Genomic DNA, 52274 nt, shown 5'->3' on the forward strand with positions numbered 1-52274 from the left:
TGTGGGAACGGTCGTTTCAAACCCCACTGCGAAAAAAATAATCTGTCTGTCTGGGTTTTTGCCAGCAATCTTAACTGCATCTAAAGGAGAATAGACAATTCGGATATCTCCACCCATTGCTTTAACTGATCGCAAATCTTGGCTTTGACTACCAGGAACTCTTAGCATATCTCCAAAGGAGCAAAAAATAACCTCCCGACGAGAGGCCAGAGCGATCGCCTTATCAATTAAATCTACGGGAGTAACGCAAACAGGACAACCAGGGCCATGAATTAAGGTGATGGACTGAGGTAATAATTCGTCGATGCCATATTTAACAATAGAATGAGTTTGTCCACCACAAATTTCCATAATTTGCCAAGGACGAGTGGTTATTTGTGCGATCGCTTTGACATATTGATCGGCTATCTTAGCATCGCGATATTCATCAACAAATTTCATAAATCTTTAGTAATTGGTAAAAGTGTTACTATTACTATTTAAAGTCGGAACAAGAGAATGAGCGGGCGGTAATTTACCCGTTTGCAACCATTGATTGATTATCGAAGTCTTCTTGGCTAATTTTAGTTGCGATCGCAGTTGTTCCCCTTCCAAAATTTCTTTATCTAACAGGATATTGGCTAATGTCGCCAATAGTTCGCGATTTTCTTGGAGAATTTCTAGAGCAACTTGATGCGCATCATCAATTACTGTTTTAACTTCGCGATCAATTTCTTCAGCAATGTGAGGACTAACTTGACGACGCGGATTCGTAATGCCTTCGAGAAATTGTTGCTGGATTTTTTCAAAGGCTATGGGCCCTAAGCGATCGCTCATCCCATAGAGAGTAACATACCGTTCTGCAAGATCGGTCGCTTTTTGAATATCATCACTAGCACCGGTAGATACTTTGCCAAAGATCAATTCTTCTGCGGCACGCCCTCCTAATAAAGTAGCAATACGACCACGAATTTCATCTTCTATCATTAAAAAACGATCTTCTTCTGGTAACTGTAGAGTATAGCCCAATGCTCCGATACCACGAGGAACAATAGAGATTTTCTCTACCTTATCTGTACCAGGCATTAACGAAGCGACAATGGCATGACCAATTTCATGATGGGCTACAGTTTTCTTTTCAATTTCATTGAGTACTCGCGATTTTTTTTCTAATCCCGTGAGAATTCTTTCTGTAGCCTCATTAAAATCTGCCATTTTTACGGCAGTGCTATTGTGACGGGCTGCTAATAATGCTGCTTCATTAATTAAATTGGCCAAATCTGCTCCTGCAAAACCAGGGGTACGAGCAGCTAGTTTATCTAAATCCACATCCTCAGCTAATTTTACATTGCGGGCGTGCACCTCCAAGATCGCTAATCTACCAGACTTATCAGGACGATCTACCACAATACGGCGATCAAAACGACCAGGACGGAGTAAAGCGGGATCGAGAACTTCAGGACGATTCGTTGCCGCTAACAGAATTACCCCCGCATTGGGTTCAAACCCATCCATTTCTGCGAGTAATTGATTAAGAGTCTGTTCCCGTTCATCATTTCCTCCCATTAAACTGCCAGAAGCGTTGCGAGACTTACCCAGAGCATCTAATTCGTCAATAAAGACAATCGCAGGAGCTTGTTTTTTAGCGCGATCAAATAAATCTCGTACCCGCGAGGCACCAACCCCAACAAACATTTCAATAAATTCTGAACCAGAGATACTAAAAAAAGGAACTTTCGCTTCTCCTGCGATCGCCTTTGCTAGTAAAGTTTTACCTGTACCTGGAGGCCCAACTAATAAAACTCCCTTAGGTATTTTTGCGCCTAAACGAATATATTTTGCTCCATGCTTAAGAAAATCAACAATTTCATAGAGTTCAGTCTTAGCTTCATCTACTCCCGCAACATCATCGAAGGTGACATCCATGCTCCCTTCTGAGTAAATACGAGCATTGCTTTTGCCAATGGCAAACGGACTCGCTCCCATACCTCCATTTTGACCGCGACCGAAGAAAAAACCGCCTAAAGTAATAATTATAAACAAGAAAAATAATAGCCCAATAAAGCTCCAAAATCCACCATTATTGTTTTCAGGGATAGCCGAAAACTCCACTTGATGCTGACGAAGAATTTTGGGCAATTCTGTATCCTGAACGATGGGGACTGTAGTAAAAACCTGATCTGATTCGGTGTCAACCAGTTTAGATTTGAGCCAATATTCAATCTTATTTGAACTAATAAGAACCCTTTCAACGCGATCAGCCTCTACTAAATCGATAAACTTGCTATAGGGCTGTGACTTGGGTACTTGTATTGGAGTCCAGAATAAACTCAATAAAATCAAGAATATCGAGGTCATAATCAAATACCAACCAAGTAGACTTGATTCCTGCTTACGATTTCGATCTTGCCGTTTGACCATATATTTACAACGCTCTCTAATCACAAAGATAGATATTAAGTTTGAGGAAGTTGTGAGATTTTCTGGCTAGGATTGCTGCCAAGCATCATCAAGTAAGTTGCCCCCCTCATCAAATAGTTGAATATGCAAAGGCATTTTTCCCAGGGCATGAGTTGAACAACTCAAACAGGGATCAAAAGCCCGAATACCTGCTTCAACGCGGTTGAGCATTCCTTCAGGAATTGTCGTTCCGTGAATAAAATGTCTAGAAATTTGAGCGACTGTGCGATTCATTGCTAAGTTATTCTGACCTGTCGCAATAATTAAATTGACCTTTTGGATTAAGCCATGCTCATCAACATGATAGTGATGAAAAAGAGTACCCCTGGGTGCTTCACTTACTCCGATCCCTTCTAGTTGATTGATACCTGCTTTGGCACGTAAATGATCAGAAGACAAGTCTGAATCTTCTAACATATTTTCGATATGTTCAATACAAGCTAGAATTTCAATCAAGCGGGCATAGTGGTAGAAGAAGGAAGAATTGACCGTACCTTGACCCCGATCTCTAAATTCTCTGAGTTCGCGATCGCCTAAAGCAGTACCAATGCGACTACAGATATTTAGTCTGGCTAAAGGGCCAACACGATAAATCCCACTTTGTAGGTGGCAATAATCTTTTCTGGCAGGATAACCTAAAGGGCGGTAATAGGGAAATTTGAGATAAGACCAAGGTTCAACGGCTTCAGCAATAAATTCTTGGTAGCGAGTCGGCTCTAGTTGATCGGCAATGATATTCCCTCCACTGTCAACGAAGCGAATTTTCCCTCCGTAATGTTCCCATGATCCATCTTCGCCGACTAATCCCATAAACAGGCTGGGAAAATTACCAAAAGTTTGCGCCTCTACTTCATAATCAGCTAGTAAACTTTTGAATTTATCTAGAGCCTTAAGTGTAGTTGTCTTGGCCTCAGTCAGGCGATCACTAATTTTTATTTTTCCCCCTTCAGATAAAGAGTTTCTGACTCCCCCCGGAACAGACCAAGCAGGATGAATTTTCTGCCCCCCTAATGCTTCAATAATTTCTTGTCCAAATTGTCGTAAACGAATCCCATTCCGTGCCAATTCTGGTTCGGCAGCAATTAAGCCAAAAACATTGCGAGAAGCAGGATCGCTATCCATCCCCAACAGGAAATCAGGCGCGCTGAGATGGAAAAAACTCAGGGCATGAGACTGAATTATTTGTCCTAAATTCATCAGACGACGCAGTTTCTCCGCAGCAGGGGGAATATCCACCGCCAAAATGCGATCGCCTGCTTTGGCAGAAGCTAATAAATGACTAACAGGACAAATGCCACAAATTCGGGCTGTAATCCCCGGCATTTCCCATAAAGGGCGACCTTCACAGAATTTTTCAAAACCTCTAAATTCGGTAACGTGAAAACGGGCATCTTCCACCTCTCCTGTCTCATCGAGATGGATGGTAATTTTTGCATGACCTTCAATTCGAGTTACGGGATCTATAGTAATTTTTTTTGGCATTTGATTTAATTAGTCATTCCATTGTTTATAGATCTCTATCCACTACACCAATTTTCATAGATGCTCTCGGACCCAATTTCCCATTTATTTTCTGTTAATTCGCAGGGGTACAGTTCAGCTAATTCTTCTAGTTTTTGAGATGTTAATGTGGGTTTAATTGGAGTTAAACAATCGGTTCTTCCCAAAATATCAGTTAGAGAAACGATACCAAGTAGCCTGTCTCTAATAACTGGTGCAGTGCGAATTTTGGCTCTGGCAAATAATTTAGGAATATGTTCTACTGCTAGATCGGGATTAACAACAATACAAGGCTTGGTCATCAATTCACAAACATAAGTTTCTTGGGGGTTTTTAGCGTTAGCAACTGCTTGCGAGATATCAGTTGCCGTGATGATTCCATATGCATCTTGATCTGAAGTGCGATCAACAATTAAAGCTTTGATATTATGTTGCTCCATCATTTTGGCTGCTTCGGCAATCGTCGCTAAGCTATCAATGGTAACTATATTGGTGGTCATAATATCTGCTACTTTCATAGATGCCTCCTATGGCCTTGACTGCTCTTTTGAGCTAATAGTTATCCTCTTAACTCATTGATAGACTTTATTCACACCCGCTTTCCCTTTTTCAAGATAAATAAATAAATTGAAGAACTTGTGAGGAAATTAGAGTGTAGCAACTATTAATAACAAATTAAAAACTATAGTTAAATTATTACTAAATTAACCAAATCTAATTTGTTCTCCAGCTAAATTTGGCATTTCACCGACTAAGAATGGTTCCAAGGCTGCACGAATGCGATTAGCATCGGGGGGACAACCTGGAAGATAGATTTCTACGGGAACAATGCTATGGACGGGCTGTACCTTCTCTAATAAAGTTGGGACTATTCCTGGTTCATTAGGTATTTGATTCTGGATATCAGCAGCTTCGAGATAGCAGCGCTGAAGAACTGATTCAATATTTCCTAGAGGATTACGCATGGCCGTAAGATTACCAGTAACCGCGCAGTCACCAAAGGATACGAGAATCTTGGAGCGATCTCGTACTTTTTTAATCAATGCTAAGTTATCTTCATTAGCCACCGCACCTTCTACCAAAACTACATCTACCCCTTGAGGGTATTCTTTGATATCTGCCAAGGGACTATAAACTAAGTCTACTTGCGCAGCCAAATCAAACAGCCATTCATCTAAATCTAAAAAAGACATATGGCAGCCAGAACAGCCACCGAGCCATACTGTTGCGAGCTTTAGTTTAGGCATTTTTTTAATAGTTGGTAATCAGTATCTAGTTATATAATCTATATTAAAATATCCATTTTCTTTCCTTTCTAGCTGTCGTAATAAATTCTAGTTTCGAGCGTTCTTTAGCCATTTCTCCTACTGTCGAACATTGAGAAAAAATGGCTCCTGTAGGACAGGCCATCAAACATTTCCCGCAAGAAGTACAGCTATCAGCCGTCCCCCAAGGTTGATTGAGATCGGTAATAACGCGAGAATTATGACCTCTTCCTGCCATATCCCAAGTATGCGCACCTTCGATTTCATCACATACTCTAATGCAGCGCGTACAGAGAACACAGCGATTATGGTCGATACCAAAGCGCTCATGAGATAAATCTACATCCCGTTGAGGAAACTGATAGGCTAAACTAACATGATCCATCCCCATCTCTACTGCTAAATCTTGTAACTCACAACTACCATTAGCAACACAAACTGAACAAATATGGTTCCCTTCAGCGAATAGCAGTTCTACGATCATCTTGCGATATTTCTGCAATTTTTCTGTGTTGGTCTGAATTTCCATCCCTTCAGCTACTTTGGTAACACAAGCAGGTTGGAGTTTATTACTACCAGCAATCTCAACTAAGCACAATCGACAAGCACCAATATCAGACACTCCTTCCAAATGACAGAGAGTGGGTATGTGAACCCCGACTTCTCGTGCCGCATCTAACAAGGTGTCTGATTCTCTAGCACTTATTAGGCGATTATTAATAGTTAAAGTTTTAACTGCCACTATCTTTGTTTGATTATTATTTCTAAATTCATAGGCAAAAATATTGAGGAACTTGTGAAGTTGGTTAGTGATTAGTGGTTTATTTATCATTTAAGGCTTCAAAGCCAGAAACAATATCGAGTAGTTCTTCTGTGATGGTGGTTTGACGCTGATGATTAAACTCTCTATTCAGTTCGCTTGAGCGTTCGGCAATATTTTTCTCTGCCATTTGCATTGCAGCTAAGCGACTGGTATGTTCACTCTTTAAAGATTCAGCACAGGCACGGTATAGAGAAACAAAGAAGTATTGGCGAAATAAAGCTACTGCCAACTCATGCCCCTTTATTGTAAAAGTAGGTAAGCTACGAGAATCCCATGGCTTATTTTTTAAGCGTTTGAGCCATTCTACATTGAGAGGAAAAATTTGTAAGTTAGTAGGACGATAAGTAACATCACTGAGAATTTGGTTGTATATGACTATAATTTGCTCTACTTGGTTTTCACGTTGCCATTTTTCCAAAATTAAGACAATTTCTTGAATAGCAAATGTAATCCCCTCAATGGAACTTGGTAAGGGAAAACAGGCTTGACATTGATATCCTGCTGCTTCTAAACGATCACATATTCTAGAACCAATGGCTAAAATCAGCGATTTATCAAAATCAATAGGAGAAGCCATGATTTTTTCCTGGGTATAGCTGGTAATGCGTTCATTAAATTGACCGCACATTCCCCAATCAGAACCAAAAACAACTATTCCCCCATGTCGATTAGGAATAGATCTTGTTTTCAATAAGACTTCTGGTCGGTTTTTAAGCAGAATTTGTAATCCCAATTCTAAGGTTAAATTATATTCTGTCAGTGATTCGGCTGCCTTTTCATACTGGCGAATACTGACAGCTGCTAGGGCTTTCATTGTTTTGACCACCGACTGTAAATCTTGAGCAGTGGCAATTTTATGTTTGAGTTCTTCAATAGTTGTCATCGATTGCTATCCTTAATATTTTTAATAAATCATTTTGTTTGAAGTGATTTCTGCTGCAATATTGAGTAAAATGTGGCGATCGCTCTCACTCAATTTCTCACCAACTGCAATTTTTTGACAGATATCAGGTAATTTTTCGCTAACAGTTTCACATAAAGCTCTTTCTCCCAGCCTAATCTTATCTAGAGGAACAGCATCAAAAATTCCGTTGGTAACAGCTAGTAAAACAGCGATTTGTTCGGAAACAGGAATGGGTTGATATTGGTTTTGTTGGAGAACTTCTCTGATTCTTTGACCTCTTTCCAGGCTTTTTTGAGTTGCCTCATCTAACCGCGAACCAAAACGAGAAAAAGCTTCTAATTCTTCAAACTGAGAATAGGACAAACGTAAATCCCCAGAGACGGCACGATAAGCAGGTAACTGAGTTTTCCCACCAACGCGAGATACAGATTTACCTACATCAACAGCAGGTAAAATACCTTTATGAAATAATTTTGGAGTCAGATAAATTTGACCGTCGGTAATAGAAACCAAGTTCGTAGGAATGTATGCAGAGATGTTTTGGGCTTCAGTTTCTACTATGGGCAAAGCAGTTAAAGAACCACCTCCGAATTCGGGACGCAGATGGGTAGCACGTTCTAACAGACGGGAATGAATATAAAAAATATCTCCAGGAAAGGCTTCTCTACCAGGGGGACGACGCAATAATAAAGATAATTCTCGATATGCTCTAGCATGTTGAATTAGATCATCGTAGACAATCAAAACATCTTTTCCCTGTTGCATGAAATACTCTGCCATCGTCGTGGCGGCATAGGGAGTAATGTATTGTAACCCTGGTGGGGCTTCTCCTCCTGCGACCACAACTATGCAGTAGTCCATTGCTCCTCTCTTGCGTAATTCTGCGATTAATTTGGCTACTGCCGAGCTTCTCTGTCCGATCGCACAATAAACACAAATAACCCCTTTATCCTTTTGATTAATAATTGTATCCAGAGCGATCGCCGTTTTCCCGGTAGCGCGATCGCCCAAAATCAATTCCCTCTGACCTCTACCAATAGGAATCAAGGCATCAATAACTTTAATCCCTGTTTGCAAGGGTACGGTAACAGGTGCACGCTGCATGATTCCCGGGGCTTCTCTTTCTACCGGCAACCTTTTTGCTGTAGCAATTGGCCCTTGATTATCTAAGGGACGACCTGTAGCATCAATAACCCTGCCTAATAATTCTTCTCCTACTGGTGCATCTAAGACTCTCCCGGTTCGCAATACTTCACAACCTGCTTTTAAATCTTCACTGCTATCTAATAAAATAATCCCCACTTCATCTTGATCGAGATTGTAAGCCATCCCGTAACAATTTCCGGGAAACTTTACTAATTCCTCTACCTGCACACTGGGTAACCCTACAGCACGAGCAATTCCTCCACCTAAGTAGGTTAAAGTTCCGATTTCTTCAATCTGTAATTGAGGTTTATGGTTATCTAAAACTTGCTGGGAAATAGCAACAGTTTCATCTAGCAGATCTTGAAAAACATTTAACATTTAATATTAAATATTTATTTTTGAAATTTGGTGACTTGAGAACAAAAAAAAGCTGACTGCTTTATTATGACAATAATCTATAAATCACTACCTAAAAAACTCGAATACCAGAGTATATCCATACAATAGGTTCAAGGATTATGACTCTGGTAAATTAGAATCGGTTCCTGCCGAGAGCATTTTTCAGGAGTTGGCAGATCTTTTGGAAGTTAAGTTTCTGCAGCTTATTTGTATCGAGAACCTGACTCTTGGGAAAGTCGAGTTTAATCGATTTCCTCTGTCTCATCGGATTAAATAAAATTATCAGTCACGATACACATTAGAGCGATGACCAACTTTCACCACATGAACCACCAAAATATCATCGTTGATCTCGTAAATAATTCGATAGAGTCCTTGACGAACTCGATATCTTGCTTGCCCTGATAACTTTATACATCCGGAACCTCTGGGATTTTCAGATAATTCTTCAAATTTGGCTAAAATGCGTTGAATGTCTTTATTGGGTATATTACGAAGATCTTTAGCGACTGACTTTTTGAAGGTGATTTTATATTTTTCCATGCTGTTTAAGATCTTCTAGAAGCTCTTCATAGCTGATTTCTGGCTCATCGGCTCGCTCAGAGAATGCTTCTAAATCTTCTTGATCTTCTCGCATTAAAAGTCGCACTGCTTCATCAACAAGTTCCGATACCGAGCAATTTACGGATGCTGCACGCATTCTAAGGGCACGATGTATCTCAGGCTCAAAATAAATTGTTGATCTTTTTGACAATTTACTCATTTGTTTTTTCGGTATACTCAAGCTATTAAGTAAGCATAGCATTATAACGTTATAGCGTCATTGATAATTAAGTATTTCTCGCAACTATACAATAGAAAAGAAACGGCGATCGTTATCAGTTGAGTACAATAGAAATTAGACATAGCTTATTCATTAATGTGATTGCTGGGTTTCATGCTTGAAAACAGCCTACAATATCTGCGATCACACTGAGGTTCATCCTTCTATTATGTCGCGATTCTTACCTCGCCTTTTTTAGTTCGTGTTCTAGATACTGCAAGGTTTCATGCGCGAATGATCGTTGCCGTAGTGATTGTTCTAATCGAGTTTTTTGCTTTCAATATAGTCTCTCAAGAGATACTGAACATTACTGTACTTCATATTAATGATTGTAACTTTTCCCCATCACACTAAACTTCTCATAGGATGAGAGTAAACGGGATCACCTCAAGAGCAAAAATCTAATATCAAGAATTTTTCTTGCGCATATAATAATGTCAAGCTAAATAAACTCGGACTTCTTGATTCAATCTATCAGACAATTCCTCTCTTGTGACTTCGAGATCATACCTTGTTTGAAGGTTCATCCAAAATTGTGCTTCCATCGCGAAAAAGCGTCCTAGCCGCAAAGCAGTATCTGCCGTAATTCCTCGTTTGCCATGAACAATTTCATTAATGCGACGCGGTGGTACTCCGATGGACTGAGCCACAAAATATTGACTAATATTTATCGGTTTTAAAACTCTTCTAATAAAATTTCACCTGGGTGAATAGGAGGAAAATCACGCTTAGTCATAAATTTCACTTTAATGGTGGTCAACTATCTCTACGTCAAGGGCATTACCGTCACACTAAACAAAATATATTCGCCACAGGTCATTGATCCGAATGCTATGTTCTCCCTTTCGATCATAGCCCAGTGCTTCGAGCCTATTGCCAGGTGGAACACGCAAAGTATCACAAGAATAGTAGCAGCATTGAGTTGCTCCAGCTTACGCGCCGCTATCCTCTGAATACTTTGTGGCAATTTGCGAGAAAACTTACCATAAAAAATCTTTTCGGTTTCCTTGCACCTGAACGAAATAATCATGGATAGGTAATAACTTCTTCCGTTATTAACGTCAAGCGTTAACAATAGGGACAGTTCAGAAACTAGTGATCAAACACTGGCATTCGACTTCAATTAATTAAAAACAGGTGAATGCGATTATGCTGCTTGGTTATTATTTTCAGTCAAAATTTTTGCTGTTTCTGCTTCTATTTCAGTTAAATAATGCTCTAAATTCCAAGAAATCTTATAACCGCGATCGCGTAACTCAATACCGCAAAGCAAATCTTCTACAGTTTCAAACTCTACCTCAGCATTAGCAGCAATTTGTTTTTGGATAACGTTTAATAACTGTTCTTTTTTGTGATCAGGGATCACAAAAGAGCTACAAATGGTAATTATATGATGAGGATTAGGAATCGGTGCAACACGAATGGTCTTTAGTTGAGCATCATTCAGGTCATTCAGTTGATCAATAAAAGTATCTATGATCTGTATTTCTAAGTTGGCGTTAGCTAAATCCGACAAGGCTTTTCGAGTCGTTACTGCAACTTGTTGGCTCAATCGATCGCGTAGTTCACGAGCAAATTTATGTTGATCTTGCTCTAAAGTTCTATACCATTGCGAACGAAATCGCTCTACTTCAGCTTGTGCTTGTTGAGTTAATTGTTCTTTTTCCAGCTCTACTTCTTGTTTTGCTTCCTCTAACCAAGCTTGCTTTTGTGCGGCTAGTTCCTGTTGCTTTTGTAAATATAATTCTTTTTCTGCTTCAGCCTCTTTCTCTGTGTTGGCTGCTGTGGCTAACTGACGTTCAATTCTTTGCGATCGCGCTTCCATAGCTTGGGTGATAGGTTTATACAGAAAACGCTTCAACAGCGCAACCAAAATCAGAAAATTAATGATTTGAGCAATAACAATAAAAGGATCGATTAGCATACTTCGTTAGTAATTAGCTCCTGGGGACAAAGTCAAAAGTCAAAAGTCAAAAGTGATATCTTACCCATCACCTATTACCTATTACCCATTACTTATCCCCCTGCTGCTTTCTCAATAAAATAATTCCAAAAAGGATTGGCAAAGATCAAAATTAAAGTAATTACAAAACAGTAAATAGCAGTTGATTCTACCAATGCCATTCCCACAAATAGAGTGCGAGTAATATTTTTCGCTTCGTCTGGTTGCTGGGCGATCGCACTTAAGGCTTGTGCCAGAGCTTTTCCTTCTCCTAATGCTGGACCAATTGAACCGATAGTAATTGTTAATCCTGCGGTTATGATCGATGCCATCCCAATTAATGCGAGATTATCCATAAATTAGTTAGTGGTTAGTGGTTAGTGGTTAGTGGTTATTGTTAGTTAACTTTATGCCTGTAAAATCAAGTCTTGGAAGTTGCTGCTGCGATAAAAACCATGGCTAAGATAGCAAAAATATATGCTTGAATCAATCCTGTTAGCAATCCCATGGCTTGCATAATTATAGGAAAAAATAACGGTGCGATCGAAAGCAAGATACCAACGATCATCGTGCCACTCATGACATTTCCAAATAGACGTACAGACAAAGAAATTGTATTGGAAAATCTACCAATAATATTAAACGGTAGCATAAAGGGAGTAGGCTGAAGATAATATTGTTTAAAGTAGCCCCACAACCCTTGTTTTTTAATACCATAAAGAGGCACAGCAAAAAAAACGCAGATCGCTAAAGCAGCAGTAGTGGAAAGCGAACCAGTAGGAGGTTGATAACCAGGGATTATGCTGAGAAGATTGGAACAAGCAATAAAAATAAAGAGAGTCCCAATAAAAGGAAGATAGGGTTCTGGTTTTTGTTGGCTAACTTCTTCGATTTGAGTTGCAATTCCTAGCACCAATACTTCTAATAAATTTTGTCCTCTAGATATTTTTGTAGATGTAGACAATCTGCGGGTAATTAACCAAGAACCCACAATCAGCAAAACCATTATCAGCCAAGTAAACACTAAAGTGGCATTGATACTAATTATTCCTCTTTGCCAGAAAATAATTTGGTCTGGAGTTAAATTCATATATCAGTGTTTAATTCGGAATATTTCAGATTAATAATTAGTTTTAGAAGCAAATTACGGTTGAATCAATAAAATCGTTATAGTTCTAACTATGAAAAATCCTAAACAACAAGCCATTAAAGAAAATACGTTATATAGCTCAATATTGCCTCCAATAATTAAAGATAAAACGAACATACTAATTCCCAATCTGAATAAAAAACTAAATACCACCAACCGGTAAGGATGTTTGCTTACAGGTAATTGTTGCACTGTCAGCCATAGCCCACCGAAATAGAATAGTCCCAAACCCAAGCCAATGATAAAAGCAATGATTGATGCCAATATTTAATCCTATTCTGAACAATCAAGGATAATTTTAAAAATAAAATTTGAGGAACTTGTGATAGAAATCAATGGAATACTAATATAATCTTTTATTGAACCGATTTCTGTAGTAAAGGACGCAATAACAATGGAGACGCAATACAAGTTATTGCTGAAACCAAAATCATACTAGTGAAAATTTGTGGAGATACTGCCCAATTTCCTAATTGTCGTCCTCTCTCCAGAATTACCATCGCAATTTCAGCGCGGGGAATCATGCTAATGCTTAACAATAAGGCACTTGCTTTCCCTGTGGTCAAAACAGCAGGTAGTCCTGTACCGATTACTTTTCCCAAAACTGCCACAATCAGCAAAACAATTACTAAATTCAGACTGCCAGCAAAAGATACAATTTCTAGCTGCAACCCGATATGAATGAAAAAGAAAGGAACAAAGAATTCATAAAGAGTGCTAAAAGAAGCATCAAGATTAATTGCATCAGGATCACGACAAAATACTAATCCCGCAAAAAAAGCTCCTACTGCCACGGAAAAGCCCATCAAGCCTGCTAAAGCAGCAATAATAAAAGCTGTTCCTACCACCATTATCATGGGGTCTGGTGCTGGCTCAAGTCTCTCGAACCATTGAGTCATCGGCCTTTCGAGATAGCGAAACATAATTAAGCACGAAACGCCAAAAACAACTACTTTTGTCAAGAAAGGAATGATAGTTTGTAGGAATACAGGAACAATATTGGCTTCTACATTGCCATTGAGAACTGGGATCATGGCAAAAAATAAGGACATTATAGCGATCGCAGCGATGTCGTCCATTTCCGCAATATCGATTAGTAATTCTCCATTTTCAGTATTTAAAGCCTTAGCTTCTTGCCAAACACTCACAGAGATCCCAACACTAGTCGCCATCAAAGCAATACTAATAAAAAGACTGGGAATAAGTGGGAGTTGCAGTAGTTTCGAGGCGGCAAAAAAACCTAGAATGCCACTAAAGGAGAGATTGCCTAAGAAAATAAAACTCGCCCGGGGTAGTTGGCGAATTAATCCGGCCAGATTACTTTCCAAACCAACCCGAAACAACAGGGAAATAATACCTAACTCACCTAAAAAGGCTAATACTTCTCTAACTGGTAGTGACAGAAAATACACTTGGCTATTTAGCAAGCCCATTCCTATTCCTAAAATTAGATAACCAACCAAAGGAGGGATGCCAACTCGCTCCAAAGCAGCTTTAATTAAAATAGTAAAAATTAAGGTTAATCCTACGAGTAAAACCAGAAACAGCAGTAAAGTTTCTCTATCAATCACTTTGGCTCTCCTTAGCGATCCAATACCAGGCATTGAAACATCCCAAAGCTACACCAATCACTAGTAGCATCAGAGTCCAAGAATATTTACTCTGGATATGAGTATCGATCCAGACCCCTAAAGCAATACCTAGTAGAGAAGGAATCGCGACAGACCAACCCACCATACCAAACATTCCCAAGCCAAACCAGATATTTTTGGCTTCTCTTCTGGCTTTTATTTTGCGATCGCTTTTAGTAGAAATTTGACGCTGAAAATTTTTTTTACCCATGTCCCAACTCCTTAAAACGACGCATCATACTCGCTTCAAACTTTGCTAACGCTGAACGGGTTAGTTTTTCCTTTTCATCTAATATTTGAAACTGTTCGGCCACAGTTTGCTTGAGAGTTTCTAAACTATTTCCCTCGATCGCATTACGAGTAGACACGAAAACTTGACGATTACATTTAACCAAAATTCCTTCATCCACGGCGACAAATATTTCTGTTGCTGTTGTGGTCGAAAAACTCAGTATTCCTGGAACTAATGCGGTGACAAAATCAATATGATGGGGCAAGAGACAAAAATGACCATTTTCCGCTTCAGCAATAACTTTGGTAACTTCGCGATCGATTAATACTTCTGTGGGAATTAAAACTTTCAACTTCATGATTGCAACCCTGCCTAGTTATTTGCTTCATCGATACTACCAATCATGTATAGAGATTGTTCCGGATAAGCGTCAAAGTCATCATTGAGAATCAGCTCACAGCCATCTAAAGTATCCTTTAACAGAACCATCCTCCCTTCCAAACCTGTAAATTGCTCAGTGGTAAAAAAGGGCTGAGTCAGAAATCTTTCTAATCTTCGGGCACGATAAACTATTTTTCGTTCGCTTTGAGCCAATTCTTCCAATCCCAGCATGGCAATAATATCTTTTAGCTCCTCATAATTAGCAAGAGTTTGACGTACTGCTTGGGCTATCTGGTAATGGCGATCGCCGACTATTTGAGGAGTCAGCATTTTAGAATCCGACTGTAGAGGATCGATCGCAGGATATAACCCCTGGCTGACGCGTTTACGAGATAAAACAATAGAAGCAGAAAGATGAGCAAAAGTATGCACCGCAGCAGGATCAGTAAAATCATCGGCGGGAACATAGACAGCTTGAATAGAGGTAATTGAGCCAGATGCAGTATTACAGATCCGTTCTTCTAATTCAGCTAACTCGGTTGCTAAAGTAGGTTGATAACCAACTCTTGAAGGTAATTGTCCCATCAGCCCAGAGACTTCTGAACCTGCCTGGATAAAACGAAAAATGTTATCGATGGTTAGTAGAACATCTTGATGTAAATCATCACGAAAATATTCTGCCATAGTTAAAGCTGCATGTCCCACACGAAAACGAACTCCTGGTGATTCGTTCATCTGTCCGAATACCATCACAGTGTTATTTAACACTCCTGCTTCTTGCATTTCTCGATAGAGTTCTTCTCCTTCCCGCGATCTCTCACCAATACCACAAAAAATACTCACCCCCTTGTATCGACTAACAACATTATGAATCAATTCCGTAATCAAAACTGTTTTTCCTACCCCAGCACCCCCAAATAATCCTGCTTTACCTCCTTTTTCTAGAGGAGCAAGAAGATCAATTACTTTAATTCCTGTCAGAAAAATATCTGTAATAGTGGAGCGATCGCCCAAAGGAATAGGCGCAGCATGAATAGATCGCCATTTACTTGCGGATAATTGTTCTTTACCGTCAATTGCTTCGCCAAAAACATTCAACATCCGCCCCAATAAAGTATTGCCTACAGGGACCTGGAGAGGATGACCAGTGTTTTTGACAATTGAACCCCTAGCTAGTCCTTGGGTAGGAGTCAGAGCGATCGTTCTGACCAAGCCTGAACTAGGATAGGTCATTACCTCCAGAGCTACCTGTTTATTTTCTCCTGCTATTAATAAACTATAAACTGCTGGTAATGAATGAGGAAATAAAACATCGACCACACTACCACGAATAGAAATCACTTGACCTTGGCTTGTTGTCATCTTTTGAGATTAAGCAATAACTTTGAAGAATTTGTGAGGATAATTAATGAAGCGATTGATTTGCTAATAGAGGCAATTGAGTGAGAATAAATAAGTATGTAAGGCGTTAATTCCTTGTCCATTTTTTGCTGAAACCTCAAATATCTGGGCTTGAGGAGCAATTTTTTGAATATTAGCGATTGCTTTTTCCCTCTCAAATTCCACAGCTTCAGCAAGATCGATTTTATTAATAACTACTATCTGAGCAGATTTAAACATAATCGGGTATTTAAGAGGCTTATCTTCTCCTTCCGTTACCGATAGCAATACTGCCCTTAGATCTTCCCCTAAATCGTAAGCGGCAGGACAAACCAAATTGCCTAGATTTTCAATAACCAGCAAATCAAGATCATCTAAATCGAGCTTTGCGGCAGCTCGGGCAATCATAGCTGCTTCCAAGTGACAAGCATTCCCTGTGGTGATTTGGACTGTTGGGGCACCTTTACTTTGCAATCTTCGAGCATCATTATCCGTCGCAAGATCCCCCACAATTACACCAATTTTCCAAGAATCACCGTAATTTTGGAGCATTTTTTCAATTAGTGCTGTTTTTCCTGAGCCTGGTGAGGAAAGCAAATTAATAACCAATAATCCTTTAGATTTAAAGTAGCTTCGGTTACTTTTTGCTAGGCGCTCATTTTTACTCAGAATGCCTTGATTGATATCAATTTTATGCTGATGTTGATGCTGATCTGCTTGAGGAACAATATTATTTATTAGACTACAGCCACAATCTTGACACATAACTACCCGCCTTAGTGAACGCTATGAAACTAAATTTTTAATCTGAATTAATGCCTGAGCAACACCTTGCTCTCCAACAGATGATAGGCGATCTCCAACCCGAAAATTCACTCCTGGTACGACTAACCACCAAGCTTGAGGAGATTTACCATATAGCATCTTGGTTAGGCTGAGCATTACTTGGGGACTGCTGAAATGACTTCTAATATGAGCATCGTCTACAGCCTGTAAAGCATATGATTCTACCGCGCCAGGAGCAACAGCTTGACAAGCATCGACAAAAATAACTACATCTGCTTCAGCCAAATTAGTAGCTATTTCTGGAGTTAATTGAGGAAGAGACAGGGATTTCATTTCTGGCCAATGCCAACTACTAACTACTTCTGCTACTCGCCTTCCAATACCATCATCACTCCGCAAGTTATTGCCATAACCGATGATTAAACATTTAGCCATCGCTACTAACTACTTATACATTAAAAAAATTTAGCTTGTTGAATGCTGACGATTATTTTGTAACTAAATAATTTGAGGAACTTGTGAAGATATCTGAGGTATAGCGTTTCTCATATTCATAAGATACAGTTTGCTATTCCCTATTCCCTATTCCCTAAAGCATATCCTTATGTATCTCACTAATTAGAGAAGGGCTATATTGAGCATCAACTACTAACTACGACGGAAGCCAATTCCAATTCTCGACCAGTCACAATATTAATGCTAATTTCCTGACATTGAGGACATTCAAAGATATATTCTGCTGGCTGAAAGTTGTGATCACAACTCTGACAATAACAAACTATAGGTATTGTCTTAATCTTAAGCTGGGCATTTTCTGCGATTGTTCCTTGAATCAAAATATCAAAAGCAAATTCTAAAGCTTCAGGAATTACCCCCGATAATTTGCCAATATTCATAGTTAAATTATCAATTTTCTTAGCACTATTCTCTTGGGCTTGCGCGATCGCAATATCTAGAGTATTTTGCATAATACTGACTTCGTGCATCTATACATCCTAATGAGGGATAGGGTTTTCGCCGAGGTAAATGCCTAGAGAGCCTGCCGTCTGGACTAAGAAACCATTCGCATCAACGGGATTAGGGCAAATACCCAATTGATGACGTTTTTTGATATGACTGACAACTTTATCTAGGGATTGAATTTGGACTTCGCCATTTTGCCAGACTACTAATTGGTTATAGTTTTCTTCGGCAATGAGGTCTGCAGCTTTTTTGGCAAAGGTCGCAGCTAACAGGCGATCATAAGATGAAGGAGTCCCGCTACGTTGGATATGACCTAAAATCAGTGATCGTGTTTCAATTTTATGAAGATCGCAAAATTCTAGTTTTTCAGTAAAAGATAGTTTTTGGCTAGTCTCATTTATTTGAGTAGTCAAATATTCTGCGATCGCTTTTTGTCTTTCTCCAGCATGATTTCTAACACCTTCGGCGATCACAACTAAGGCAAATTTGCGTCCTGACTGACGTAGCTGGGCAATACGAAGACAGATATTGGTAATTAAGTCTTCATCGATTTTTGGCACTAGTTCGGGAATTAAAATCACATCCGCACCGCCAGCGATACCCGACGATAATGCTAAATGACCTGCATTCCGCCCCATAACTTCGATGATTATCGTGCGATCGTGACTAGCCGCTGTAAAGGTAAGATCATAAAGAGCAGAAGTTACCTTATCTACTGCTGTATCAAAACCAACAGATCTTTCGGTAAAGGGGACATCGTTATCAATAGTTTTGGGAATAGCAACTATATTCCATCGTCCCTGTTGTGCTAGATCGTAAATAATATCTAAACTCCCGTCTCCTCCCACTGCTATTAGGGCATCGAGTTTTAGATCCTGATAGCCTCGGATAATAGTGTCTGCGATCGCCTGATCGCCAGAAGTTCCTTTACTTAACGAGCCTAAAATACTTCCACTTAGAAATTGCAGGATATCTATACCATGAAGCAAACCAGGAAGATCATAACAATGTTCTCTTAGCTCGAAATCTTGAGAGTGACAATTCCCGTTCGCTAATCTCAAAAATCCCTGAGTACCATAGGGAATACCGTAGACATCCCACCCTTTCTGACTAGAACATTTGACTACCGCACGGATAATAGCATTTAAGCCAGGACAATCTCCTCCACTGGTAAGAATTCCAATTCTTTTGCTCATATCACTTTAGTGTGTGTTTAATTTTCAATTGACGACTGACTATTGATCGCTCCCATGTGAGGATGATAAGTTTGTAACGCCTTTAGATACTGTACTCGTTCAAACATACTGGGGTCGGGGCAGTTCATTTGGCTCATACTGCCCTGTAATTGATTAATAGATTTGTATTCTTTTTCTTCTAACCATTCAACTAAGTCTTTTTCGATTTTTTGTAACTGTTCGATACCATGACTGAGCAAGACACTAACTAACATAGTTACATTTGCGCCTACCATCATCATCTTGATCACATCATGGGCAGTATGAATGCCGCTGGTAGCTGCAAAATCAAGAGGAAGGCTGCCAGATAAGATAGCAATCCAACGCATCGGTAACCGAATTTCCCCAGAAGTACTGAGAAGTAAATTAGGTTCGGCTGATAAACTTGTTAAATTAATATCTGGTTGGTAAAAACGATTGAACAATACTAAGCCATTTGCCCCAGCATCACTAAGGCATTTTGCCATATTTGCCATGTTGCTGAAAAAGGGGCTCAGCTTAACTGCTACGGGTAGGCTCACTGAGTTAGTGACGGCACGAACGATGTCAACATAATGTTGTTCTACCTGTCCTCCAGTTATGGTTTCATCCGTCTCGATGTAATAAATATTCAATTCAATAGCATCTGCCCCTGCCTGTTCAATTTTTTTGGCGTAGTCACCCCAACTACCGATAGTAGAACTATTTAGGCTGGCAATTATGGGAATATCAACTGTTTCTTTTGCATAACGGATTTGATTGAGATAGGCTTGAGAACCAACATAAAAGACTTCCGGTTCGGGAAAGTAGGAAATAGCTTCGGGATAGCTTTCCGTACCCTGAGTAATATGATGATAGAGGGCGTAGCGTTCTTCTAATAATTGTTCTTCAAACAGAGAATGTAGCACTACTGCCGATGCTCCAGCATCTTCAATAGATTTAATATTATCGATATCTTCAGTTAAAGGCGCAGCAGCACCAACTACCAAAGGCGATCGCAATTCTAAGCCTAAATAAGTTGTAGATAAATCTACCATCTATCTTCCTCCTCTTTTTCTACCGAGTTACTGTTTTTAGCCATTAAATAATGGTTTTTTTATTCCTTTTCCCCCTTTCTTCCAGCTGGGAGACTTTCCGCATAATTTCCATACTGTTAATTACACCAGATTTCTACTCTGTTACGATCAGAGCGCTACCTCTAGTTCTTGTAAGCTTTCCCGACTGAGATTAGCATTACTGAAGTTAGCTAATTTTAAATTTGCTCCTGTCAAACTAGCACCAATTAAATTAGCCTCAACAAAAATGGCTTTGTAGAGATTAGCCTTAGAAAGATTGGCTCCGACTAAATTTGCTCCTTGTAAATTTGCACCACTTACGTCTGCCTCCACCAAACTCACACTATTTAGGTTAGCATTCCGCAAATTGGCTTCAATCAGAATAGCATTCAAAAAAGCACCACTGAAATTAGCACCTTTTAAAGATGCATGACTGAGGTTAGCACCATTGAGGTTAGCACCACTCATATTCCCCCCGTTGAGAGTGATTCCCTGTAGATCAGCATTAGCTAACTTGGCACCACCCAAATTGGCACCAATTAAATCTGCCTTGCTGAGATTGGCTCCAACCAAATTAGCTGCACTGAGGTTGGCCCCAATTAGGTTTGCTTGACTTAGGTCTGCACCTGATAAATCGGCAGCACTGAGATTAACACCAATTAGCTGAGCATTTTGGAAGTTAATTCCCCGAAGTTGGGCGCGAGAAAGACAGACCCCATTAAGGTTGACACCAGAAAAATTTCTGATTCCTGTAGCATATTCTTCTAATAGCTGAGTTATATCTACCATTACTCTTCTCCTGTAATAATTTTGAGAGTCTTCTTAGGCTGTAATCAACTGCTCGGGCATAATTGCACCTTCTAAGTTCGCTCCTCGCAGATTGGCATGAGTAATCTTGGCATCGGTCAAGTCGGCATTTCTTAGATCTACACCGTAAAGATTTGCTCCTCTGAGATCGCCTCCTCGTAAGTTGGCTTCGCTCAGGTTGGCTCCTGCCAATATTGCCCCTTGGAGATTTGCTTCGGTTAAGTTTGCTCCCTGTAACTGAGTCCCAGTTAGGACAGCTTCGCTTAGTTTGGACTGAGTTAAATTTGCTTCTTGGAGATTCGCGCCACTAAAATTGACAACAATTAAGATCGCGCCACTTAAATCTGCTTTCTGGAGATCGGCTAAAACAAAAAATGCCCCACTAAGATTAGAATTTCTCAGTATGGCTTGGGACAAATTAGCACGAATAAAGTTAACACCACTTAGTTTCACTCCTTCTAGGTTAGCTTCACTCAATTCGACATTGCTGAAATCGCGATCACCTGAAGTGTATTTTGCTAATAAAGTATCTACATTCATTTTTCTATTTAGAGATGCGATGTGTCGCGTCTGTACTTTTGTTACATCATTTGTTTCCCTTCACAAGTTCTTCAAGTTATTGATCTAGAACCGTGAATATAGAGCGATTTGAGTTGCAGTGAGGGGACAAGTTTGCAGGGTAGCTATCTACTTTCAATATATTCTTTGTTCACGAATTATGGAAGCTTTAAGATACAAAAAGTCAATAAATCCAACTTCTACAGAGGAACCGCAGCAGTCAGCTAAGAAAAAACTTAATACTTGGCTAATTAGCTTGTTAATTGTTTCTTTAGGTGCTGTAATGGCCAATTGGTATATTTCTCAGGCTTCAAACCCAACTATTGAGCCAGAGCCAATCACTAAGTTAACCCCGATCGCGGTGACAGCTTTAGGAAGATTAGAACCGAAAGGAGAAGTAATTAAGCTTTCTGTCGCTAATGCTCAAGATAGTCGGGTTAATGAATTACTGGTAGAGGAAGGCGATTTTGTGCAAGCCAAACAGTTAATTGCCACTCTCCAAGGATTAGACCAAAAACAAGCTGAATTAGCTGAAGCTAAACAAAATGTCCGGGTTTATCGTGCCAAACTTAAGCAAATCCAGGCAGGAGAAGCTAAAGTAGCTGAAATTGCAGCTCAAAAGGCTAATATAGCTCGTTTAATGGCCAAGCTACGCACTGAAAGCATTGAAAGAAAAGCGGAAATAGCTGACGCTCAAGCTGAGCTTAAAAACGCTGAAATCAACCATAATCGCTATCAGGCCCTTTATAAAGATGGAGCAGTTAGTCTATCGAGTTTAGATGATCGTCAAGAATTATACAAGCGATCGCAAGCTCGACTAGATCTAGCCCAAGCAAAACTACAAAACACAGTTGCCACTTTACGCGAACAGATCACCCAAGAACAAGCAGTTCTCGATAAGTTACAAGAAGTGCGACCTGTGGATTTAGCAGAATCTCAAGCAGAATTAGATTATGCAATCGCTCAAGTACAGCGGATTGAATCTGAACTGGAAGATTATTACGTACGCGTACCAATAGACGGTCAAATATTGAAGATTAATACTTTGGTAGGAGAACAAGTCGACACTAGAGAAGGCATTGTGGAATTGGGAAGAACTAGTCAGATGTATGCGATCGCAGAAGTCTATGAAACCGATGTCAGCAAAGTGAAAGTAGGACAGAGGGCAACGGTAATCAGTGAGCATGGAGGCTTTGAAGGAACATTACAAGGAACAGTGGATCATATCGGCTTACAAATTAAAAAACAAGATGTTCTCGAATCAGATCCTACTGCGGACAAAGATGCCCGGGTTGTCGAAGTGAAAGTACATCTCGATTCACAAGATAGTAACAAGGTTGCTGGATTAACTAATTTACAGGTCAGAGTTCGGATTGATTTACTATAAATGAAGATTAAAACTTTTTTAAAAAGATTCACGAAAGAACCCCTCTTAGGGTGGGCACAATTGTCTCATCAAAAAGTTCGTTTGCTGGTGGCTGTTTCAGGAATTGCCTTTGCAGATATTTTAATCTTTATGCAGCTTGGTTTTTATACCAGCTTATTTGGGGGTATTACTCGCATTCACGAAAATCTCAATGGGGATTTATTTTTAGTGAGTGCTAGAGCGAAAACTCTGATTGACGGTCAAAATTTTGACCATCGTCATCTTTATCAAGCTGCTGCTGTAGAGGGCATTGCTGAGGCTAGACCTTTTTATTATGCTAATGCAGGCTGGATTAATCCTTGGGAAAAGAAAGTAACTAGCGTAGCAATTTTGGCTTTCGATCCTGCTCATCCTGTTTTAGATCTACCGGAAGTTAACCAACAGCTAGAAAAAATCAAACTACCAGATAAGGTTCTGGTTGATCGCCTAGCCCGGCCAGATTTGGGACCAATTACAGAAACTTTTGAGCAAGGAAAACCAATTACGACAGAGATGTTGGAGCGTAGAATTAGCGTTAGTGGAATGTTTACTTTAGGTAGTACACTCTGGGTCGAAGGATATTTGATAACTAGCGATTGGAATTATCTCCGTTTGTATGGTGCAGATAGTGTCGACAATATAACAGTTGGTGTACTTAAGGTTGAAACTGGTGCAGAGATAGAAACAGTCAAACAAAAAGTCAGAGCCAGCTTGCCTAATGACGTTGCTGTAATGACTCATCAAGAATTTATTAAAACAGAAAAAGATTTTTGGGATCAAAACCATCCCGCAGGAACAATCTTTAACTTTGGTGTCATGATGGGTTTTGTGGTGGGGGTAGTTATTGTCTATCAAGTTTTATTTGCCGATGTCAACGATCATTTAGCTGAATATGCTACTCTCAAAGCTATAGGTTATCCCGATAAGAGTCTATTAGCCGTAGTTTTCCAGGAGGCGATTATTCTTGCCGTATTGGGTTTTATTCCTGGTTTTGGGGTTTCTATTGGCATGTACGGGTTGCTAGAAGCTTTAACTAAAATGCCTTTAGCGATGCAATCTGATGTTGCCTTAAGAGTGTTTTTTATGACAGTTATTATGTGTCTTGCTTCTGGCGCGATCGCGATTCGGAAACTGAGTTCAGCTGATCCTGCGGAAGTGTTTTAGTTCGGAGTTCGGAGTTAGTGGTCAATCGCAGATAAATTAAATCCTTTAGCTATTAGCCATACTGCTAACACCATTTCATTCGACCCAATCGGCAGAGACAAAAAATTGTCGATCGCTGAATTAAGATCAGTGAAACCAAACAAGATTAACAAATTTGCTATCAGTAACATTATGCTGCCAACAAGACCCCAAAGGGAGATGATTCGAGGAACGAGTTGAGAATTGTATAAGGCAGGATATAGCATCAAGGCACCCAGGCTAAATACGAGCAACAGCAGCAGAAAAGTCCAATCATGTGCTGCAATTAAATAAGTGCTTAAACTTTTACTATCTGACGTTATGGAATTTTCTGCCATGGTGTCCGTCTGACTCAGCGTTAGTAATGACAGCAGCTTGGTTGCAGCAATAATGCCGATGGTTGCTTCAATAGCCCTAAAGCTAACGTAACCAATGGCAATACCCTCACTGTATTTTTTAAGAACTGGAAAGATGGCGATCGCAATACTCACACTAGCCAGTGCATTGACTAACTCTAGCAATACTCCAAGAACGAATTGATTGCTATGTACCCCAATATGCAACAGAAAATCTGGAGTTTCCAAAATCGGAGTTAAGAGAACTTGACTAATTGATGTTGTGAAGGTCGCAGTAATAAACAAAATCCCCACAATTATTGCGGTTTTTCGGTTTCCATTCATTTTTAAGTACCTGTTTATCTTCTGATATTGCCATGTATTGAGTTTGATATTCCAAACCTTCATCATCAAACCCAAATACTCTATTAAGCTTTATCCTTGCCAGTAGATTGCCATGACAAAAAAGGCAGAAGAAAAAGTTTCTACCTTTTTAAGTTGATTAATAATCTTTTGATAGCTATATTTTTCAGCAGGTAAAAAACAGCTTTTTTAAAGGCAAAAAAACTGGATCAAACTGCCACTGCGTGAGATTCTTTATGGAAAAGGTGCTTATAGTCTGGATCTAGCCAACATTGGGGTAATGATTCACCAGAAGGGAAAATAAGCTCAGACTTCACGAACATTTCTGGGTCTTGCATTTCTTGTCCAGCATGACATTTTGCGAGAATTTCTACTTTGAAAGGATCGTAAAGGTTTGGCGGCTCCAGAATTTCTACCAGATTACCGCTGGATTTTTGTTTGAGAAACATAACGCCTCCCTGGCTATTAAACCTTGATATTTATTCAATCCTAACGCAGCCATTAGAGGCAGAATATAAAGGACTGTAAAGTTAGTATTTAGTAGTTAGTGGCTCGTGGGTAATTGTCTTATAAAGCCGATACTAGATTCATTTAAATTTATTTTTATACTCACAACTTCTTCAAGTTCTTTATCCACAATTTTAAAGATACATAAATCAGAACCAACAAGGAAAAAGTAGCAAGCTATTAACCACTAACAACTAACCATGTCTTATAACCGTGTTGTAGCTATTCAAAATCTCAACCATGCTTTCGGCAAAGGGGAGTTACGCAAGCCAGTTCTATTCGATGTTGATTTAGATATATTTGTTGGCGAGATTGTAATTATGACAGGACCATCCGGCAGTGGAAAAACTACTCTCTTAACACTTATTGGTGGCTTACGCTCCATACAGTCAGGTAGAGTAAACATTTTAGGACAAGAACTTTATGGTGCGAGCAAAAATCAATTAGTCAAAGTTCGTAACCAAATCGGGTTTATCTTTCAATCCCATAACTTACTATCCTGTTTGACAGTGGAGCAAAATGTACGAATGTCCCTAAGATTGCATCAAGATATTGATTTTGAACAACGTAACACAATGACGAAAGATATCTTAGAAGCGGTTGGGCTAGGAGATCGAGTCAATTTCTATCCCGATAGTCTTTCTGGGGGACAAAAACAACGAGTCGCGATCGCCCGTGCCTTAGTCAGTCAACCACAGCTAGTCTTAGCAGATGAACCTACCGCCGCACTAGACAGTAAATCTGGTCGTAACGTTGTCGAAATTATGCAGCAGTTGGCAAAAGAACAGGGTTGCACTATTCTTTTAGTAACCCACGATAACCGCATTCTTGATATAGCGGATCGCATTATACATATGGAAGATGGCAGATTAGCGAAGGATACTGCTTTGGTTAATCAGTAAAAACAGTTCGCTTCTTGATAAAAGATGATTGCTGTGTGCAGTTTTGAGCTCAGAAAATCAGTGGTCAATAATTATGAAACAACGCTTATCCCTCAAAATCCAAGGTGCGGTTCAAGGGATCGGGTTTCGTCCCTTTATTTATCGATTGGCCACAGAATTAGAATTAACCGGATGGGTAAAAAACTCTTCAGAGGGAGTCTTGATTGAAGCAGAAGGGGATCTCAATCTGCTAAATATTTTTTTAACTCGTTTAAAGCAAGAAAAACCTCCTCTAGCTCTGATTCAAGATATCCAATCTACTTTGCTTGATTTGATGGGTTATGAGGAATTCATCATTAAAACTAGTACTGTGGGAGCAAAAACAACATTAATTTTGCCAGATTTTGCGACTTGCCCTGAATGTGTACAAGAAATTTTTGACTCCAACAATCGTCGCTATCGCTATCCTTTTACCAACTGTACTAACTGTGGGCCTCGTTTTAGCATTACCGAAGCTTTACCTTATGATCGCCCTAATACCACGATGAAGCTGTTTGATCTCTGCGATCGCTGTTTAGCGGAATATCAAAATCCCCGCAATCGTCGTTTTCATGCTCAACCTAATGCCTGTCCAAATTGTGGCCCTCATTTAGAATTGTGGAATAGAGAAGGAAAAGTTTTAGCCTTTTATGATGATGCTTTACTCACCACTGCTCAGGCGATTCGTCAAGGACAAATTGTAGCGATCAAAGGTCTAGGAGGATTTCATTTAGTCGTTGATGCTAGGAATAAAGCAGCAGTCAAAAAATTACGCGATCGCAAAAGACGATCTGATAAACCTTTTGCCTTGATGTATCCCAATCTTGAACTAATTAAAACCCATTGTCAGGTATCTACCTTAGAAGAAAAATTACTATTATCCCCACAATCTCCCATCGTTCTGTTGAAACGAAAGCAAGTCTCATCTTGTGATCCTGCCCTCTTGCTCTGCTCATTGATTGCTCCGAAAAATCCCTATCTAGGGATCATGCTGTCTTATACACCCTTACATCACCTATTGCTCAAAGAGCTAGGCTTTCCTATTGTTGCCACCAGTGGGAATTTAAGCGATGAGCCGATTTGTATTGATAATCAGGGGGCATTGTCAAAATTAAAGAAGATCGCTGATTTATTTTTAGTTCACGACCGCCCGATTGCTTGCCCTGTAGATGATTCTATTGTCAGGATTATCGGAGAAAAAGCACAGATTTTAAGACGTGCTCGTGGTTATGCACCTTTACCTATTAAAATTCCTGAGCGACTAAATGAACGTTATTTGCATAGTGGAAAGCAAAAATTAGATTCTCGACTAGCTGTCGGAGGACAGTTGAAAAATGCGATCGCCATATCAATAGATCGACAAGTTTTCCTCAGTCAGTATATTGGAAATTTAGCGGCAGCAGAAACTTTTGAGCAATTTCAAAAAACTATTAATAATCTGCAAAATTTATATCAACTCCAGCCCCAAACAGTTGCGAGCGATCTTCATCCCCATTATCTTTCTACCCAATATGCTCAAAAACTAAATATTCCTCTAACTCCAGTACAACATCACTACGCACATGTTCTCTCTTGTATGGCAGACAACGAAATAGATGAGTACGAATCAGTTTTAGGTGTTGCCTGGGATGGCACTGGTTATGGTTTAGATGGCACAATTTGGGGCGGCGAATTTTTAAGTCTTACAAACACAAGTTTTGAACGAGTTGCCCATTTGCGGACATTTAAGTTACCTGGAGGAGATAAAGCAATTAAAGAACCCAAAAAAACTGCGATCGCTCTAATTTATGAGGTTTTTGGCGAGCAATTGTTGACTAATAGGCAAAAATTTGTCCATTTGCCTTGCATCAAAACATTTAGCGACAGGGAATTGAATATCTTATTTAAAATGTTAAGCAAAAATATTAACACGCCAACAACTTCTAGTATGGGACGTTTATTTGATGGTGTTGCTTCAATTCTAGGGGTTTGCCATCAAATTAGCTATGAAGGGCAAGCCGCAGTTGAATTAGAGTTCGCGATCGCAGAGTTCCAGACCAATGCTTTATACAGCTTTGAATTGATTCAGTATCCAGATCAAAAAATACCGATTATTATCGAGTGGCAAGGAATAATTAGAGAAATCCTGATAGATATTAATCACAATGTATCGTCAGCAGAAATATCGGCCAAGTTTCATAACAGTTTAGTTGCTATGATAATTGCGATCGCTAAAATAATTAACAAAAAACAAATCGTACTGACAGGTGGTTCTTGGCAAAATAAATATCTAACAGAAAGAGCAATCTCGCTTTTAAAACAAGAAAAGTTTACTCCCTGGTGGCATCATCGTATTCCATGCAATGATAATGGTATTGCTGTGGGACAGATTATGGCAGAGTTTAGGAACCCCAGGGCTATTTCATTCTGGTTAAATCGAGAGAAATAAGGAGTTAGGGACTTGGGGACTTGGGGAAGAATACTCGCTCGATTTCCCTATTTCCCTACATCCCTAATACCCCACTATTCAAGTAGGTGATTCAGAAATGAGGAACTAATTTATGTGTTTGGCTGTACCGGGAAGAATTATCTCAATAAGTGAAGATCCAGCTTTATTTAAAGTAGGTAGAGTAAGCTTTGGAGGAGTGATCAAGCAGATTAGTCTAGCCTATGTTCCTGAAGCCAAAGTCGATGATTATGTCATTGTCCATGCTGGTTTTGCCTTGACTATTCTCGATCCAGAAGAGGCAAAAAAGACACTTAATTATATAAAACAAATAGAGACAATTTCTCAGGGAAATATTCAGAATTAATTTTTAAAATTCTTCACCTATCTTGATTTGTTATCGGTCAAAACGTATCTCCCTTCACAACATCTTCAAACTTTTGACTTAATCTCAAATTGAATTGAATTGAACCAAGAGGCTCTTCACAACGGTCGGAGGAAAGATTATTTATGGTGAGATCGCCCGTTCAAGAAACAACAACTCAAGTTAAAACCTTTGCCACTCTAGATGGGAATGAAGCTGTGGCTCGCGTAGTCTATCCCCTCAATGAAGTAATTGCTATCTATCCTATTACCCCATCTTCACCAATGGGTGAATGGGCTGATCACTGGTCATCTCACAATAAACAAAACCTTTGGGGGACTGTGCCGACAGTCGTAGAGATGCAGAGTGAAGGCGGTGTAGCCGGAGCAGTTCACGGTTCATTACAAACAGGTTCGCTGACGACAACTTTTACTGCTTCTCAAGGATTGTTGCTGATGATTCCTAACATGTACAAGATAGCGGGAGAACTTACACCCACAGTCTTTCATGTCGCAGCCCGTTCTATTGCCGCTCAAGCTTTATCTATTTTTGGCGATCATAGTGATGTGATGGCAACTCGCGCTACGGGTTTTGCCATGCTCTGTTCGGCATCGGTACAGGAAGCTCAAGATATGGCTCTAATTGCGACTGCTGTCAGTTTGCGATCGCGTATTCCGTTTTTACATTTCTTTGATGGGTTTCGGACTTCTCATGAAATTCAAAAGATCGAGTTGTTGAATCAAGAGATCATGCGATCGCTAATTAAGGAAGAGGATGTCATTGCCCATCGTCAAAGAGCTTTAACTCCCGATCGCCCTGTAATTAGAGGTACAGCACAAAACCCTGATGTTTTTTTTCAAGCTAGAGAAACCGTAAATCCCTATTATCAAACCTGTCCAGAAATCACTCAGACGGTAATGGATGAATTTGCTCGACTTACAGCTCGGCAATATCAGCTATTTGAATATTATGGCGATCCTCAAGCCGAACGGATAATTGTCTTGATGGGTTCGGGATGCGAAACCCTAGAGGAAACAGTAGATTATCTCAATCAACAGGGCGCAAAAGTAGGTGTCGTCAAAGTCAGACTCTACCGCCCTTTCGATCTTCAAATATTTGTGGCTGCATTCCCTCAAACTGTTAAAAGTATCGCGGTTCTAGATCGCACCAAAGAGCCAGGTAGTGTAGGAGAACCATTATATTTGGATGTGGTCAACGCCTTTGTTGAAGTGTCAAACGGGGCCTCTTTACCTAAAATCGTTGGCGGAAGATACGGACTATCTTCCAAAGAATTTACTCCAGCTATGATTAAAGGAGTATTCGATAATCTAGCCCAAGATCAACCAAAAAATCATTTTACTATTGGCATTAACGACGATCTTAGTCACACCAGCTTAAACTACAATCCAGACTTTTCTGCCGAACCAGAAGAGATTATCCGTGCTATTTTCTATGGCTTGGGTTCCGATGGTACGGTGGGGGCCAATAAAAATACGATTAAAATTATTGGCGAGTCTACTGATAATTATACCCAAGGTTACTTTGTCTACGATTCTAAAAAATCGGGTTCTGTAACGGTTTCTCATCTTCGTTTTGGTGCCCAAGCAATTCATTCTACTTATTTAATAACCAAAGCTAATTTTGTCGGCTGCCATCAGTGGAACTTTCTCGAAAAACTACCAGTTCTCGATCTGCTCGAACCAGGAGGCACCTTTTTGCTCAATAGTCCCTTCAACCGAGAAGAAATCTGGCAAAAATTACCCCAGCAGATACAAGAGCAAATTGTCGCTCGACGATTGAAATTCTACGCGATAAATGCCTATAAGGTGGCTCGCGAAGCAGGAATGAGCAACAGAATCAATACCGTGATGCAGGTATGTTTCTTTGCCTTATCTAAAGTACTACCCAAAGCAGAAGCTATCGATGCGATCAAACAGTCAATTCGCAAAACCTACGGCAAAAAAGGTAGGGAAATTGTCAAGATGAATCTCCAAGCGGTAGATGCAACCTTAGATAATTTGTATGAAGTGAAGATTGGTGAGGTATCTGCTGAGCATGATAATTTGGAATTTAATCCAATCCCCAATTCTGCGCCAGAATTTATCCGCAAAGTATTAGGAAAGGCGATCGCGCGTGAAGGTGATAGTATCCCTGTCAGTGCTTTGCCCTGTGATGGAACCTATCCTACTGGCACTTCTAAGCTCGAAAAACGCAACATTGCTCAGGAAATACCTGTCTGGGATGAAAATATTTGCGTTCAATGTGGAAAATGCGTGATGGTCTGTCCCCATGCCGTAATTCGCAGTAAAGTCTATGAAACTCAACAACTAAATAATGCGCCAGCTAATTTTAAGAGTACTGATGCTAGAGAGCGGGACTGGCAGGGGCTGAAGTTTACCATTCAAGTGGCCGCAGAGGATTGTACGGGCTGTGGGATCTGCGTTGATGTTTGTCCTGCTAAAAACAAATCGCAACCACGCTTAAAAGCAATTAATATGCAGCAAAAGCTACCCCTGCGGGAACAGGAAAGAGTCAATTGGGATTTCTTCTCAAAAATCCCTAATTCTGACCGTCAGTCCCTAAATCTGTGCAAAATTAATCAACAGCAGATGCAAGAACCTTTATTTGAATTCTCTGGTGCTTGTGCAGGCTGTGGGGAAACTCCTTATTTGAAACTTATGAGTCAGTTATTTGGCGATCGCGCTTTGGTGGCCAATGCCACGGGCTGTTCTTCGATCTATGGCGGTAACCTACCGACTACGCCTTGGAGTCATAATGCCGAAGGCCGAGGCGTGGCCTGGTCAAATTCTCTCTTTGAAGATAATGCCGAATTTGGCTTAGGATTCCGCGTTTCGATTGACAAACAAACTCAATTTGCCTCTGAATTACTGCGATCGCTGGCAACTGAAGTTGGAACAGAATTAGCCAAGAGTCTATTAAATGCCGAACAAAAAAATGAAGCAGATATCTGGGAACAAAGAGCAAGGGTTAGTCAGTTAAAAGATCAGCTCCAAACCTTGCTCATAACTAACGACCATCCTCAAAAAACTAAAATTAAACAACTCCTCTCCCTATCTGATTACCTTGTGAAAAAAAGCGTTTGGATCGTCGGTGGTGATGGATGGGGTTACGATATTGGTTATGGGGGACTCGACCATGTTCTGGCCAGTGGCTATAACGTAAATATTCTCGTGATGGATACAGAAGTCTATTCCAATACAGGGGGGCAAATGTCCAAAGCTACCCCTAGAGGTGCTGTAGCTAAATTTGCTTCTGGAGGTAAAACCTCCCCGAAAAAAGACTTGGGCTTAATGGCAATGACTTACGGTAATGTTTATGTCGCTAGTGTCGCTATGGGAGCAAAAGATGAACATACCTTAAGGGCGTTTATCGAAGCCGAAGCTTATGAAGGGGTTTCGCTAATTATTGCTTATTCTCACTGTATTGCCCACGGCATTAATATGACTACTGCAATGCAACAACAAAAAGCGTTAGTTGATTCGGGACGATGGCTACTTTATCGCTACGATCCCCAGCGTACAGGACAGGGTAAAAACCCCTTGATACTCGATAGTCGTAGTCCCAAACAGCTAGTAGCACAATCTATGTATGCGGAAAATCGTTTCCGAATGTTAATGAACTCACAACCCGAAGCAGCGAAAAAACTGACGCAACAAGCACAAAAGGATATAAATACTCGCTATGCTATGTATCAGTATCTAGCGGCTAGGCAAGAGCCTAATCTTTAAGCATTTCTTCCCTTGTTGTCGAATTAATGAGTTAATTAGCAGATTCGTTTTCTTTCTGAACTCGCCAGCCTGTCTGAGCGCCAATTTTTCTAGCTTTGATAAATAACCAACTACCTCTGGAGAAAAAAGTTTCGCCATGATGACATTGAGGTTTGACGCCATTAAATGTTCTATGTCATCAGTTGTCAAGACCCAGTAGTTAGTTTCGGCTTTTTCGAGCACCTCCATATACCATAAGGGGTTTGGAGGTTGAAGTCGAGAAGATAAGGTTGTTTCTAACTTGACCAAAGAATCGGCGATCTCCTCTAGTTGTTGAGTCAGTGATTGATCACTCTCAATCTTGGTTTGGGGAGTTGAGGTGACAGTTTCTTCAGGAGTGGGTGATTCCACATCTTGTGGTTTGGTTGCAGTTTCTGTTGGAGATTGAGTGGTCGAATCTTCCTCAAACCAGGGATCGGTCGCAATTTCTTTTTTGAAAGTTGGTTTGAATTCGTGGTGATGAAGCCAAGTGCGGTTTAAATTTGTTGCCAAATTATCTAACAAACTAGCTGTTTCTTGATCTCCTTCCGCTGCCATCTGACTGGCAACTTGTTTCATAACCTTGACTAATTCTGGGCCAATTAACTCTTGATGGGCTGCGAGAATTTCTTCTTCCGAACCTTCAGGACAATTAAGCAATTTTTGAATTAGTTCGACATAGGCGTTAGTTTTATCGTGATTATTTTGCGGGGCGGCAACAGTCTCCGTCAAAATATGATGTAGTTTTCCTGCCCAATTATGCAAATATTTAGCTGCTTTGACATCTCCTTCCATAGCCAAATGGTTAGCGACTTGTTCCATTACCTCTACTAGTTCGGGATTAACCAATTTTTCATTTTGTCGCAATAATATCCATTCCTCTCCTCTAGGACAAACTAACAGCCCTTTAATTAAATTGAGATAAGCTTTGAGATTTTGTTGGTTCATCGTTAAGTCACTCCTGAGATAATAAACCCATATAATCATCTTGAAAATGTCGCAGAGTACTAATCACAGGATTTGGTGCTGCTTGCCCCAAACCGCACAGGCTAGTTTCTTGAACCATATTACATAGTTGTTTAAGTTTTTCTAAATCCTTTAAAACAGCTTTACCTTCTCGAATTTTGGTAAGTAGCTGATATAGCTGAACCGTTCCTGCCCGGCAGGGAATACATTTGCCACAGGATTCATCCATGCAGAATTCCATGAAAAATTGAGCCACTTCGACCATGTTGGTAGATTCATCCATAACGATCGCGCCCCCAGAACCCATAATAGAACCTAGTTCTTTCAAAGACTCATAATCTACAGGAGTATCAAACAGAGCAGCCGGGATACAGCCACCTGATGGCCCTCCTGTTTGCACGGCTTTGGCTTTGCCTCCATCGGGAACGTTATCACCCATCTCGCCTACTATTTGCTGTAAAGTAGTGCCCATGGGGACTTCAATCAAGCCCGTATTACAGACTCTACCAGCTAGAGAAAAAACTTTAGTTCCCTTACTATTTTCCGTTCCGATACTGGAAAACCATTTGGCACCGCGACGAATAATGGTGGGAATATTAGCGAAGGTTTCAACATTATTAATTAATGTCGGACAACCCCATAACCCAGATTCGGCAGGATAGGGAGGACGAGGACGAGGGATTCCTCTTTTACCTTCAATTGATGCCATCAAGGCGGTCTCTTCTCCACAGACAAATGCTCCGGCACCAACGCGAATGTCAATTTTAAAATCAAACGACGACTCAAAGATCCCAGTTCCGAGTAACCCTAATCGCTTGGCCTGACGAATTCCAGTTTGTAAATGATTAATTGCCAGAGGATATTCTCCCCGCACATAGATATAGCCTTGACTCGCACCAACTGCATAAGCAGCGATCATCATGCCTTCTAGTACTCGATGAGGATCGCTTTCGAGGATGCTGCGATCCATAAACGCCCCGGGATCTCCCTCATCAGCATTACAGATGATAAACTTGCGATCGCTTTGTGCCTTAGCTACCGTTGCCCATTTTAATCCTGTAGGGTATCCTGCCCCACCCCGACCTCTCAAACCACTTTGAGAAATTTCTTCTACTACAGATTCGGGATTCATTTCTCGCAATACTTTATATAGTCCTCGATAACCATCGGCAGCAATATATTCTGCGATTTTTTCGGGATCGATTTTGCCACTATTTTCTAAGACAATTCTTAACTGTTTGGTAAAAAAGGGATGAGCATCTGGTTGGTATTGAGATGGAGGTAAAGATTGGGAAGAACTTGCTCTTGGCGAAACAGATGCCACGATTTTGGGAGCATCTTCCGAAGATACACGATCATATAAAGTCCCTGACGGATCAAGTCTGACTAGAGGTCCTTTACTACATAAACCCATGCAGCCAACTCCAGAAACTGCTACTTCATCGCCCAAGTCAGCCTCTTGAACAGTTTTTACAAGCTGCTCTTTAACCGCTAGTCCATTTGCAGATAGACAGCCGCCCACAATACAGCAACGAATGCGGATTTTATCATCTTGCTGATGTTCCCTAAAGGCGATCGCTTCTAATTCTTTAAGATCCATGATGCAGAGATTCCTCAACTCGATGAATTACAGATTCAGCAGTTTGATGACCTTCAATACTGCCATCAACCACTACCGCAGGAGCAATACCACAAGCGCCTAAACACCTAGCGGTCAACAAAGATAATTGATTATCGAAAGTAGTCTTGCCTGCTTGGAGTTGATATTGCTGTTCTAAACTCGTCAATAAATTAGTCGATCCCTTGACATAGCAAGCCGTACCCATACAGACAACACAAGTATGCACTCCTTTTGGTTTTAAAGAGAAAAAATTATAAAAAGTGGCTACTCCGTAAACACTGCTGGGGGGTAGTTTGAGACTATGAGCGATATAAAGCAGTAAATCGTCTTCCAAATAGCTAAATAATTCTTGTGCTTGGTGAAGTACTTCAATCAATGCATCAGGAGCATATTGATGGCGTTTCATGGTTGCTGACAACATCTGAAATCGCTTATCGCCACTGGGATGTATATTAGAATTTTCTTTGGTGATAGGCATGATTAGTTATTAGTGGTTAAAAGCTAAAAATTGCCATATTAATCTGGTATTAATCCTTAATACCTCTACTACTCAATGCTTTATTTGCACATACATCTAGTAGCCCATGCTATTTTTTCAAGCTCAACTTAGAACAACAATTTGAAGATGTTGTGAGGTGCTAAAAAATGGCGTTGCCTAATCATGTGATAATTCTAATTAAAGGGATTATGATTGCAAAATTAAGTTGTCAATCGCAGTGGGATTTGTTGAATTTTTGTATCATAAGGATTCTATCTTTAAACACAAGAAATATACTAAAAGTATACCTGAAGCCCTTTCTATTAGTAACCTGGTTATTTTTCGAGGCAAATCGTAACAATGTAAAGGGAGTAGGGCCTCTTGTTATACCGGCTTAAAAAAAGTCTGCACTTAAAGAGCTATATTGGGAGGTGAAATTGTGACTACTGAAAATATGCAAGAAAGTCGGAGTTTCTGCATCTTTGACTATTTTTTGGATGGAGTTTTTCTGAAATGGGAAGAAGTGGAAGGGAACTGCCCATTATTAGTCCCTGGAGAAGATAGGGTAGTCAATCTTGAAGATGGCACTAAAATTACTGCCAAAGTTGTAGAAATTGAGGGCATTAGTGAGAATGAAAAGCGAGTTTATCTCAGTTCAGGCACCTCAAGAAAACCGAAACATCTCTGGGAGCACTAAGGGCATTCTCATAGGGCATACTACTTTTATTAGTCTTGAAAGATCCTGCTCAAGGAGAAGTTAGTAAAATATTATTGCGAAATTTTTGAATCTGTCAGAACTGAGTAGCCAAAAATAATTCTGATAAGCTATGTCTCATAAACTCTATGAAATCAGCTTTGCATGAATTGCCCACACTGTGAATCAACTAAATTCTCACCACTGCAAAGAACTATTAATTTAGGCTGCATAATATTTCGGTGTAAGCCCTGTCGTCGAACTTATGATGAATGAAGCAGTTTCGCGAAGAATGGGATTTAGATAGTATTTATGTCGTCGATAGTGCTCTCTATAGTTCAGATAATTTTCAACAATTGAGACAATTACGTTGGATTACTTTAGTTACTGCTAGCCTCAAAGTAGTGAATATTTTAGTCGAATCTTTGGGAGAGGAAACATTTGAAGATATTGAAGTTCCAGGCTATCGGATTGCATCCTGTTGTAGTGATTATGGAGGAGTCCGCCAGCGTTGGTTAGTTGTTGAGAGTGAATCAGGTCGCGCCCAATAAATCAAGCACTTAAAAAACAACTACAAAAAACTAATCTTAGCTAAAGGAGAGTCCAAGCGCTTAATGCAACAAGATTTTGCTTGCCCTACCGATGCGAAAATTGCTGCTGACAAACTAAGACAAAAGTCGTTAAAGATCCTTTGTTTGTTACTAAAAGAGATCAAAGAAACAACGGGCAATCAAATATGGACGATACAACGTTGTAATCAAGACCAGCAGGTCTCTTCGACTTTGAAGCGACTAATCGGTCGAGTCAGACAAAGAATTGAAGGCGTTTTTCATGAAATTCAACAACTCGATTGGGTATGCTGGGGAAACCCCAGCACCCCTCTCGTTCAAAATACTGGTCGTAATATTGTTTTTCGGGATTTTCCTAACACCTAACACCCAACACCTAAAACCTTTTACTCGCAATTAAATTAATTTTGACAAGTCGTGTCTGTGTTTGATTGAGCAGCACAGATCTCCACCTATGCAGTATGATCCAGTAGCTTTGCAACTCAGTTAACACCAAAGTAGAACGTCAAATGAATCCGAAAACAATTGAAATTGTTAAGTCCACTGCCCCAGTAGTCAAAGAAAAGGGCAAAGAAATCACTGAGAGAATGTATGAAATTGCTTTTAATGAGCGCCCTGAATACAGAAGATTTTTTGAAAATACCCATATGAAAAATCCTGAAGAGGGGAAAAAACAAGCTGGGAAATTAGCAGCTTCAGTTTATGCCTATGCTAGCCATATTGATGAGCTGGAAAAATTAGGCGATGCGGTTGAGCATATTGCCAAGGCTCATGTGAATACTCGTGTGATCGCTGAACAATATCCTGTAATTGGAGAATGTTTACTCGCGGCGATGAAAGATGTTTTGGGTGAGGCGGCGACTCCAGAAGTTATGACAGCCTGGACTGAAGCATATAATGGTTTGGCAGATATCTTTATTAACCGAGAAAAAGAGATATATCACGAGCAGGAACAAGAGCTGAGAGCTAAGTTCGGTTAAAGTTAATCGCCTGTGACTATAGTCGGTACAGGCGATCGCAGCACTACTTGTTTTCGCCTAATTCAATCTCTCAATTAAATGATCGCCGACCCTAAGGGCATTGGCAATTACTGTCAGAGCAGGACTGACAGCTGAGCTGGAGGGGAAAAAACTACTATCAACCACATAGAGATTATCAAGATCGTGGGTGCGGCAATTGAGATCGAGTACCGAAAACTGGGGATCTGTGCCAAAGCGACAAGTTCCACATTGATGGGCGACTACGGAAATAGGTGCACTACCGTAGGGATGGATGCCGCGTGACTGTTTATCTGTCGCTTTGAGAATTTCTTGCCAACGATACAAAAGGCGATCGTGAGCTTCTAAGTTATTAGGATTATAGTTTAAATATAGTTTTTCGCCTTTGACAGTAACGCGATTATTAACCTCAGGTAAATCCTCTGTTTGTAACCACCATCCCAAGGAACGTTTTGCCAATTGCTTCAGCCCAAATCCTGGCATTAATTTGGCCGCAACCGATAAAAGAGGTGGGGACTCAGAAAAAATCACGTCTTGCAGAATGCCCCCTGAATCTTGGATATGTCCCATGGGATAGTCAAAATCTTGATCGCCCCAATAAAAATCATTGATGTAAATACTACGTTGAAACAACCCGGAATTAGTCTGAGGTGACTGCTGTAAGATCACTGTCATCAATTGTTTCATCAGATTCCGCCCCACCAGATCGGAACTATTCCCTAAACCCTGGGGATGTTTTTCGTTGGCCGATCGCAATAACAAAGCAGCAGAATTAATTGCCCCACAGGACAAAACAATAATATTGCCGATAAATAGATATGATTGTCCATTAATCGTCGCTTCAACTGCTTTTACTTCTGTTCCCGAAGGATTAGTATGTAAAGCTATGACTTTAGCCGAAGTCTTTAAGGTAACGTCATGACCAGCTCTGATTGCGGGACTGATTCCTGTATCTTCTCCGTCAGTTCTTCCTTCATCTCCAATACCGATCGCCAAATAGTTGGGATGGAGACCATAGTTAGTTAGGCGATCGCTGATTTCTTGGATTTGGGATATTCGTTCTACTGGAGGCAAAGGATAATCTTCGCTTCTTGGGGGTTCTGTCGGATCGTCACCTACTTTACCGTGAGCCTGATATAGTTTTTCCGCTTCAGTGTAATAGGGTTCAAAATCTTGATATTTTAAGGGCCATTCTGGGGAAATTCCGTCTTTATGTTCGACTTGCTCAAAATCTTTCTCCCGTAGACGCATCAACGCCCCACTATAAATTTTGGTATTGCCGCCAACGCAGTAAAAGCTTTGGGGCTTAAAAGGCTCTCCTCCATTGTCGTACCAGTTTTCTGGCGCATGATAATTTTCTTTTTTGAAAACTTCTACTTCTACGAGCTCGGAACTCTCTTTTTCGGTAAATTCTCCTTGTTCGAGCACCAGGATTTTTTTGCCAGCTTCTGCCAGTTTGCGGGTTAATGTTCCGCCCCCCGCACCAGTACCCACAATAATTACATCGTAAAATTGATCATCGATAATCATAATTTTATTTATTATTAAGCTAACTAATATGCATTACTAAATCTCGATAGCTGATCATTGCCAGACATAGATCAAAATAAACAAGATAATCCAAATTACATCAACAAAATGCCAAAAAATTGAGGTCGCTTCAACCCCAAATTCTCCTCCTTCATAATTACCAGGAAGAAAAGAACGAATCAACATAATAGCTTGCAATAACACCCCTGTTAAAACATGCAAACCATGAAAACCAGTAAGCAGATAAAAAGTCCCACCGAAAACCCCAGAGGTAAAACCAAACTCCAGACCCAGCCATTCTGTTGCCTGACCATAGAGGAAATAACTACCCATTGCCATAGTTAGTAACCAGGAAAAGCGAAACCCCCAGAGATTCTCGCGTCGCAAAAATCTTTCCGCGATATAAATCACAAAACTACTGGAAACTAATACCACTGTATTGATCGCCGGATCTCGGATTTCTAGTCCCTCAACTCCCGCAGGTAGCCAGTCGGGCACAGTTGTTTTATAGAGAATATAGCCGGCAAAAAAGCTAATAAAAATAACACTTTCTGAAAGCAAAAAGATAATGAAACCGAACATTCTATTGTCAGCTTCTTCATGTTCGACTGCTGCACCACCAGCAGAATCTAATGCCATTTGCTCTAAAGTAGGTTCTAAACTAGTCATAGATCTAAATGATGTTTTGAGTAATTGTTGGTTTTATTATTTGTTTTGAGTAGCTAACCCATATTTTCTGTCAATGGTTCTGATTTCCCATAACCATAGGGTTCTGAGACAATGATGGGAAGTTCTTCAAAATTCTCTACATCAGGAGGAGACGAGACTAACCATTCCAAACCAATGGCTCGCCAAGGGTTATCGGGAGCTTTCTCTCCAGCAAGCCAAGAAGCAAACATATTAAGGAGGAAAGGGATCGTAGATATACCCAAAATAAACCCACCAAGACTTGCTATGACGTTCCAAAAAGCAAATTCAGGGTCGTAGGATGCCACTCTTCTGGGCATTCCCATCAATCCTAAAGGATGCATCGGCAAGAAATTGATCGTAGTACCGATAAAAGTTAGCCAAAAATGCAATTTGCCTAGCCCTTCATAATACATTTTGCCTGTCATCTTGGGGAACCAGTGATAAACACCGGCAAATATACCAAAAGAGATCGCGCCATAAATCACGTAATGAAAATGCCCCACAACAAAGTAAGTATTATTGACGTGAATATCAATGGGTACAGAGGACAACATAATCCCTGTAATCCCAGCAAAAACAAAATTAATCAGACCGCCCAAAGCAAATAACATCGGAGTATCGAGACGAAGTTTGCCATTCCAAATTGTCGCTACCCAAGCAAAAACTTTAATTCCTGTGGGAACGGAAATCAGCATGGTGGTCAACATAAACAACATCCGCATCCAACCGGGAGTTCCACTGGTATACATATGATGCACCCAAACAATGCCGCTTAATCCGGTAATAATCAGAGACGAAACTGCAACCACCTTATAGCCAAATAATGGCTTGCGGGCATAGACAGGAAAAATTTCCGAGAAAATGCCAAATATGGGCAAAATCATGACATAAACTGCGGGATGGGAATAGAACCAGAAAAAATGCTGAAATAATACCGGATCTCCACCCTGAGCCGGGTCAAAAAACGTTGTCCCAAAACTTAAATCGCACAACAGCATAACTGCACCGGCAGTCAGAGCAGGTAGGCCAAATAGCTGAATGATTTGCGCCGCCAAAACTGTCCAGACAAAAGCTGGGGTTTTAAACCAGCCCATTCCAGGACAACGCATTCTGATAATAGTAGTAACAATATTGACTGCCCCCATAATTGAGGAAACCCCAGAAATTGCCACCGCTAATAACCAAATAAATTCTCCATTGAGGAATTGTCCGCTAGGATTTTGCACACTAACAGGTGGATAAGACCACCAACCAGCTTGAGCTGGACCACCAGGTGCCAAAAAACTAAGAACCAGCAAAATACCAGCGACAGGAATCATCCAGAATGCGGCTGCGTTGAGACGAGGAAAAGCCATATCCCTTGCGCCAATCATGAGCGGTACCAGATAATTGGCAAACCCAGCGAGCACAGGAAATGTCCAGCCAAACAGCATAATCGTGCCATGCATAGTAAACAGGGCATTATATACGGTACGGTCTACGAGGTCTGGTTCAGGAGTAATCAATTCTCCCCGCATAATCATGGCAAAAATACCAGCTAGCAGAAAGAAGAAAAAAGCCATAACGATGTACTGAATACCGATGACTTTATGGTCAGTACTAAAGCTAAAATAGCGTCGCCAATTAGGCGGTGTTTCGGGTAAGTCTACCCCAGTTGGTGATGGTTCTGATGTCAGTTGAGTCATTTCTAGTTATTTATTTATGGGTCGATCGGTTATTTATTGCTAACAACAAAGGATCAAAAATAATTCTAAGGATGATAATTAACTACTGGTGCAGCAGCAGGAACAATGGTTGTCCAACCAGCTTCTTCTCTGAGGGCATATTCTTGAGCTGCTTGGTTAGGAGCCACAGATGGTTTAGTTTGCGCTGCTTCGGCTAACCAATTTTGATAATCTTCGACTGATTCGACTACTACATCTGCCTGCATAGCAGCAAAGTAGGTGCCACTATATTGGGAATCTCGCAGACGATAGGTTCCTGTAAGAATAGGCGTGAATTCAAAATCGATCGCTTGCTGGGGAATTGCATCTTGCTTAACCCGAAAAGCAGGAATAAAGAAACCGTGAATCACATCTTGCGATCGCAAAACCAAATGGGCGCGACGGTCAACCGGCAAATGTAGTTCTGTGCTGGTGATATTGCTCTCTGGATAACGAAACACCCAAGACCATTGTTTGGCATCTACTTCGATATTAGTTATCGGTTCCCCGGTTTTGTCTAAGGTTTCAGCATAGGCCGCAGGAACCATCTCGGGCATAGGCATATGGGCCATTTCCATAGGGCCTCTAATACCCATGTCCTTATAGGTTTGGTAGCTAAAGATTGCAATCCACAAAACTAAGAGAAAAGGAATGGCTGTCCAAACGATTTCTAAGGTCAAATTGCCTTCAATCGGCGGTCCATCACTGGTGTCGTATTTTCCCGCACGATGAAATAGCACCGAATACACCAAGGCTCCCGTAACTCCCAAGAAGATAAAGGTTCCTATGGTGACTAAAAAACTAAAGAGATTATCTATGAGTTGAGATTCCACAGAAGCTTGGGGTGGGAGCCAGGAATAGGACAATTGACCCATCCAAAAACTGATGACTCCCAAGATAACAGCGATCGCTGATAACAATAAAATGGTTTTAAATTTCACAACTACACCTCATCTCAGTACTATGTCGGGGTTTTGTCCTAAGCGCAGTAAATGCCCAGCTGTATTATGGACTCCAAATTCAGCAGCCAGTTGCGCACCCAAAGTACCATGCAGATACATGAGGAACATAATGACTAATCCTGCCAATAAATAACTCCACTGTACTTGTCGACTGGTGTCATTACGCCAAACATAACGTTGAAAACCTCGCCATATCGTCATAGCCACTATTAAGGTGAGGAGAAATACGCCCCCCACACCGTGCCACAGCATAGTTTCCATAGAGCTTAGGCCCCAGGCACTATCTATGTCTGGCGGGTTATCTACCAACATAATTTCGTAAAAACCTGCTGCTACCGTAAAAAAGGTAATAATTGCCGCAGCCAGCATATTGTACCAACCCACATCAAAAAGGTTTGAGCGAGTAGCCGGAATGGCTAAATATTTAAATATCGGTTTTTCAAAGACAAAGAAAACTCCCACAATGTCAAAAGCAATGCCAATAATAAATAGTCCCAACGTCAAATGTACCAAGTTGGGATGAATTGGAATTCCATAGGGAAGCCCATTGGCACCTAAATCTAACTGCGCGATCGCATCAGGATACATTACAGCAATCCCTCCCTAGCTGCACTAACAATTTCTGTTGTATGTAGTCCATAAACCCAGACCAATTCGTCTCCCAAGTAAACCTGAAAGAATACCAAACAGGTTAAAAATACCCCAATCCCTAAATAAGCAACGGGTAATTTTTGCGGATTGTCTGCTCGTAGCACATAACGCCAACCCGTAATCGCTGCGATAATCCCAGACATTGACCAACCAATGATGGTATGGAGATTCAATACTGGTTCAGCAGCATCGTAAGCAACCGCCAAGCCGGCTTCTATTTGTCCAAAGACCACTGCAATGAAAATGGCAATCGTCGCCACAAACATATTCCACCAACTCACCTCATAGAGTTTGTAATTACGAGTCACATATCCGGTGACATCGCAAAAAAAAGCGAATAGAACCATTGCAATTACAAAATGCACCACAATGGGGTGAATCGTATCAGGATAGGGTAAATTATGCTCATTAAGTGGAGGTAGTAAATTATCAAACATTCTGTTCTCCATTAAAAGTTATACGAACAGTTCAATAAAGTGTTTGCGAAATTGATTATGAATTTTAATGGTTTTATTCCAGTCTTAAATTAGAAAAGTACGCTAGTTTCTCCTCATGTATGATAATTCATTCAATTAAAAGTTGATAGGCAAATATTACTAATAGCTAATTGAACAAACAAACGCTGAACTGAAAAGCAATCAAGGCTACAGTTTGCTGGACTCAAGAAAATAAATTAATATTTAATTAACAGATTGGTGAATAATCTTAAGCCTGAATGAGTTTCATAAAGTCGGTAAAAGGTTGCCAATTATCTTCTTCACTAATCGCCTGCCAAATAATCTCGATCTTCGACTCCGATAATAAAACCACCGAATTTGCCTTCTGTAGTCGCTGCATAATTTGCTGCATTTCCTTTGGCGATCGCACTAGCAATAATTGATGATATAGCCAGCACCAACGCTTTAAAAGAGTTACTTCTTCGCCAGATACCAAAAATTCTAAGTCCTGCAAAATAGCATCAGGATTATCGCGCCATTGCAGAGAAAATTTTTGTCTGAGCTCACAAAAAAACCGACCATAGTTGATTTTCGTTAAAAATAACAACTGTAAAGTTAAATCAATTAATTCTTCAGTCTCCAGAAAAGACAAGTGATCGAACCCCAACTTCCATATCATTTGTTGATGATAATAGTGGGTGTAAAGCTCGGAAAAATTGCCTAAGGCTGCCGCCATTTCTGAAACGGGTAGGACTGCTGATAAAGGGCGTTGCAACATTTCCAAATTCCAGCGGCAAACACTCGGTTGGTTGCGATAACTATATCTTCCCTGACGATCAAAAGCCGCCGCCGTAAAACATGGATTGTAGATATCGATAAAAGCATAGGGGCCATAATCAAAGCTTTCTCCCGTAATCGACATGTTGTCGGTATTGAGAACACCATGACAAAAACCGACAGCCATCCATTGTGCCACCAGTTGGGCAACCCGTTTTACCAGCTCCTCATAAAAGCGAATATAACAGTCTGGTTGCTGCCATAAATGAGAATAATAGTATTGAATAACATGATCTAAGAGCTTTTGAATGAGATCCGGACGGTCATAATAATCTAAGCGTTCAAAGGTACCAAAACGCAAATGAGAACGATTAAAGCGCACCATAACCGAACCGCGAACCAACTCACCCTCTCTGGTAAAAGCGTCAGTTTCAATTAAACTCAAACATCGAGATGTCTTGACCCCAGAATAATGCAACATCTCACCAGCCAAGACTTCCCGCATTCCTCCTTTAAGAGTCAAACGACCGTCCCTCGACTGGGAATGGGGGGTTTGTCCCGATCCTTTAGTACCAAAATCGTATAGTTGGCCGTCAATTCCTCTCACCTGACCGTAGAGAAAACCCCGTCCATCACCCAAGTAAGGATTATATTGACCAAATTGATGACCGTGATAGCGTAATGCTAAACGAGATTGTTCCCCTCGAAAATGACCACAAAATTCTAGAAAATGGCGATCGCTAACTGCTGGAGAATCTAATCCCAAAATGGGCAATAAGTTGTCGTTACGAAAGCGCAGAATATGCTGGGAAAACTTGATAGGTTGCACGCGATCAAAAAACTCATTGTCCAAAGACTCTAGGGCAGATTCATAATTAAGCTCGGAAAAGGGATTTCTGATAGCCACTAACGAAAATTCTGATTAAAGTGAGTTCGATGAGTAGAAAATTTACTAGCTCTGAGTAGGGATTTAGGGATTTAGGGATTTGGGGATTTGGGGAAAATATTACTTTTTTGTTCAACTTGGGAAATTTAATCAAAAAGAAAATTCGTCGAACTAACGTTGATTAAAAATGCTTGGCAGTTTGTTGATCGAAATCGAACTGAAATCTTTTGCCACCATGAGTCTCCCCATACAAATTGAAAGTGATCGTTGGTTCCTCTCCTACGGCTTCTGTGCTATGGATAGCCTCGGTAGTAAAACTGATAATATCTCCCGATTCGATAATCCTCTCGCCAACGCGATCTATTTTGCCGGGGAATTCGGCACTAGGAGTACGTTTCCAAAAAGTATTTTTTAATTTGCCCTGTAACACCATCACAACACCCCAAGTACCATGATTGTGAATTGTTGAAGTTGTCCCTGGTAAATTCATTTCCGTCTGGATCGTCATGGGAAATCCCACTTCATCGTGGAGCATCACCACCGAAACACCAGTTTCTGGGTTGGGTTCTGGCAAACGAGTTTTGACGGTATAGCAGTTAAGATTGAGTTTTCTCACGATCATGCGGATTCCTGACAGGGAACTTTCCTCATCTATTCCCTCAGCAACAGCTAATCGCATAATATCTTCGACTTCTGTCAAAAATCGATAAAGTCGATATTCTTCAGCTAATAAATCCCATTCCCGCACGGATTGACATAACCTACAAACGCCGTCTTCTTTGACCAACCAATCTGCTGTTTTCATTTTTTTGTCCTTTTGCAACTAATCACTAACGATTAATGACCAACAACCAGTGACGAAAGACTATCTATGCTTCCTTTCTGCGATCAGGACTTGTGCGATCCAATCAGGTAAGTCTTCGAGATCACTATTGGTTTCAGAATCTCTGATGGGAGAGGTAAATTCATAATAACGTTCGCATTTTCCTGTATCGTAGACTTCCACAGTCCAGCGATCGGGAAAGCCATCAATGCCAATTTCGACATCGTAGCCATCTTCCCCCAAAGTTTGAGTGGCTATGACGGTAAACCAGTCTCTGTCTTCTAATGGGACATTCCATTCACTAGTCAAAAAGTCAAAGGCTAGTTTTTGGGCTTCAGTTGCATCGATCATAATTTATCATTAACGACTAATAACTAATTGACTTTGGCGTTCTGAGCGCAGTATTTCGGCAATACTTTCTGGCATCTCTTCTAACCCTGTTTCGCTCTCTGAAGCTTTGATTGGCGTGACAAAAGTAAAGCAGGGGTCGCATTCTTTAGTTTCGTCGTAAACTTGAATCACCCATTGATCGGGTAAGCCTTCTACGCCAATTTCCACTACATACCAACTATCGTCGACAACACGGGAATCTAGAGGAACAAAAAAGTCGCGATCGTCTTCAGGAATTTCCCAGTCCTCCAGAAAAAAATCCAACGCCAATTTTTCAGCAACTGTTGATGTCAATTCCATGGTTTTGATTCCTCTTTTTTGATTTAAATTAATTACTAATTACTTTTTCGCTATGTCTGCCAGAATGTTTATCGACGTGTAATTGTCCTCCAACTGCCCAGTTCTCGCGATCAAATTCATCGATATGAATTGTTACCCATTCGGGTTTTGTTCCCAAATTGGAAACTAAGGTGTCGGTTACTGCTTGAGCAAGTTCTCGCTTTTTTTCTAGGGAGTGACCTTTAGCAATTTGAATAGTAACAAATGGCATAGAATTCTCTCCTGTATTTTTGCTACAAATAAAACATTATTATTTCCGCAAATAATGTTTGATCGTATTTGTTTATAACTAAAATCTAACTATACAAACTTTGTCCATTAAGTAATATCTGCTACCAAGTGATAGGATAAATGTCAATATTTAGAATTGCTTAATCTTTAGGTGAATTTTACCGGTTACCTACTGGGAAATAGTTAATAATTAGTTGTTCTCTTTTCCCAATACTGAAATAAAAATATCCACAATGGCAAGGATAAATTGAGAGCCATCAGACGTACTGAGTGGGCAATAGTAACGATTTCTGGGTTATGGTCTAAAGCAAGGGCAACCAGAATCATTTCAGTTGAACCGCCTGGTGCGGTCATTAAAATACAGGTGATCCAATCCCAAGAAGTGACCGAGGTAGCAATAATTGCGGCAACAAATCCACTAACGATTGTCATTCCCACAGAAATAAAAGCATGGGTGACATTTTTCCCTGTGATATCGACGCGAGAACTCCAAGCTTCACCCACAGTAACTCCCAAGAGGATTTGTCCTATTACACTAACAGCTTGAGGTGGCGTGAAATTGAGATTGGGGAGTAAGGGGATATAGGCGATCGCATAATTGAAAACTATACCTACCATCAAAGTTCCGAAAAAAGAGGCGGCGGGAATGCGTAATTTCTTGGCGATTAATACTCCCAACCAGGCAGCCACAATTGCCAGAATTAGCAGGCATAAATAAACAGGATCGCTTTTTATTAGATAGTCTTGGAAAGAAAATATTGTTTGATTGGCAAGGGTTTCTGATGTCCCAGCTATCAGAGGAATTATCAATATAACACTGGTAATCCGAAGTGTTTGCACCATGGCCACTAGGGAAACATTGCGATTATATTCGGCGGCAATGCCAGACATAGTAGCTACCCCTCCAGGCACTGTCGCTAACATGGCATTGAGTAGGTTAGTTCGACTAATACGAGAGTAAAAATAACCAATACCACTGCCACACAAAAACATAAAAAATGAGAGGAAGATAAACAGTGGTAATCGAGAAGAAGCAGCTAGAAAATTGCTATCGGCGATCGCAAATCCGATGGATAGCCCGACCATGGCCTGTCCAATTTGTCTGCCAAGTTTATTTTGTTTTAGGGTTTTTTTCGAGATGAGTTGATAGCTTCTAACAACTATTACTCCTGCGCCCATGCCGCCAAAAATCCAGGCAACACTTCCTAAGCCGAGAAAAGTGATTACTATTCCTAAAAATAGGGCAATAATTATTTCTAAAACTGCAATCAATAGGTTATTTGCCGATCGCCTTATGGTCATTTAACCATTATTCATCTAAATTTTCTATTTTGGTAACTTATAATGACCTATAACGTTTTAGAAATATATTCATTAAATTATTACCAAGTAATTAAATCTTAACAATAGTTAACATCATTGACCATTTTATTTTTGATTTCAATTCGTGCAATTGCATTTCTATTGGCATAATGTGATCGCGCAGCACGTAGCTTTGCGGGAACAGACATTTTCAGGCTTTGCTTGATCGCTATGTATATTTGAGCTTGCCATTCCTGATTAATAATTTCAAATCTCTATCTAGCAGCAAATTTTTTTTTAATATACTGCTTTTATTGACATATAGAAGCGACACTTTTAGCCTTTATACTGAGAAATAATTCTCTTTATATCTTCTGCTGCTATATCTATTTGTTCAGATTTGGTGTAGATCGTTAATAAGATGATACCTGTTGTTGTTTTGCAATAGTAGATTAGACGATAGCCACCACTTTTCCCTTTGGCAACATCACTATTTTTTACTCGTAACTTGAAAACTTTATAGCCAATTCCAGATATTTGATTTCCTGGTAATTCGCCATTTTGAAGTTGTTTGATTATAGGTTCAATATCACTGCGAATCCTGCGATATTTCTTGGCAAGTGTTCGGAGATTTCTGTTAAATGTTACTGATACTTCGACTTTGACAAAAGATTTATCTGTCATTTTCTAACTCTTCCCAAAGCTGCTCAACAGGTATCGTGTCTCCGTTCATTGCTTCTTGCCAAGCTTGACGAAAATCTTCGAGAAGTGCTTCTTTCGATTGATTAACTGCTTCTTCTTCGGGGATAAGAACAATTAATTCAACACGGCTTTTTTTATCTATGTTTAGAGGATAATCTAAAGCTATTTGTCCTTGTTCATCTACTGTTCCCATTACTTTGATGGCTTTCATTCCTTCCCCAACAAATTTAATAATTTTATATCCTGTGTTTGAAATTCTTGATTTATTGAATCTATTTTCTGCTCCTCATATTATATGCTTAACAATGGGAGTGCGATCGCGCAGCGCCGTGCTTGTCTGAATCGCCTGCTGGCGGAACAGAAAAAGCGATCGCTGGATAAGCTATGAAATGCAAGGAAAATTTATATTTACTCTGGAGAATTTCCGCGATCGCGATCGCATCAGTAACTACGGTTTGTAGACTTGATCGCCAGTTGCTACTTCACCAAACTACTAAGAGTAGTTTCCCAAACTAAACGGGGTTGCACATAACTAAGCAAGTACCTTCGAGCATCTTCCCATTGTTTCATCATCAAGGGATTTTGATGCTGTTGCCAATAGCAATATTGTAAATAATCTACTAACCAAAGTTGCGTGGTCAGATCTAATTCTTGAGTAATCGTTTTAGCTAACACCAAAGCTGCTAGGTGATTGCGGGGTATTTGGGTTAGCTTTTTCAGTAAATCGGGCGAGATAGCTTGTAATTGTGCCCAAGCAGCGATCGCCTCTCCTGGGCTTCCTTGGGCAAGTTTTAGGAGTTCTGGGTGTTTTAAGATTTCCTCATTACCCGTATTTTCTAAAATTTGCTGTAAATTCTGTTGGGATAACCTCTGAAACGGGATAGGTTGGCAACGGGAAACAATCGTAGACAGCAAAGATTCTGTACTGGGGGCAATCAAAATCAGAGTAGCCTTCCCTGGCTCTTCTAAGGTTTTGAGCAAAGCATTAGCTGGGGCTTCTGCCATCGTTTGGGCATCTTCGATTACCACCACTAATCTTTCCGCTTCTAAGGGCGGACGATTGATAAACTCAATAAGTTGGCGAATTTGCTCGATGCGAATTTTGGGTGGAGTTTTGCGTTTTAAGTCTTTTGCGATCGCCTGTGAAGCGGTAACCAACTCGCCGCGATCGCTAAAGGTCGGTTCTAGCAAACGAAAGTCAGGATGATTCCCATGTCCTAGTTTCTTGGCTGCAAGAGATTTTTTCTCTGTCGATAAATTCTGAGTTAGCAACAATTGAGCAAATTGATGAGCCACCAAACTGCGTCCAACCCCAGACGCCCCAACAAATAGATAAGCTGGGGCAACACGATCTAACGCGATCGCCTGTTGCAGCAAAGTGATGGCTCGATCTTGACCAATAATATCTTCAAATGCAGAATTAGCTATCAATTTTCAAACTCGCGCGTTCCCTTGAGCCTGTGGGCGGCGCGGGGTCGAGACCCTTCGGGTAGAGCTCCGCAAACGTCAATTTTTAATTTATTCATCCTCGTCAACAAAAATCATGGCCGGATCAATTAAAGTAATATCAAAGGGATCATCCGGAGGAATAGTAGGAAAAATATCATAATGACGATGTTCATAGATTGCTGATACTTGGGGGCCGAAAACTACTTTATCCCCATTTTTGAGATCGTGAAATAAGACTTTGCGATCATTAACTAACAAGCCATTAACACTGGTTTTCCCTTTTAAATTGCCGTCAATGATTCGATAATATTCATCGACTTCATTATGCGATCGCCTAATCAAAGTAGCATGGTGGCGGGAGACAAATTGGGACTCAATTCGAATGTCGCAATTTTGCCCTCTCCCCAAAGAATAGGCAGTATCGGCCAGAACGATCTCTTTTTGTCCTCTGCCATCAAAAACGATTAAGACATGTTCTTCGCGATGTTTTGCTGGTTTTAAAGACATTAGGAAGTTAGAAACTGAACTTTACACAAACTTTATATATCATAATCTACTATCCTCACAGGATGTTTGAATAATGAAGAGAGAGGGCAGATGGCAGATGGTCAGGGATAGCTTTGATTTGATTTTCCGTTCCCTATTCCCCGTTCCCTGTTCCCTAAACCTAAATAAAAAAACAGCCCCTCAAAAAAGGAGCTGAAAAAATGTAAAAAACGAAATATGTTACTAAATCAACAATTTCTACAGAGCGTTACCGCGAGGTAATACTTCTTCAGGGAAGACAAATTGTTCATGTGGTTGGTCTTGAGTCGCCATCCAAGCGCGCAGACCTTCATTTAACAAGATATTTTTGGTGTAGAAAGTTTCAAACTCAGGATCTTCTGCTGCTCTCAATTCTTGAGATACAAAGTCATAAGCCCGTAAGTTCAAAGCAATCCCGATAATGCCAATGCTGGCCATCCATAGTCCAGTTACAGGGACAAATAGCATGAAGAAATGTAACCAACGTTTGTTGGAAAAAGCAATCCCGAAAATCTGAGACCAGAAACGGTTTGCAGTCACCATACTGTAGGTTTCTTCTGCTTGAGTAGGTTCAAAAGCACGGAAAGTGTTGGCAGAACCATCGCCATCTTCAAACAAGGTGTTTTCTACTGTAGCACCGTGAATCGCACAAAGTAATGCGCCACCAAGTACTCCCGCTACTCCCATCATGTGGAAAGGATTGAGGGTAAAGTTATGAAAACCTTGAACAAAAAGAATGAAACGGAAGATTCCGGCTACTCCCAAACTAGGAGCGAAGAACCAGCTAGATTGTCCCAAAGGATAGAGTAAAAATACACTAACAAATACGGCGATGGGCGCGGAAAATGCGATCGCATTATAAGGACGAATCCCCACAAGACGAGC

The 52274-nt window shown here is 40.4% G+C and carries 56 protein-coding genes and 3 pseudogenes (1 of these 59 only partly in view); 10 read left to right on the forward strand and 49 right to left on the reverse strand.

Annotated elements, in window-relative coordinates; all coding sequences use genetic code 11:
• The 27 genes and pseudogenes from hypD to XEN7305_RS24015 form a co-directional block, all read right to left on the reverse strand.
• Window positions 1–441 carry the 5' end (the start) of a hydrogenase formation protein HypD gene (hypD, locus tag XEN7305_RS23885; RefSeq protein ID WP_006512115.1) on the reverse strand. Its footprint begins 657 nt before the window's first position, so 441 of the gene's 1098 nt are visible here — the first part of the coding sequence; its start codon is at window positions 439–441; its stop codon lies beyond the left edge, outside the window.
• Window positions 442–447: 6 nt separating this feature from the next.
• Window positions 448–2400: an ATP-dependent zinc metalloprotease FtsH gene (gene ftsH / locus XEN7305_RS23890; protein WP_006512116.1), complete on the reverse strand. Its 1953-nt coding sequence runs from the start codon at window positions 2398–2400 to the stop codon at window positions 448–450.
• Between the two features lie 66 nt (window positions 2401–2466).
• A complete protein-coding gene (locus tag XEN7305_RS23895) occupies window positions 2467–3921 on the reverse strand; it encodes a Ni/Fe hydrogenase subunit alpha (protein WP_006512117.1) in 1455 nt (484 codons plus the stop codon).
• Between the two features lie 35 nt (window positions 3922–3956).
• Complete coding sequence (locus XEN7305_RS23900) at window positions 3957–4457, reverse strand: CBS domain-containing protein (RefSeq protein ID WP_006512118.1); 501 nt, start codon at window positions 4455–4457, stop codon at window positions 3957–3959.
• A gap of 186 nt (window positions 4458–4643) precedes the next feature.
• On the reverse strand, window positions 4644–5186 hold the full coding sequence (locus tag XEN7305_RS23905; protein ID WP_006512119.1) for a coenzyme F420-reducing hydrogenase gamma subunit: 543 nt from the start codon (window positions 5184–5186) through the stop codon (window positions 4644–4646).
• Window positions 5187–5229: 43 nt separating this feature from the next.
• Complete coding sequence (hoxU, locus tag XEN7305_RS23910) at window positions 5230–5946, reverse strand: bidirectional hydrogenase complex protein HoxU (RefSeq protein ID WP_040899438.1); 717 nt, start codon at window positions 5944–5946, stop codon at window positions 5230–5232.
• Window positions 5947–6025: 79 nt separating this feature from the next.
• Entirely contained in the window at window positions 6026–6910 is an 885-nt protein-coding gene (locus tag XEN7305_RS23915) for a F0F1 ATP synthase subunit gamma (RefSeq protein WP_006512121.1), read from the reverse strand.
• 21 nt (window positions 6911–6931) lie between these two features.
• Window positions 6932–8455: an alternate F1F0 ATPase, F1 subunit alpha gene (locus tag XEN7305_RS23920; protein ID WP_006512122.1), complete on the reverse strand. Its 1524-nt coding sequence runs from the start codon at window positions 8453–8455 to the stop codon at window positions 6932–6934.
• Between the two features lie 303 nt (window positions 8456–8758).
• Complete coding sequence (locus tag XEN7305_RS23925) at window positions 8759–9019, reverse strand: type II toxin-antitoxin system RelE/ParE family toxin (RefSeq protein WP_006512123.1); 261 nt, start codon at window positions 9017–9019, stop codon at window positions 8759–8761.
• Window positions 9006–9239, reverse strand: coding sequence for a ribbon-helix-helix domain-containing protein (locus XEN7305_RS23930; RefSeq protein ID WP_040899420.1), 234 nt, complete (start codon window positions 9237–9239; stop codon window positions 9006–9008). The genes XEN7305_RS23925 and XEN7305_RS23930 overlap by 14 nt, the downstream gene beginning before the upstream one ends.
• Window positions 9240–9736: 497 nt before the next feature.
• Window positions 9737–10035 (reverse strand): annotated as a pseudogene (locus tag XEN7305_RS23935) (HigA family addiction module antitoxin).
• Window positions 10036–10090: 55 nt separating this feature from the next.
• A pseudogene (locus XEN7305_RS30440) lies at window positions 10091–10329 on the reverse strand (type II toxin-antitoxin system RelE/ParE family toxin).
• A 117-nt stretch (window positions 10330–10446) separates the two neighbouring features.
• Entirely contained in the window at window positions 10447–11223 is a 777-nt protein-coding gene (locus tag XEN7305_RS23945; RefSeq protein WP_006512126.1) for a F0F1-type ATP synthase subunit beta, read from the reverse strand.
• A 92-nt stretch (window positions 11224–11315) separates the two neighbouring features.
• Window positions 11316–11597, reverse strand: coding sequence for a F0F1 ATP synthase subunit C (locus XEN7305_RS23950; RefSeq protein WP_006512127.1), 282 nt, complete (start codon window positions 11595–11597; stop codon window positions 11316–11318).
• A gap of 65 nt (window positions 11598–11662) precedes the next feature.
• A complete protein-coding gene (locus XEN7305_RS23955) occupies window positions 11663–12331 on the reverse strand; it encodes a F0F1 ATP synthase subunit A (protein ID WP_006512128.1) in 669 nt (222 codons plus the stop codon).
• 54 nt (window positions 12332–12385) lie between these two features.
• Window positions 12386–12655, reverse strand: a complete 270-nt coding sequence (locus tag XEN7305_RS23960; RefSeq protein ID WP_052035230.1) for an ATP synthase subunit I — start codon at window positions 12653–12655, stop codon at window positions 12386–12388.
• A 92-nt stretch (window positions 12656–12747) separates the two neighbouring features.
• Complete coding sequence (locus tag XEN7305_RS23965) at window positions 12748–13962, reverse strand: cation:proton antiporter (RefSeq protein ID WP_006512129.1); 1215 nt, start codon at window positions 13960–13962, stop codon at window positions 12748–12750.
• Window positions 13955–14233, reverse strand: a complete 279-nt coding sequence (locus tag XEN7305_RS23970) for an AtpZ/AtpI family protein (protein ID WP_006512130.1) — start codon at window positions 14231–14233, stop codon at window positions 13955–13957. Before XEN7305_RS23970 ends, XEN7305_RS23965 begins: the two co-directional genes overlap by 8 nt.
• Window positions 14226–14612 carry a F0F1 ATP synthase subunit epsilon gene (locus XEN7305_RS23975; protein ID WP_006512131.1) on the reverse strand — a complete coding sequence of 129 codons (387 nt, stop codon included), beginning with the start codon at window positions 14610–14612 and terminating at the stop codon, window positions 14226–14228. The genes XEN7305_RS23970 and XEN7305_RS23975 overlap by 8 nt, the downstream gene beginning before the upstream one ends.
• 14 nt (window positions 14613–14626) lie before the next feature.
• The gene (gene atpD, locus XEN7305_RS23980) at window positions 14627–15997 is read right to left on the reverse strand and encodes a F0F1 ATP synthase subunit beta (RefSeq protein WP_006512132.1); all 1371 of its coding nucleotides are present in this window, start codon (window positions 15995–15997) and stop codon (window positions 14627–14629) included.
• Between the two features lie 63 nt (window positions 15998–16060).
• Window positions 16061–16780, reverse strand: a complete 720-nt coding sequence (hypB, locus tag XEN7305_RS23985) for a hydrogenase nickel incorporation protein HypB (protein WP_006512133.1) — start codon at window positions 16778–16780, stop codon at window positions 16061–16063.
• A 21-nt stretch (window positions 16781–16801) separates the two neighbouring features.
• Window positions 16802–17236, reverse strand: a complete 435-nt coding sequence (locus tag XEN7305_RS23990; RefSeq protein ID WP_006512134.1) for a hydrogenase maturation protease — start codon at window positions 17234–17236, stop codon at window positions 16802–16804.
• Between the two features lie 206 nt (window positions 17237–17442).
• A complete protein-coding gene (hypA, locus tag XEN7305_RS23995) occupies window positions 17443–17787 on the reverse strand; it encodes a hydrogenase maturation nickel metallochaperone HypA (RefSeq protein ID WP_006512135.1) in 345 nt (114 codons plus the stop codon).
• 9 nt (window positions 17788–17796) lie between these two features.
• Window positions 17797–18960, reverse strand: coding sequence for an ATP-dependent 6-phosphofructokinase (locus XEN7305_RS24000; protein ID WP_006512136.1), 1164 nt, complete (start codon window positions 18958–18960; stop codon window positions 17797–17799).
• A 17-nt stretch (window positions 18961–18977) separates the two neighbouring features.
• A complete protein-coding gene (locus tag XEN7305_RS24005) occupies window positions 18978–20015 on the reverse strand; it encodes a dihydroorotate dehydrogenase-like protein (RefSeq protein ID WP_006512137.1) in 1038 nt (345 codons plus the stop codon).
• 147 nt (window positions 20016–20162) lie between these two features.
• Window positions 20163–20822: a pentapeptide repeat-containing protein gene (locus XEN7305_RS24010; protein ID WP_006512138.1), complete on the reverse strand. Its 660-nt coding sequence runs from the start codon at window positions 20820–20822 to the stop codon at window positions 20163–20165.
• A 33-nt stretch (window positions 20823–20855) separates the two neighbouring features.
• Entirely contained in the window at window positions 20856–21380 is a 525-nt protein-coding gene (locus tag XEN7305_RS24015; RefSeq protein WP_006512139.1) for a pentapeptide repeat-containing protein, read from the reverse strand.
• A gap of 178 nt (window positions 21381–21558) precedes the next feature.
• Between XEN7305_RS24015 and XEN7305_RS24020 the strand changes: the two genes are divergently transcribed.
• Entirely contained in the window at window positions 21559–22785 is a 1227-nt protein-coding gene (locus tag XEN7305_RS24020; RefSeq protein ID WP_006512140.1) for an ABC exporter membrane fusion protein, read from the forward strand.
• Complete coding sequence (gene devC / locus XEN7305_RS24025; RefSeq protein ID WP_006512141.1) at window positions 22786–23967, forward strand: ABC transporter permease DevC; 1182 nt, start codon at window positions 22786–22788, stop codon at window positions 23965–23967.
• A 14-nt stretch (window positions 23968–23981) separates the two neighbouring features.
• On the opposite strand, the gene XEN7305_RS24030 is transcribed toward devC, so the two are convergent.
• The gene (locus tag XEN7305_RS24030; protein WP_006512142.1) at window positions 23982–24665 is read right to left on the reverse strand and encodes a DUF4386 domain-containing protein; all 684 of its coding nucleotides are present in this window, start codon (window positions 24663–24665) and stop codon (window positions 23982–23984) included.
• 227 nt (window positions 24666–24892) lie between these two features.
• Entirely contained in the window at window positions 24893–25132 is a 240-nt protein-coding gene (locus XEN7305_RS24035; protein WP_006512143.1) for a hypothetical protein, read from the reverse strand.
• 258 nt (window positions 25133–25390) lie between these two features.
• Here XEN7305_RS24035 and XEN7305_RS24040 point away from each other — a divergent pair, with 258 nt between their 5' ends.
• From XEN7305_RS24040 to nifJ, 4 genes are all read left to right on the forward strand, one after another.
• On the forward strand, window positions 25391–26092 hold the full coding sequence (locus XEN7305_RS24040; RefSeq protein ID WP_006512144.1) for a DevA family ABC transporter ATP-binding protein: 702 nt from the start codon (window positions 25391–25393) through the stop codon (window positions 26090–26092).
• 73 nt (window positions 26093–26165) lie between these two features.
• The gene (gene hypF / locus XEN7305_RS24045; RefSeq protein WP_006512145.1) at window positions 26166–28538 is read left to right on the forward strand and encodes a carbamoyltransferase HypF; all 2373 of its coding nucleotides are present in this window, start codon (window positions 26166–26168) and stop codon (window positions 28536–28538) included.
• Window positions 28539–28650: 112 nt separating this feature from the next.
• Window positions 28651–28902: a HypC/HybG/HupF family hydrogenase formation chaperone gene (locus XEN7305_RS24050; RefSeq protein WP_006512146.1), complete on the forward strand. Its 252-nt coding sequence runs from the start codon at window positions 28651–28653 to the stop codon at window positions 28900–28902.
• Between the two features lie 143 nt (window positions 28903–29045).
• Complete coding sequence (nifJ, locus tag XEN7305_RS24055) at window positions 29046–32648, forward strand: pyruvate:ferredoxin (flavodoxin) oxidoreductase (protein WP_006512147.1); 3603 nt, start codon at window positions 29046–29048, stop codon at window positions 32646–32648.
• Here nifJ and XEN7305_RS24060 read toward each other — a convergent pair.
• The 3 genes from XEN7305_RS24060 to hoxE are packed head-to-tail and all read right to left on the reverse strand — an operon-like array spanning window position 32619 to window position 35731.
• The gene (locus tag XEN7305_RS24060) at window positions 32619–33614 is read right to left on the reverse strand and encodes a hypothetical protein (protein ID WP_006512148.1); all 996 of its coding nucleotides are present in this window, start codon (window positions 33612–33614) and stop codon (window positions 32619–32621) included. The genes nifJ and XEN7305_RS24060 overlap by 30 nt on opposite strands.
• A 7-nt stretch (window positions 33615–33621) precedes the next feature.
• Window positions 33622–35232, reverse strand: coding sequence for an NADH-quinone oxidoreductase subunit NuoF (gene nuoF, locus XEN7305_RS24065; RefSeq protein WP_006512149.1), 1611 nt, complete (start codon window positions 35230–35232; stop codon window positions 33622–33624).
• A complete protein-coding gene (hoxE, locus tag XEN7305_RS24070) occupies window positions 35222–35731 on the reverse strand; it encodes a bidirectional hydrogenase complex protein HoxE (protein ID WP_006512150.1) in 510 nt (169 codons plus the stop codon). Before hoxE ends, nuoF begins: the two co-directional genes overlap by 11 nt.
• A gap of 439 nt (window positions 35732–36170) precedes the next feature.
• On the opposite strand from hoxE, the gene XEN7305_RS24075 reads away from it, so the two are divergent.
• From XEN7305_RS24075 to XEN7305_RS24090, 4 genes are all read left to right on the forward strand, one after another.
• Window positions 36171–36428 carry a hypothetical protein gene (locus tag XEN7305_RS24075; RefSeq protein ID WP_144053358.1) on the forward strand — a complete coding sequence of 86 codons (258 nt, stop codon included), beginning with the start codon at window positions 36171–36173 and terminating at the stop codon, window positions 36426–36428.
• 269 nt (window positions 36429–36697) lie between these two features.
• Window positions 36698–36976 carry a hypothetical protein gene (locus tag XEN7305_RS24080; RefSeq protein WP_006512153.1) on the forward strand — a complete coding sequence of 93 codons (279 nt, stop codon included), beginning with the start codon at window positions 36698–36700 and terminating at the stop codon, window positions 36974–36976.
• 63 nt (window positions 36977–37039) lie between these two features.
• On the forward strand, window positions 37040–37360 hold the full coding sequence (locus XEN7305_RS24085; RefSeq protein WP_006512154.1) for a hypothetical protein: 321 nt from the start codon (window positions 37040–37042) through the stop codon (window positions 37358–37360).
• 143 nt (window positions 37361–37503) lie between these two features.
• Window positions 37504–37974 carry a globin domain-containing protein gene (locus tag XEN7305_RS24090; RefSeq protein ID WP_006512155.1) on the forward strand — a complete coding sequence of 157 codons (471 nt, stop codon included), beginning with the start codon at window positions 37504–37506 and terminating at the stop codon, window positions 37972–37974.
• Window positions 37975–38031: 57 nt separating this feature from the next.
• Here the strand turns inward: XEN7305_RS24090 and XEN7305_RS24095 are convergent, their stop codons facing one another.
• The 17 genes and pseudogenes from XEN7305_RS24095 to XEN7305_RS24175 form a co-directional block, all read right to left on the reverse strand.
• A complete protein-coding gene (locus XEN7305_RS24095) occupies window positions 38032–39522 on the reverse strand; it encodes a GMC oxidoreductase (RefSeq protein ID WP_006512156.1) in 1491 nt (496 codons plus the stop codon).
• Window positions 39523–39576: 54 nt separating this feature from the next.
• Window positions 39577–40191, reverse strand: a complete 615-nt coding sequence (locus XEN7305_RS24100; RefSeq protein WP_006512157.1) for a heme-copper oxidase subunit III — start codon at window positions 40189–40191, stop codon at window positions 39577–39579.
• Between the two features lie 53 nt (window positions 40192–40244).
• Window positions 40245–41897 carry a cytochrome c oxidase subunit I gene (gene ctaD / locus XEN7305_RS24105; protein ID WP_006512158.1) on the reverse strand — a complete coding sequence of 551 codons (1653 nt, stop codon included), beginning with the start codon at window positions 41895–41897 and terminating at the stop codon, window positions 40245–40247.
• Between the two features lie 65 nt (window positions 41898–41962).
• A complete protein-coding gene (locus XEN7305_RS24110; RefSeq protein ID WP_006512159.1) occupies window positions 41963–42856 on the reverse strand; it encodes a cytochrome c oxidase subunit II in 894 nt (297 codons plus the stop codon).
• Window positions 42857–42865: 9 nt separating this feature from the next.
• Window positions 42866–43465 carry a DUF2231 domain-containing protein gene (locus XEN7305_RS24115; protein ID WP_006512160.1) on the reverse strand — a complete coding sequence of 200 codons (600 nt, stop codon included), beginning with the start codon at window positions 43463–43465 and terminating at the stop codon, window positions 42866–42868.
• A complete protein-coding gene (locus XEN7305_RS24120; RefSeq protein WP_006512161.1) occupies window positions 43465–43965 on the reverse strand; it encodes a DUF2231 domain-containing protein in 501 nt (166 codons plus the stop codon). Before XEN7305_RS24120 ends, XEN7305_RS24115 begins: the two co-directional genes overlap by 1 nt.
• Before the next feature lie 268 nt (window positions 43966–44233).
• Window positions 44234–45649: a YdiU family protein gene (locus XEN7305_RS24125; RefSeq protein WP_006512162.1), complete on the reverse strand. Its 1416-nt coding sequence runs from the start codon at window positions 45647–45649 to the stop codon at window positions 44234–44236.
• A 160-nt stretch (window positions 45650–45809) separates the two neighbouring features.
• Complete coding sequence (locus tag XEN7305_RS24130; protein ID WP_006512163.1) at window positions 45810–46433, reverse strand: hypothetical protein; 624 nt, start codon at window positions 46431–46433, stop codon at window positions 45810–45812.
• Window positions 46434–46493: 60 nt separating this feature from the next.
• Window positions 46494–46802: a hypothetical protein gene (locus XEN7305_RS24135; protein ID WP_006512164.1), complete on the reverse strand. Its 309-nt coding sequence runs from the start codon at window positions 46800–46802 to the stop codon at window positions 46494–46496.
• 9 nt (window positions 46803–46811) lie between these two features.
• Window positions 46812–47141, reverse strand: a complete 330-nt coding sequence (locus tag XEN7305_RS24140; protein WP_006512165.1) for a hypothetical protein — start codon at window positions 47139–47141, stop codon at window positions 46812–46814.
• A gap of 28 nt (window positions 47142–47169) precedes the next feature.
• The gene (locus XEN7305_RS24145; RefSeq protein WP_006512166.1) at window positions 47170–47391 is read right to left on the reverse strand and encodes a 4-oxalocrotonate tautomerase family protein; all 222 of its coding nucleotides are present in this window, start codon (window positions 47389–47391) and stop codon (window positions 47170–47172) included.
• A 203-nt stretch (window positions 47392–47594) separates the two neighbouring features.
• Window positions 47595–48713: an AbrB family transcriptional regulator gene (locus XEN7305_RS24150; RefSeq protein ID WP_006512167.1), complete on the reverse strand. Its 1119-nt coding sequence runs from the start codon at window positions 48711–48713 to the stop codon at window positions 47595–47597.
• Window positions 48714–49049: 336 nt separating this feature from the next.
• On the reverse strand, window positions 49050–49397 hold the full coding sequence (locus tag XEN7305_RS24155) for a type II toxin-antitoxin system RelE/ParE family toxin (RefSeq protein ID WP_006512169.1): 348 nt from the start codon (window positions 49395–49397) through the stop codon (window positions 49050–49052).
• Window positions 49387–49626 (reverse strand): hypothetical protein, encoded by a 240-nt coding sequence (locus XEN7305_RS24160; RefSeq protein WP_006512170.1) that lies wholly within the window; start codon window positions 49624–49626, stop codon window positions 49387–49389. Before XEN7305_RS24160 ends, XEN7305_RS24155 begins: the two co-directional genes overlap by 11 nt.
• Window positions 49627–49892: 266 nt before the next feature.
• Window positions 49893–50846, reverse strand: a complete 954-nt coding sequence (locus XEN7305_RS24165; RefSeq protein WP_006512171.1) for a DNA polymerase III subunit delta' — start codon at window positions 50844–50846, stop codon at window positions 49893–49895.
• 87 nt (window positions 50847–50933) lie between these two features.
• A complete protein-coding gene (locus tag XEN7305_RS24170; RefSeq protein WP_006512172.1) occupies window positions 50934–51371 on the reverse strand; it encodes an FHA domain-containing protein in 438 nt (145 codons plus the stop codon).
• 237 nt (window positions 51372–51608) lie between these two features.
• Window positions 51609–52274: pseudogene (locus XEN7305_RS24175) on the reverse strand (photosystem II D2 protein (photosystem q(a) protein)); the annotation flags it as partial.

Source organism: Xenococcus sp. PCC 7305, from assembly GCF_000332055.1.
Classification (GTDB): domain Bacteria; phylum Cyanobacteriota; class Cyanobacteriia; order Cyanobacteriales; family Xenococcaceae; genus Xenococcus.

Coding starts and splice junctions, on each gene's coding strand:
- hypA (WP_006512135.1), bottom strand. CDS start 17,787: ATGCACGAAGTCAGTATTATGCAAAATACTCTAGATATTGCGATCGCG.
- XEN7305_RS23920 (WP_006512122.1), bottom strand. CDS start 8,455: ATGTTAAATGTTTTTCAAGATCTGCTAGATGAAACTGTTGCTATTTCC.
- XEN7305_RS24095 (WP_006512156.1), bottom strand. CDS start 39,522: ATGATTATCGATGATCAATTTTACGATGTAATTATTGTGGGTACTGGT.
- XEN7305_RS24130 (WP_006512163.1), bottom strand. CDS start 46,433: ATGAAAACAGCAGATTGGTTGGTCAAAGAAGACGGCGTTTGTAGGTTA.
- XEN7305_RS23950 (WP_006512127.1), bottom strand. CDS start 11,597: ATGGATAATCTCGCATTAATTGGGATGGCATCGATCATAACCGCAGGA.
- hypF (WP_006512145.1), top strand. CDS start 26,166: ATGAAACAACGCTTATCCCTCAAAATCCAAGGTGCGGTTCAAGGGATC.
- XEN7305_RS24145 (WP_006512166.1), bottom strand. CDS start 47,391: ATGCCATTTGTTACTATTCAAATTGCTAAAGGTCACTCCCTAGAAAAA.
- XEN7305_RS23895 (WP_006512117.1), bottom strand. CDS start 3,921: ATGCCAAAAAAAATTACTATAGATCCCGTAACTCGAATTGAAGGTCAT.
- XEN7305_RS24080 (WP_006512153.1), top strand. CDS start 36,698: ATGAAGCAGTTTCGCGAAGAATGGGATTTAGATAGTATTTATGTCGTC.
- XEN7305_RS23905 (WP_006512119.1), bottom strand. CDS start 5,186: ATGCCTAAACTAAAGCTCGCAACAGTATGGCTCGGTGGCTGTTCTGGC.
- XEN7305_RS24060 (WP_006512148.1), bottom strand. CDS start 33,614: ATGAACCAACAAAATCTCAAAGCTTATCTCAATTTAATTAAAGGGCTG.
- nifJ (WP_006512147.1), top strand. CDS start 29,046: ATGGTGAGATCGCCCGTTCAAGAAACAACAACTCAAGTTAAAACCTTT.
- XEN7305_RS24150 (WP_006512167.1), bottom strand. CDS start 48,713: ATGACCATAAGGCGATCGGCAAATAACCTATTGATTGCAGTTTTAGAA.
- ftsH (WP_006512116.1), bottom strand. CDS start 2,400: ATGGTCAAACGGCAAGATCGAAATCGTAAGCAGGAATCAAGTCTACTT.
- XEN7305_RS24050 (WP_006512146.1), top strand. CDS start 28,651: ATGTGTTTGGCTGTACCGGGAAGAATTATCTCAATAAGTGAAGATCCA.
- XEN7305_RS24085 (WP_006512154.1), top strand. CDS start 37,040: ATGCAACAAGATTTTGCTTGCCCTACCGATGCGAAAATTGCTGCTGAC.
- nuoF (WP_006512149.1), bottom strand. CDS start 35,232: ATGGATCTTAAAGAATTAGAAGCGATCGCCTTTAGGGAACATCAGCAA.
- XEN7305_RS24115 (WP_006512160.1), bottom strand. CDS start 43,465: ATGTATCCTGATGCGATCGCGCAGTTAGATTTAGGTGCCAATGGGCTT.
- XEN7305_RS24135 (WP_006512164.1), bottom strand. CDS start 46,802: ATGATCGATGCAACTGAAGCCCAAAAACTAGCCTTTGACTTTTTGACT.
- XEN7305_RS24030 (WP_006512142.1), bottom strand. CDS start 24,665: ATGAATGGAAACCGAAAAACCGCAATAATTGTGGGGATTTTGTTTATT.
- XEN7305_RS23970 (WP_006512130.1), bottom strand. CDS start 14,233: ATGGGTAAAAAAAATTTTCAGCGTCAAATTTCTACTAAAAGCGATCGC.
- XEN7305_RS24090 (WP_006512155.1), top strand. CDS start 37,504: ATGAATCCGAAAACAATTGAAATTGTTAAGTCCACTGCCCCAGTAGTC.
- XEN7305_RS23915 (WP_006512121.1), bottom strand. CDS start 6,910: ATGACAACTATTGAAGAACTCAAACATAAAATTGCCACTGCTCAAGAT.
- XEN7305_RS23990 (WP_006512134.1), bottom strand. CDS start 17,236: ATGGCTAAATGTTTAATCATCGGTTATGGCAATAACTTGCGGAGTGAT.
- XEN7305_RS24040 (WP_006512144.1), top strand. CDS start 25,391: ATGTCTTATAACCGTGTTGTAGCTATTCAAAATCTCAACCATGCTTTC.
- devC (WP_006512141.1), top strand. CDS start 22,786: ATGAAGATTAAAACTTTTTTAAAAAGATTCACGAAAGAACCCCTCTTA.
- XEN7305_RS23955 (WP_006512128.1), bottom strand. CDS start 12,331: ATGAATTTAACTCCAGACCAAATTATTTTCTGGCAAAGAGGAATAATT.
- XEN7305_RS24010 (WP_006512138.1), bottom strand. CDS start 20,822: ATGGTAGATATAACTCAGCTATTAGAAGAATATGCTACAGGAATCAGA.
- XEN7305_RS24035 (WP_006512143.1), bottom strand. CDS start 25,132: ATGTTTCTCAAACAAAAATCCAGCGGTAATCTGGTAGAAATTCTGGAG.
- XEN7305_RS24015 (WP_006512139.1), bottom strand. CDS start 21,380: ATGAATGTAGATACTTTATTAGCAAAATACACTTCAGGTGATCGCGAT.
- XEN7305_RS24005 (WP_006512137.1), bottom strand. CDS start 20,015: ATGGTAGATTTATCTACAACTTATTTAGGCTTAGAATTGCGATCGCCT.
- XEN7305_RS24000 (WP_006512136.1), bottom strand. CDS start 18,960: ATGAGCAAAAGAATTGGAATTCTTACCAGTGGAGGAGATTGTCCTGGC.
- ctaD (WP_006512158.1), bottom strand. CDS start 41,897: ATGACTCAACTGACATCAGAACCATCACCAACTGGGGTAGACTTACCC.
- XEN7305_RS23930 (WP_040899420.1), bottom strand. CDS start 9,239: ATGAGTAAATTGTCAAAAAGATCAACAATTTATTTTGAGCCTGAGATA.
- hoxE (WP_006512150.1), bottom strand. CDS start 35,731: ATGCCTATCACCAAAGAAAATTCTAATATACATCCCAGTGGCGATAAG.
- XEN7305_RS23945 (WP_006512126.1), bottom strand. CDS start 11,223: ATGCTAATCGATCCTTTTATTGTTATTGCTCAAATCATTAATTTTCTG.
- XEN7305_RS24170 (WP_006512172.1), bottom strand. CDS start 51,371: ATGTCTTTAAAACCAGCAAAACATCGCGAAGAACATGTCTTAATCGTT.
- XEN7305_RS24155 (WP_006512169.1), bottom strand. CDS start 49,397: ATGACAGATAAATCTTTTGTCAAAGTCGAAGTATCAGTAACATTTAAC.
- atpD (WP_006512132.1), bottom strand. CDS start 15,997: ATGACAACAAGCCAAGGTCAAGTGATTTCTATTCGTGGTAGTGTGGTC.
- XEN7305_RS23900 (WP_006512118.1), bottom strand. CDS start 4,457: ATGAAAGTAGCAGATATTATGACCACCAATATAGTTACCATTGATAGC.
- XEN7305_RS23925 (WP_006512123.1), bottom strand. CDS start 9,019: ATGGAAAAATATAAAATCACCTTCAAAAAGTCAGTCGCTAAAGATCTT.
- XEN7305_RS24140 (WP_006512165.1), bottom strand. CDS start 47,141: ATGGAATTGACATCAACAGTTGCTGAAAAATTGGCGTTGGATTTTTTT.
- XEN7305_RS24120 (WP_006512161.1), bottom strand. CDS start 43,965: ATGTTTGATAATTTACTACCTCCACTTAATGAGCATAATTTACCCTAT.
- XEN7305_RS24160 (WP_006512170.1), bottom strand. CDS start 49,626: ATGAAAGCCATCAAAGTAATGGGAACAGTAGATGAACAAGGACAAATA.
- XEN7305_RS24100 (WP_006512157.1), bottom strand. CDS start 40,191: ATGACTAGTTTAGAACCTACTTTAGAGCAAATGGCATTAGATTCTGCT.
- XEN7305_RS24020 (WP_006512140.1), top strand. CDS start 21,559: ATGGAAGCTTTAAGATACAAAAAGTCAATAAATCCAACTTCTACAGAG.
- XEN7305_RS23975 (WP_006512131.1), bottom strand. CDS start 14,612: ATGAAGTTGAAAGTTTTAATTCCCACAGAAGTATTAATCGATCGCGAA.
- hypB (WP_006512133.1), bottom strand. CDS start 16,780: ATGTGTCAAGATTGTGGCTGTAGTCTAATAAATAATATTGTTCCTCAA.